The following is a 57,671-nucleotide window of genomic DNA, read 5'->3' as shown; positions in this document are numbered from 1 at the left end:
ATGAGCCAGTTGTCTTTGGTTTTCCGATTGTGATGAATCCAGTTATGTTCCTGCCATTTGTTTTGGTACCGGTTCTGGCTGCTTTGATTGTCTACATGGCAATTGCGGTTGGCTTTATGCAACCATTCGCAGGTGTGACTTTGCCTTGGAGTACACCGGCTATCATTTCTGGCTTTATGGTCGCTGGCTGGCAAGGGGCAGTCATTCAAATTGTCATCCTAGCCATGTCCGCCTTTGTCTATTTCCCATTCGTGAAGTTTCAGGATAAGATTGCCTACAATAACGAATTGGAAAATGAAGAATAATCTGACTTTGATGAATATAAACACAAAAGTTTCTTGGCTCAGTTGGCACAAATGTGCAAAAAATCTTTAATTCTGTAATCGCCTATAAATGATTGAATTCTAGGATTTTGCATGTTACAATAGTTACGAAAGAAATAAATTAAATTTCATAAGAAAGGTCGTGACCAAATGATCCAAGTAAAAGAAGTAGAAAGAACAACAATAAAAACAGACTATTTTGGCAGCTTAACAGAGCGGATGAATAAATATCGGGAAGATGTTTTAAATAAAAAGCCCTATATTGACGCAGAGCGTGCTGTCCTAGCTACCAAGGCCTATGATGAGCATAAGGAAAAACCAAATGTGTTGAAACGTGCTTACATGCTCAAAGAGATTTTGGAAAATATGACGCTTTATATCGAAGATGAAACGATGATTGTCGGTAATCAGGCTTCATCTAATAAAGATGCGCCTATTTTCCCAGAGTATACTTTAGAGTTTGTACTCAATGAACTAGATCTTTTTGAGAAGCGGGACGGAGACGTCTTCTACATCACAGAGGAAACCAAAGAGCAGCTCCGCAGCATCGCTCCTTTCTGGGAAAACAATAACCTACGTGCTCGAGCAGGGGCTCTCCTTCCAGAAGAAGTTCAGGTTTATATGGAAACTGGCTTCTTTGGCATGGAAGGAAAGATGAACTCTGGGGACGCCCACTTGGCGGTTAACTATCAAAAACTCTTGGCTTATGGACTGAAAGGTTTTGAAGAAAAAGCTCGCGCAGCTAAGGAAGCCTTGGATTTGACCGATCCGGCTAGTCTTGACAAATACCACTTCTATGATTCCATTTTCATCGTAGTAGATGCTGTGAAAGCTTATGCAGAGCGTTTTGTGGCCTTGGCCAATCAGTTGGCAGAAAAAGCAGAGCCTAAGCGCCGTCAAGAGCTCTTAGAAATCGCTAGAATTTGTTCTAAAGTGCCGTACGAGCCAGCATCAACCTTTGCTGAAGCTGTTCAGTCTGTTTGGTTTATCCAGTGTATTCTTCAGATCGAGTCCAACGGACATTCACTCTCTTATGGACGCTTTGATCAGTACATGTATCCTTATGTCAAGGCAGATTTGGAAGCTGGTCGTGAGACAGAGGCTAGCATTGTAGAACGCTTAACCAATCTCTGGATTAAGACGATTACCATTAATAAAGTCCGCAGCCAGGCCCATACATTCTCATCAGCGGGTAGCCCGCTTTATCAAAATGTGACAATCGGTGGCCAAACGAGAGATAAGAGAGATGCAGTCAACCCACTTTCCTACCTTGTCTTGAAATCTGTAGCTCAAACTCATCTTCCTCAGCCGAATCTGACCGTTCGCTATCATGCAGGCCTAGATGCTCGCTTTATGAATGAGTGTATCGAAGTCATGAAGCTTGGTTTCGGTATGCCAGCCTTCAATAATGATGAAATCATCATTCCGTCCTTTATCGCAAAAGGCGTTTTAGAAGAAGATGCTTACGACTACAGTGCTATCGGCTGTGTGGAAACTGCTGTGCCTGGTAAATGGGGCTACCGTTGTACAGGTATGAGCTACATGAACTTCCCTAAGGTGCTCCTCATCACTATGAACGATGGAATTGATCCAGCATCTGGCAAGCGCTTTGCGCCAAGCTTCGGTCACTTTAAAGACATGAAGAGCTTTGCTGAGCTGCAAACGGCTTGGGACAAGACCTTGCGTCATTTGACCCGCATGAGTGTCATCGTGGAAAATTCTATCGACCTGTCTCTCGAAAGAGAAGTACCGGATATCCTCTGCTCAGCTTTGACAGATGATTGTATCGGACGCGGTAAGCATTTGAAAGAGGGCGGAGCTGTCTATGACTATATTTCTGGTCTTCAAGTCGGTATTGCCAATCTATCAGACTCATTGGCGGCCGTCAAGAAGCTAGTCTTTGAAGAAGGCAGGTTGACTCCGGCTGAACTCTGGCATGCACTTGAAACGGACTATGCAGGTGAGCGTGGTAAAGAAATTCAAGAGATGCTGATTCATGATGCACCAAAATATGGTAATGATGATGATTACGCAGATAAGCTAGTGACAGATGCTTACGATATTTATGTGGATGAAATCGCTAAATATCCAAATACCCGCTATGGCCGCGGTCCAATTGGCGGTATCCGCTACTCTGGAACATCTTCTATTTCAGCAAATGTAGGTCAAGGTCGCGGTACCTTGGCGACACCAGATGGCCGCAATGCTGGAACACCGCTCGCTGAAGGCTGCTCTCCATCCCACAATATGGACAAGAACGGCCCGACCTCTGTATTAAAATCTGTTTCCAAATTGCCGACAGATGAAATCGTAGGAGGCGTTCTGCTCAATCAAAAAGTGAATCCTCAAACCCTGTCTAAGGAAGAAGATAAAGTGAAACTAATTGCCTTGCTTCGTACATTCTTTAACCGTCTGCATGGCTATCATATCCAATACAATGTCGTTTCTCGGGAAACCTTGATTGATGCTCAGAAGCATCCTGAAAAACACCGCGATTTGATTGTTCGCGTTGCAGGCTACTCTGCTTTCTTCAATGTGCTTTCCAAGGCGACGCAAGATGATATTATCGGACGTACGGAGCACACGTTGTAAAAGAGGTCCAATTTATGGAATTCATGCTTGATACCTTAAATTTAGAGGAGATAAAAAAATGGTCGGAAGTCCTCCCCTTGGCGGGAGTGACTTCTAATCCGACCATCGCAAAAAAAGAAGGGAAAATAGATTTCTTCGAACGGATTCGCGCTGTTCGGGAAATCATAGGAGAAGGTCCATCTATCCATGTGCAGGTTGTTGCTAAAGATTATGAGGGCATCTTGAAGGATGCCGCTGAAATTCGAAAAAAATGCGGTGATGCTGTCTATATTAAAGTTCCGGTCACACCGGCTGGGCTGGCAGCTATCAAAACTCTCAAAGCAGAAGGCTACAAGATTACAGCGACAGCCATTTATACGACCTTTCAAGGTCTATTAGCTATTGAAGCGGGGGCTGACTATCTTGCTCCTTACTATAACCGCATGGAAAATCTCAATATTGATTCAGATGCTGTGATTAGCCGGCTAGCTCAGGCAATTGAGCGGGATCATTCCGCCAGCAAAATATTGGCAGCTTCCTTTAAGAATGTTGACCAAATCAATCGTGCTTTTGCTGATGGGGCCCAAGCCATTACAGCAGGACCAGATATCTTTGCAGCAGCTTTTGCCATGCCGTCTATCTCTAAGGCAGTGGATGACTTTGCTGCTGACTGGTCAGCAATTCACAATCAGGAATACATTTAAACATATATAATGCTCTATCTATAAAAAAGAAAGAGGTGTTCTATGAGAATTTTTGCAAGCCCGTCTCGTTATATTCAGGGAGAAAATGCCCTGTTTGAAAATGCAAAACAGATTCTTCAATTAGGAAGCCATCCAGTCTTGCTTTGTGATGATGTAGTTTACCAGATTATTGGGGAAAAATTCAATGACTACCTTACTCGTTATGGTTTTCATGTGCTGCATGTCGCTTTTAACGGAGAAGCTTCAGATGCTGAAATTGATCGGGTCGTTGCTCTGGCTGAAAAAGACGGAGCAGACTTGGTTATTGGTCTAGGCGGTGGGAAAACGATTGACAGTGCGAAGGCGATTGCAGACATACTAGGTCGTCCCGTAGTCATTGCGCCAACCATTGCCTCTACGGATGCCCCAACTTCAGCACTTTCTGTTATCTATACAGAAGATGGCGCCTTTGAAAAATACATTTTCTATAGTAAAAACCCAGAACTTGTCTTGGTGGATACGAAAGTGATTGCTGGAGCGCCAAAACGGCTTTTGGCTTCTGGGATTGCAGATGGTTTAGCGACTTGGGTAGAAGCGCGTGCTGTCCAGCAGAAAAATGGCACTACCATGCTGGGACAAAGACAGAGCTTAGCTGGTGTAGCAATTGCGAAGAAGTGTGAAGAAACACTGTTTGCAGATGGCCTGCAGGCTATCGCAGCCTGTGAAGCAAAAGTTGTGACCCCAGCTCTGGAAAATATCATTGAAGCCAATACCCTTCTCAGCGGCGTCGGCTTTGAGAGCGGAGGTTTAGCAGCAGCCCATGCCATCCACAATGGCTTTACAGCTCTCACAGGCGATATTCATCACCTGACCCACGGTGAAAAAGTTGCCTATGGAACCTTGACCCAACTCTTCTTAGAAAACAGACCTAAAGAAGAATTGGAAAAATATATTCGCTTCTATCAAAAGATTGGTATGCCGACCACTCTGAAAGAAATGCATTTGGAAAATGCTAGTTATGAAGATTTGCTCAAAGTTGGTCAGCAAGCGACGATTGAGGGCGAAACCATCCATCAGATGCCATTTGAGATTTCAGCTTCTGACATTGCAGGTGCCATCCTAGCAGTCGACCAATATGTCAGAGGTTTGGATAAATAAAAGCAAAATATAAAACAAGCCACCTTTCGACCGCAGGGATGACAATGTGGCTTTTTTTGGTGGAGAGCTCCCTTGTCTGATGTGTCTGGCAGTCATGAAATTCCGTCTTTCAAAATCCCTTGAAAATGGTATAATAGAAACAGTACAAAAAATGGAGAAAAGAATGGCTTATTATAATCACAAAGAAATCGAGCCCAAGTGGCAGAAATATTGGGCGGAGCACCATACATTTAAGACAGGTACGGACAAAGGGAAGCCTAACTTTTATGCGCTGGATATGTTTCCTTACCCATCAGGAGCGGGGCTCCATGTAGGGCATCCGGAGGGCTACACGGCGACAGATATCCTCAGCCGCTACAAGCGGGCTCAGGGCTATAACGTTCTTCATCCTATGGGCTGGGATGCCTTTGGTTTGCCAGCTGAGCAATATGCCATGGATACAGGAAATGATCCAGCTGACTTTACAGCAGAAAACATTGCCAACTTTAAGCGTCAAATCAATGCTTTGGGCTTTTCCTATGACTGGGACCGGGAGGTCAATACAACTGACCCTAACTACTACAAGTGGACCCAGTGGATTTTTACCAAGCTTTACGAAAAAGGCCTGGCTTATGAAGCTGAAGTGCCAGTAAACTGGGTTGAAGAGCTGGGAACGGCTATCGCTAATGAGGAAGTTCTGCCAGACGGCACATCTGAGCGCGGTGGCTATCCAGTCGTTCGTAAACCTATGCGTCAGTGGATGCTGAAAATCACAGCCTATGCAGAACGTTTGCTCAATGACTTGGAGGAGCTGGACTGGCCAGAGTCTATCAAGGATATGCAGCGCAACTGGATCGGCAAGTCAACTGGTGCCAATGTAACCTTCAAGATTAAGGACACAGACAAGGACTTCACCGTCTTTACGACTCGTCCGGACACCCTTTTTGGTGCGACCTATGCTGTTTTGGCTCCAGAGCATGCTCTCGTTGATGCCATTACAAGTGCAGAACAAGCCCAAGCAGTTGCAGACTACAAACATGCAGCTAGCCTTAAATCCGACCTGGCTCGGACTGATTTGGCTAAGGAGAAGACTGGTGTCTGGACAGGAGCTTATGCCATCAATCCTGTCAATGGCAAGGAAATCCCAATCTGGATTGCCGACTATGTGCTTGCAAGCTACGGAACAGGTGCCATCATGGCTGTTCCTGCGCATGACGAGCGCGACTGGGAGTTTGCTAAGCAGTTTGATTTAGAGATTATTCCGGTTCTAGAGGGTGGCAATGTTGCTGAAGCTGCTTACACAGAAGACGGTCCGCATATTAACTCTGGCTTCCTAGATGGCTTGGACAAGGCTGGCGCGATTGACAAGATGGTAGCTTGGCTGGAAGCAGAAGGTGTCGGAAATGAAAAAGTCACCTATCGCCTGCGCGACTGGCTCTTTAGCCGTCAACGCTACTGGGGGGAGCCGATTCCAATTATTCATTGGGAAGATGGGACTTCAACGGCTGTTCCTGAAAATGAACTTCCACTTGTCTTGCCTGTAACCAAGGATATCCGTCCTTCTGGTACTGGTGAAAGCCCTCTGGCCAATCTGACTGACTGGCTGGAAGTGACTCGGGAAGATGGTGTCAAAGGACGCCGCGAAACCAACACCATGCCTCAATGGGCTGGTTCCAGCTGGTATTACCTGCGTTACATTGATCCCCACAACAATGAGAAATTAGCAGACGAAGACTTGCTCAAGGCTTGGCTTCCAGTTGACATTTATATCGGTGGCGCAGAGCACGCTGTACTCCACCTCCTCTATGCCCGCTTCTGGCACAAGTTCCTCTATGATATCGGAGTGGTTCCGACCAAAGAGCCTTTCCAAAAACTCTTTAACCAAGGAATGATTCTGGGGACTAGCTACCGTGACAGCCGTGGTGCTTTAGTGGCGACAGACAAGGTGGAAAAACGAGATGGCTCTTTCTTCAACATCGAAACGGGAGAAGAACTGGAGCAAGCACCAGCCAAGATGTCTAAATCTCTGAAGAATGTGGTCAACCCAGACGATGTAGTAGAGCAGTATGGTGCCGATACGCTTCGTGTCTATGAAATGTTCATGGGGCCGCTGGATGCCTCCATCGCTTGGAGTGAAGAAGGTCTGGAAGGCAGCCGCAAGTTCTTGGATCGGGTTTATCGTCTCCTTAACTCTAAGGAGCTGGTTTCTGAAAATAGCGGAGCACTCGACAAGGCCTACCATGAAACAGTCAAGTCTGTCACAGAGCAGATTGAGGAGCTCAAGTTTAACACAGCCATTGCCCAGCTCATGATCTTTGTCAATGCAGCCAACAAGGAAGAAAAACTCTATGTCGAATACGCTAAAGGTTTCATTCAATTGCTTGCGCCTTTCGCACCGCACTTGGCTGAAGAACTCTGGCAGGCAGTAGCTCAAACTGGCAAGAGCATTTCCTACGTAGCTTGGCCAACTTATGATGAAAGCAAACTAGTCGAGGCAGAGGTCGAAATCGTAGTTCAAATCAAGGGTAAAGTCCGTGCTAAGTTAGTCGTAGCTAAGGACCTGAGCCGTGAGGAACTGCAGAAAATTGCCCTTGCAGATGAGAAAATTAAATCTGAAATCGCTGGCAAAGAAGTCGTGAAAGTGATTAGTGTGCCAAATAAACTAGTTAATATCGTGGTGAAATAATTAGTTTGTTACAGCATTATAGTGAATTTAGAGAGGAGTCGTTTAAAACGGCTCTTTTTTCAATGTCTTTCTTCTCTTAAATAGTAGAACTTTTCTCATTTTTCGATTTTCTCTTGTATTAGTTTTAGGTTTTATTTATAATCATTATAAATAAAAAGAAAGAGAAAATTTAAATAGTGGAAGAACATAAAATTGATACGAATTTTAGCGGTCGGCTGAATATCTTGCGGGCTGGGGTTTTAGGAGCTAATGACGGCATTATTTCCATAGCAGGTGTAGTTATTGGGGTGGCTAGTGCGACGGACGATGTCTGGATTATCTTTCTGTCTGGTTTGGCGGCAGTCTTTGCGGGCGCCTTTTCTATGGCTGGTGGAGAGTATGTTTCTGTTTCTACTCAAAAGGATACAGAAGAAGCTGCTGTTGCCAGAGAGCGAGAGCTTTTAGAGAAAAATCCGGATATTGCTAGGCAGTCTCTCTATGCTGCCTATGTTCAAAATGGCGAGTGTGAGACTTCTGCCCAGCTCATGACCAATCGGGCTTTTCTCCAAGATCCGTTGGAGGCTTTGGTAGAGGAAAAATATGGAATCGAGATTGAGGAGTTCACTAATCCCTGGCATGCTGCCGTATCAAGCTTTTTAGCCTTTGCTGTTGGTGCGCTTTTCCCTATGATTACCATTATCCTGCTTCCAGCCAGCGTCCGTATCTGGGCAACCGTTCTAATCGTGGCCTTGGCCCTTTTGGGAACAGGCTATACCAGCGCTAGATTGGGCAAAGCACCACTCAAAAATGCTATGATTCGCAACCTCATTATCGGTCTTTTAACCATGGCTGTTACCTATGCTGTAGGGCAGGCTTTTGCCATATAAGAATAAGAAAAATTGAAGTCAGTGCTTTTACTGACTTTTTGAGTTGTCAAATCTAGAGAAAAATCCAGCTTTAACTATTGTCTGAATGAGTTTAGCGCCCTTTTTCCTATTTTCTAATTCCAAAGTTCGAGAGAAAGAAGTGCGTGGCACTTCTTTTTTGTGAAAATTTTCCTTATATCAAGAAAACTTTTGGGAAATATGATATAATAGTTGCGTATAAAATATGAAAAGGAGTTTTTGTAACATGGCAAAACTTACTGTTAAAGACGTTGATTTGAAAGGTAAAAAAGTCCTCGTTCGTGTAGACTTTAATGTACCATTGAAAGATGGAGTGATTACGAATGACAACCGTATCACTGCAGCTCTTCCAACTATTAAATACATCATTGAGCAAGGCGGTCGTGCAATTCTCTTCTCTCACCTTGGACGTGTCAAAGAAGAAGCAGACAAAGAAGGTAAATCACTTGCACCAGTAGCTGCAGACTTGGCTGCTAAACTTGGTCAAGACGTTGTTTTCCCAGGTGTCACTCGTGGCGCTGAATTGGAAGCAGCTATCAATGCTCTTGAAGATGGACAAGTTCTTTTGGTTGAAAACACTCGTTTTGAAGATGTGGACGGCAAGAAAGAATCTAAAAACGATCCAGAACTTGGTAAATACTGGGCATCTCTTGGAGACGGTATCTTTGTAAATGATGCATTCGGTACAGCTCACCGCGCACACGCATCTAACGTAGGTATCTCAGCAAACGTTGAAAAAGCAGTTGCTGGCTTCCTTCTTGAAAACGAAATTGCTTATATCCAAGAAGCGGTTGAAACTCCAGAACGTCCATTCGTAGCCATTCTTGGTGGTTCAAAAGTATCTGACAAGATCGGTGTTATCGAAAACTTGCTTGAAAAAGCTGATAAAGTCCTTATCGGTGGTGGTATGACTTACACATTCTACAAAGCGCAAGGTATCGAAATCGGTAACTCACTTGTAGAAGAAGACAAATTGGATGTTGCGAAAGCTCTTCTTGAAAAAGCAAACGGCAAATTGATCTTGCCAGTTGACTCTAAAGAAGCAAACGCATTTGCTGACTACACTGAAGTGAAAGACACTGAAGGTGAAGCAGTGGATCCAGGCTTCCTTGGTTTGGATATCGGTCCTAAATCTATTGCTAAATTTGATGAAGCGTTGACTGGTGCGAAAACTGTTGTCTGGAATGGCCCTATGGGTGTATTTGAAAACCCAGACTTCCAAGCTGGTACAATCGGTGTTATGGACGCTATCGTGAAACAACCTGGCGTAAAATCAATCATCGGTGGTGGTGACTCAGCTGCCGCAGCCATCAACCTTGGCCGTGCAGACAAGTTCTCATGGATTTCTACTGGTGGTGGAGCATCAATGGAACTCCTTGAAGGTAAAGTATTACCAGGACTTGCAGCACTGACTGAGAAATAAGCAGTAAACCTAGAATATTTAATATTCTATAAAACTATAATAAGAGAAGGACTAGTAAAGACTGGTCCTTTCTTTTTTACGTAAAATCTGTGGAACAGAGAGGGAAGAGAAAACCAAAAATAGACATTATGCAATCAATGTCCAAAAAACAAAAAAGGTAAATAAACTGAGGAAAAAATGCTTGCAAAACGAGGGAAAACTTGATAGGATAAAGGTATATATTCTGATGCTTACAGAGAGTCAAAATGAGAATGGAGCTTCCAGTAGGAGGTTTCAATTATTTTTTGATTTTCGGAGGGCTTGGGATAACTGCAGACTGTAAAAGTTAGCAGGGGGAGGAGAAAAATGAAGAAAAAAGAAGTTTTTGGTTTTCGGAAAAACAAGGCTGTTAAAACTTTATGCGGTGCTGTTCTAGGTGCGGCTTTTTTAACGTCAACGATGCAAGTAAGAGCAGATGAAGTGGTATCTGATACCAATAGTCCTGTCAATACTGAAATGGTAGGTACTGGAAATGCAGCGACTAATCTGCCTCAAGCTCAAGGGCCAGCCAGTCAGGCATCTCAAGAGAGTCAGGCCCAAGCAGGTCAGGCAGATGGCGGTGTGACAGTGACTGTTCCAACAGCTGGTTTAGATGAAAGCGTCAAAAAGGCTCAAGAAGCTGGGCTGACAGTGGTCAAAGACCCAGCTGTTGACAATGGAGTAGCCCAGACTGCTCAAGAAACAGCAGACAAAAAAGCGGAGATTGCAGCGGATTATGAAGCGCAAGTAACCGAGATTGATGCCAAGGTCAAGGAGTACAAAGAAAAAGTATCAGCCTACGAGGCAGAAGTAGCTCGGATTACAGCAGAAAACAAAGCGACAGCGGAGCAATATGCTAAAGATTTGGCTGCTCATCAAGCAGAAGTAGCTCGGATCACAGCAGAAAATGCTCAGCTGAAAGCAGATTATGAAGTAGCACTGAGCAAGTACAAAACAGATTTAGCAGCGGTTCAAAAGACCAACGCAGATAATGCGGCAGCTTACCAAGCGGCAAAAGCGGCCTATGATGCAGAGTTGGCCCGTGTCCAAAAACTGAATGCCGAAACAAAGGCTAATTATGATGCGGCTATGGCGGCTTATGCAAGTGAGCTTGATCGTGTTCAGAAGGCGAATGCGGCGGCTAAGGCCCGGTATGAAAAAGCTTTAGCGGATACTCAAGCTGCCAATGCTAAGATTGCTGCTGATAATGAAGCTATTAAACAGAGGAATGCGGCTGCAAAAGAGGCCTACGAGGCAGCACTTGCCCAATATCAAACAGATTTAGCAACTGTCCGAAAGACGAATGCTGATAATGAAGCGGCATATCAAACTGCTCAGGCGAATTATCAGGCAGAATTGGCCCGTATCCAAAAGGAAAATCAAGATAAAAAAGCTCAATATGAAGCAGATTTAGCAGCTTATGAAGCTAAAAAGGCTCAAGTTGAAGCTGAAAATGCGGCAGCTCAAAAAGAATATGAGCAAAAGCTAGCAGAGAACCAAGCTAAGAATGCCACTATAGCAGCTGAAAATGAAGAAATCAAGAAGCGTAATGTTCAAGCCCAAGCAAACTATCAAGCTCAGTTGGCCCAGTATAATGCTGATTTGGCTGTCTATAACACAAAATTAGCCAAGTATCAGCAAGATAAGGCTAAATATGATGCTGAACAGGCCAAGATTAAGGCTGGACTGGCTATCGCAGAAGCAAAGAAGACTGAAGACGGGCATCTGAGCCGTCCAATTGCGCAAAGTCTGGTTTTCAAATCAGAACCTAATGCTGATCTGTCACTGACTACAACTGGTGAGTTCGTCAGCTATGCTGGCATGGAAGCCGCTGTGAAGAATACTGCAGAGTTTTCTAAGAAACTCTTCCAGTTGGACAACTTCAAAGTAACAGACATTCAAAATGCCAACTATCAGACCAACCAGCAGGAAAGTTTTGGTACAGTTGGCAAGTATGCAGACTATAGTTCTAACGTAACAAGCGGTAAAGGGCCGACTGAATGGTCTTCTGTTTTGTTGAGTCGCGGTCAGTCTGCAACAGCAACCTATACAAATCTTCAGGGAACTTATTATCGAGGGAAAAAAGTTTCTAAAATCGTTTATACTTATACTCTTGATCCAAGCTCTCAATTCCGCAATGATAAGGCTTGGTTAGGTATTTTTAAAGACCCGACAATGGGAGTTTTTGCTTCCGCTTATACAGGAAATTTTGAAGATGCAACCTCTCTCTTTGTGAAGACGGAATTTGTCTTTTATGATGATAAAGGCCAACCTATTAATTTTGATCAGGCTTTGATGTCCGTGGCTTCCCTCAACCGTGAAGCTAACTCTATCGAAATGGCCAAAGATTATACAGGAACTTTCAACAAGATTTCGGGTTCATCTATTGGTGAAAAGAACGGCCAAATCTATGCGACTGAGTCTGAAAACTTCAAAAAAGGAGTTGGCGGATCTCGCTTTACCATGTATAAGAATGCTCAGCCAGACTCAGGCTGGGACACTACAGATGCTCCTAACTCATGGTATGGGGCAGGAGCGGTGGAAATTTCTGGTACAACCAACAGCATGACGATTGGAACGATTTCCTCTTCTGAAGTGTTAGGCCAGCCAGAAGCTACTGATCCACGTAGGGCTGACAAACTAGCTCCTAAGAAACCAAATATTTGGTTTGCGATTAATGGTGATGTTCGAGCGAATGATCTGCCAATCATCACAGTAGAAGAACCGGAAGCGCCCGTAGCTCCTACAGCTCCTGCAGTGCCAAGCGAAGAAGCGCTTAAGCCTTTGGATCCAGCTCCAACTACACCAACACCGAAGGCTCTTCCAACACCTCCGGCAGCACCGACTTATGAAAAAGATCCGACGCCACCGACGCGTACACCGGATACACCAGAGCCTAGTAAGCCATCTGAGCCAAGCTATGAAGTGGAAAAAACTGTTCGGCCAGCAGTGGTAGAACCGACCTATGAAAAGGAGCCAACACCTCCGGTAGCACCGACTTATGAGAAGGAGCCGGAAGCGCCAACACCTACACCAGATACACCAGAGCCTAATAAGCCGGTAGAACCAACTTATAGCCCGCTGCCAACCTTACCAGCAGCGCCTGTTTATCAAAAAGAGCCAGCAGCGCCCGTAGCTCCGACTGTGCATTATCATTATAATCTCTTGCAATCTCAACCGCAGATTAATAAAGAAATTCAAAATGACCAAGGCACCAATATTGATAAGACTCTTGTAGCTAAGCAGTCCGTCGTTCAGTTTGCCTTAAAGACAGAAGCTCTTCCAGCTGGACGCAGCGAGACGACTTCTTTTGTCATTGCTGATCCGTTGCCAAGTGGTTATGAAGTTGACTTAGAAGCAACGAAAGCTGCTAGTGCAGGTTTTGACGTCAGCTATGATAAGGCTAGTCACACAGTAACATTTAAGGCAACTGCAGCAACTCTAGCTACTTATAACGCTGATACGACCAAAGAAGTTACTACGCTCTTTCCAACAGTAGTCGGCCAAGTGCTCAACGATGGCGCGACTTATACCAATAATTTCACCCTTACAGTCAATGATGCCTATGGTGTCCGCTCAAACGTAGTACGCGTGACTACGCCAGGCAAGCCTGATGATTCAGATAATCCTAGCAATAATTACATCAAGCCAACCAAGGTCAATAAAAATAAGGCAGGATTGGTGATTGATGGTAAGGAAGTCTTGGCTGGTTCGACCAATTACTACGAGCTGACTTGGGATTTGGATCAGTATAAGGGTGACAAGTCATCTAAGAGCACGATTCAAAAAGGTTTCTACTATGTAGATGACTATCCGGAAGAAGCACTTGAACTTCGTCCGGAATTAGTCAAGCTAGTAGATGCGGATGGCAAAGCTGTGGCAGGCGTGACAGTGACCCACTACGAGAGCCTTGAAAAAGCCCCTGCAGCAGTTCGAGAGCTCCTTCAAAAGGCGAATATCACTGTTAAAGGTTCTTTCCAACTCTTTGCAGCAGACGATGCCCAAGCCTTTTATGACCAATATGTCGTAACAGGTAAGTCTTTGACGATAACAAACCCTATGGCTGTCAAAGAAGGAATGGGCCGCACAGGCGGTAAATTCGAGAACCGGGCTTATCAAATTGACTTTGGAAATGGTTATGCGACAGACGTAGTCGTGAACAATGTTCCTAAAATCAGTCCTGAAAAAGATGTTACCCTGAGTTTGGATCCGACAAGTGCAGAGAACTTGGATGGCAAGGAACTGACTTTGGGACGGCACCTTAACTACCGTCTCATCGGCGGCTTAATCCCTGCTAACCACTCTGAAGATTTGACAGACTATAGCTTTGTGGATGATTATGATCAACGAGGCGATGAGTACACGGGGGCTTACAAAACCTTTGCCAAAGTAGACATCACGCTCAAAGATGGTAAGGTGATAAAGGCTGGTACAGATTTGACTGAGTATACAGCTGCGAATATTGATCTTGAGAAAGGCTTGATTTCTATTCGTTTCAAGGAAGAATTCTTAGAGACTATTTCTCTGGATTCAGCTTTTCAGGCTGAAACCTATCTACAGATGAAGCGGATTGCTGCGGGTACTTTTGAAAATACCTACATCAATACCGTCAATCGTGTGGTCTATGCTTCAAATACAGTTACAACAGTCACTCCTAAGTCACAGCATCTGATTGTTTCGGATGTAAACGATCCGAGAAGAGCCAACCCAACTCCAGTGGCTAAAAAGATTCCTGTTTCTCTTCTGCCAGAAACGGGAGCCAAAGATACAGTCTATCTGCCATATTTAGGTTTAGCAGCCATTATTGGTGCTTTAGGTCTAGGAAAATTGAAAGGTAAAGAAGACTGATAATAGATGAGGCTAGGGATTCCCTAGCCTTTTTATCTTTAAAAGTACTGCAAAATCTCATGTAGCAAAAGTCTAAATCATTTGTAACATGACAAAAACATAACTCTAAAAAAACTGACATGTAAATGAGGTATGATTTTTTTATCATCAAATTATACGGAGAAATACAGTTATGAAAAAAGCATTTGCTAAAGCAACTCTTGGTTTAACTTCTACAGCTTTTTTGGCGACAATCGGCGCTCAGGCTGTCAATGCAGATTCTTACGTTGTGCAGCATGGGGACTCTTTTTTTGCCATTGCTAGCGCCAATGGGATGAATCCTTACGAACTTGCTGCCAATAATGGAAAATCAATTTTTGATACGATTAATCCAGGGGATGTGCTGCAAGTAAATGGCACTGCTTTGGCACAGACTTACAATCCGTACAATGCTCCAGCTTATGAAGCGATAAGCGATGCTGCTTTGGTATCTGATACTGAAGATGTTGTCTTAAATACGCCAACTGATTATGGCAATTCTTACCCAATCGGTCAATGTACTTGGGGTGTGAAAGAAATGGCGCCTTGGGCAAGCAACTGGTGGGGCAATGCTAATACTTGGGCGATCAATGCTGGTGCTCAGGGTTATGCAACAGGAAATGTCCCAGTAGCAGGCGCTATTGCAGTTTGGGATGGCGGTGAATACGGACATGTTGCTTATGTGACAGATGTGCAAAGCGACAGCTCTATCCAAGTCTTGGAAGCGAACTACAATCGCCAAAAGCAGATTAATAACTATCGTGGCTACTTTAACCCGAATGAATTTATGGGTGGCGTTACCTATATCTATCCAAACTAAAGATAATAACAACGAGGCTGGGGCTGATAATGTCTCAGTTTTTAAATAGTCGATAGCTCTTGATGCGGTAGCTGATAGGGCTTTTTCTTTGTGCGGGAAAAGTCCTGAGCAGAAAGAGTTTTTTTGAGACGAAATATGTTAAAATGAAGAGAGGGAGGATTTCCTGGAAGGAGACTAATGAGTTATTTCAATAAGTACAAGTTTGATAAATCGAAATTTCGTCTGGGCATGCGTACCTTTAAAACCGGTCTGGCTGTCTTCATCATCCTACTGCTCTTTGGACTTTTTGGTTGGAAAGGCCTGCAAATCGGTGCTTTGACTGCAGTCTTTAGTCTTCGTGAGGATTTTGATAAGAGTGTCCACTTCGGGACATCGCGAATCTTGGGAAACAGCATTGGTGGTTTTTACGCTCTGCTATTTTTCATTGCCAATAGTGTTTTTAAGGAGCAGTATTGGGTCACCCTCCTTTTGGTGCCGGTTTGTACTATGCTGACAATCATGACCAATGTCGCCATGAACAACAAGGCGGGAGTCATTGGCGGAGTATCTGCCATGCTGATTATTACCCTGTCCATTCGGCCGGAAGATACCATCCTGTATGTCTTTGCTAGAATCTTTGAAACGTTTATGGGAGTCTTTGTTGCGATTCTGGTAAATTCTGATATAGATCGGCTGCGAGCCATCTTTGAAAAGAAAAAATAAAATCCGTGTAAGAAAATCTGACATTATTTCTTGACATAAGATTTATTTCGTCCTATAATAGTGCGTAGAGAGGAATTTGAATGAAGGAAAAAGAGTTTCGCCGAAACATGGCAGTCTTTCCCATCGGCAGTGTTATGAAACTGACGGACCTATCTGCCCGTCAGATCCGTTATTATGAAGACCAGAATCTGATTACCCCTGCTCGGAATGAGGGCAATCGTCGGATGTATTCTTTGAATGATATGGACCGCCTTTTAGAAATTAAGGATTATATTTCAGAAGGCTATAATATCGCTGCGATTAAGAGGAAATATGCTGAGCGTGAAGCCAAGTCCCGCAAGACCATTAGTGACAAAGATGTCCGCCGTGCCCTGCATCATGACATCTTGCAGCAAGGCCGTTTTGCTTCTTCTCTACCAACCTTTGGTCAGATGCGTCGACCATAGCTATTTTGTTTGAATTACAAGGAGAAATTTAATGTCTATTACAGCAGCTGATATCCGTCGCGAAGTAAAAGAGAAAAATGTTACCTTTATTCGTCTTATGTTCTCTGATATCTTAGGAACTATGAAGAATGTGGAAATTCCTGCCACGGATGAACAGCTTGACAAGGTCTTATCCAATAAAGCCATGTTTGATGGTTCTTCCATTGAAGGTTTTGTCCGTATCAATGAATCAGATATGTATCTTTATCCTGATCTAGATACTTGGACAGTCTTTCCCTGGGGAGATGAAAACGGCAGTGTAGCGGGCCTGATTTGTGATGTTTACACGACGGATCATGTACCGTTTCTAGGGGATCCTCGCAGCAACCTCAAGCGTGCCCTCAAGCATATGGAAGAGCTGGGCTTCAAATCCTTTAACCTCGGACCAGAGCCAGAATTTTTCCTCTTTAAGCTGGATGAAAATGGTGATCCGACGCTGGAAGTAAATGACAAGGGCGGTTATTTTGACTTGGCGCCGACAGATTTGGCAGACAATACTCGCCGGGAAATCGTCAATGTCCTGACCAAGATGGGCTTTGAAGTAGAAGCTAGTCACCATGAGGTAGCAGTCGGCCAGCACGAGATTGACTTTAAGTATGACGAAGTACTTCGGGCTTGTGACAAGATTCAGATTTTCAAGTTGGTTGTGAAAACTATTGCTCGTAAGCACGGTTTGTATGCAACCTTTATGGCTAAGCCTAAGTTTGGGATTGCAGGATCTGGTATGCACTGTAATATGTCTCTCTTTGATCAAGACGGCAATAATGCTTTCTTCGATCCAGAAGATCCAAAAGGTATGCAACTGTCAGAAACAGCCTACCATTTCTTGGGTGGTTTGATTAACCATGCTTATAACTACACAGCTATCATGAATCCAACGGTCAACTCATACAAACGTCTGGTTCCTGGATATGAAGCACCAGTTTATATTGCTTGGGCAGGACGTAATCGTTCACCGTTGGTGCGCGTGCCAGCCTCTCGTGGTATGGGTACTCGCTTGGAGCTGCGTTCGGTTGATCCGATGGCCAATCCATATATTGCTATGGCAGTTCTCTTGGAAGTTGGCCTGCACGGTGTCGAAAATAAAATCGAAGCTCCAGCACCAATTGAAGAGAATATTTATATCATGACTCCAGAGGAGCGTAAGGAAGCTGGAATTACAGACCTACCATCAACGCTTCACAATGCCTTGAAGGCCTTGACAGAAGACGAAGTCGTTAAAGCGGCTCTTGGCGAGCATATCTATACGAGCTTCTTAGAAGCTAAGCGTATCGAGTGGGCTAGTTATGCAACCTTTGTCTCCCAATGGGAAGTGGATAATTATCTGGATTTATACTAAACTTAGAGCAGGAGGATTGGCATATCCCCTGCTTTTTCGTGGAGGAGGAGAAAGATGGAAAAATTTCATGATTTTATTAAGCGTGTTTTTGATGAGCAATATGAAGTCTATTTTGGTCCAGATATGCTTGAAAAACTTGAGCCTCAAGATTATTATTTAAGGCGGGAGGAAGATGGCCAGTTAATTGCCTTGCTCCATGCCCAACAGGTGCTGGAAAATATTCATGTCAAGGCTTTGGTGGTGGATAAAGAACATCAGAAAAAAGGTTTGGGAGCTAGTCTGCTGGCAGAATTAGAAGAAAAGGCTGTAGAAGCTGGAGTAACTAGCATTACCTTGTCCACTAAATCTTATCAAGCCAAGGATTTTTACATCAAGCAAGGCTATGAAATCTACGCCAGTTTAGCAGATGTCCCGCAAAAGGGCATTACCAAATATCATTTTATTAAGAAATTAAGCTGAGCTAGTCTCAATAGATAGAAGTCAATTTGGCTTCTGTTTTTTAATATTCATTTGCATACATTCAGTATGTATGTTAAAATAAAGTTTAAGAAAAGGAGAACAAATGATTACCAGTTTATACCCCGTTTTAATGAGCGAAGATGTCCATCAAGCGGCACAATTTTTCATTGAGCATTTCCAATTTCAGGAAATCTTCCGTTCAGATTGGTATATTAGTTTAAAGAATATCGAGAGTGGTTTTGAGCTTGCTTTTATTGATAGTAAGCATGGGACAGTGCCACAAGCCTACCAGTCTAAGGCGAGTGGCCTAATCATCAATATCGAAGTTGACAATGTGGATTGTTTTTATGAAGACTTGCGTCAGCAAGAAGAAATGGAGTTCCTTCTTCCTATTAAGAGTGAAGATTTTGGTCAGTGCCATTTCATTGTGGAAGCACCGGGTTCTGTTTTGGTTGATGTAATTCAAGTAATTCCACCTAGCGCTGAGTTTGCGGCAAATTATTTGGAGAGTGAAGATGAATAAAAAGCAGCAGGCTTCTCTAGAGACAAGTAAGAAAATATTAGCTATCGCCCGGAAACATTTTTCTTTAAAGGGTTATGCAGAAACTTCCTTGGAAGAAATTGTAGATGAATTGGGAGTGACAAGAGGCGCACTTTATCATCATTTCGGGAATAAGAAAACTTTATTTACCGCCGTACTGGCACAAATTCAGTCCGAACTGGGGTCTTATGTAGAAAAAAATGCCCTGGAAGCACACGATTCTTGGGAGCAGTTGGTGGAAGGCTGTGTTGCTTTTGTTCGTTTTGCGACCTTGACCGAAAATAAACGTATTCTCCTGCTTGATGGTCCCAATATCGTTGAGTGGAAAGAGTGGCGTCGTCAGGACGAGGCTAATTCTTTCTTTCATTTGAGAGAACAATTAGACATTTTATCTAAAGAAGGGAAACTTATCTCTATTGATCTGGATATGGCAGCTCATATGATTTCAGGCGCCTTGAACGAGTTGTCTCTTTTTCTGGCTGAGAAAGAGGAAGAAGCAGAAGTTAGAGAAGCAGTGAGAAGTCTGTTAAGGGGATTTAAAAATCATGGCGAAAAAGGTTAAAAATTATTATGATTTGGTTTATGCGGAGGACTTGAGCCGTCGCTTGCAAGAAGTCACAGATAAATTTGATACTCAGCATTTTATGTCTCTAGTTGAAAGCGATTTAGAGGCTTTGGAATTTACTCAGCGTCAAGAGCTGCTGGCAAGGAGTATCAAAGAATGCTTGCCGCTTTCCTATGCTGATTCTCTTAAGGTTTTTGAGCAGATACTTGGTCCGGAGTTAGAGGGTGGCTTGGGCATGTTTTCAGAAGGGTATTGGTTGTGGCCGATTGGCAAGTATGTGGAACTTTACGGAGGTCAGGAATTCGAGCTGAGTGCAGCTTTCAGTAAGGAATTAACCAAGCGATTTACTGGAGAATTTTCCATGCGGCCCTTGCTGGCTAATTATCCTAATGCTACCATGGATTTACTGCTAGAGTGGAGTAAAGATGAGAATATGCGTGTCCGCAGATTAGCTAGCGAGTGTATGCGTATCCGATTGCCTTGGGCTAAGAAGCAGACTGTGGTCTTAGATTATTTTGATGAGTTTACCACTATTTTAACAAATCTAAAGGATGACACGGATAAATCAATCCAAAAAAGTGTCGCTAATAATCTGAATGATTTATATAAAGAAGATCCTGAAAAATTCGAGAGGGTAATTGAATCTTGGCAAGAGGAAGAATTGAGTCCGAGTTGCGCTTGGATTATTAAGCATGCTTCGCGAACAAAAAATAAAGCAGAAAAATAAGCTTTGCTAGCCTAGCAAAGCTTATTTTTAGTTATCTTCGTCTGGTGTAAGCACCATCGGAATAATAATAGGTTCGCGCTCGGTACTTTCGTAGAGGAAAGGACGCAAGGCGTTGACGATAGCGCCGCTGACAGATTGGACGCTGGCATCTTTATTCTTGAGTGCAATGCGAATGGCATTGAAGAGGATGCGCTGGCTTTGGCGAATGAGGTCGCCTGATTCGCGCATGTAGATAAAGCCACGGCTGAGAATATCTGGACCGGCTAAAATCATCTTGGACTCAAAGTCAACCGTCGCGACAGCCAGGACAACACCGTCCTCTGACAGGTCTTTACGGTCGCGCAGGACTGCAGCTCCGATTTCGCCGATGCGGTTCCCATCGACATAGATATCTTGAGCGTTGAAGCTGCCAGCAATACGAGCTGAGTCAGCTGTCAGAGCCAGCACATCACCATTGCTCATGATGAAGATATTATCTTTTGGCACTCCAGTATCAACGGCTAGACCTGCATGGACTTTCTGCATACGGTATTCACCATGGACTGGCATGAAATATTTAGGCTTGATCAAGCGGAGCATGAGTTTCTGCTCTTGTTGGCCACCGTGTCCAGAGGTGTGGATGTTGTTAATCTTACCGTGGATAACCTCTACACCGGCCTCGGAAATAATGTTAATCAGCTTGTTAACGCTGGTCGTATTACCAGGGATAGGACTGGATGAGAAGATGACCGTATCTCCCGGTTGCAGCTGAACCTGACGGTGGGTGCCATTAGCAATCCGAGACAGGGCTGCCATCGGCTCACCCTGACTTCCAGTACACATAATCAGCACTTCGCCAGCTGGATAGTCCTTGAGTTCATTTGGCTCGATGAAGGTATCTTTGGGAACCTTGATATAGCCCAGCTCAATCCCATTGACAATAGCCTTTTCCATAGAACGGCCAAAGACCGCAATCTTACGGCCAGTCTTAACAGCAGCATCTGCGGCTTGCTGAAGACGGAAGATATTAGAGGCAAAGGAAGCGAAAATAATCCGTCCATTAATGCCTTCAATAATCTTCATGATAGATTGCCCAACAACTTTTTCGGAATTGGTAAAGGTCGGAACTTCAGCATTGGTCGAGTCAGATAGGAGACAGAGCACACCTTCTTCGCCCAGAGCAGCCATGCGGTGCAAGTCTGCCGGCTCACCGACTGGTGTAAAGTCAAACTTGAAGTCACCTGTACAGACAATCTTACCCTGTGGCGTATGGATGACAATTCCCAAAGGCTCTGGGATAGAGTGGGTTGTCCGGAAGAAAGTAGCTTTCAGATGCTTGAACTGCAGTTCTGTGTTTTGATTGATTTCATAGAGCTTGGCATCGCGCAAAAGTCCATGCTCTTCTAGCTTGCCGCGAATGAGGGCCAGGGCCAAAGGGCCAGCATAGATAGGAACATTGGCTTGCTTGAGCAGGAAAGGAATACCGCCGATATGGTCCTCGTGCCCGTGGGTGATGAGGACAGCTTTTACGCGGTCAATATTTTCCACGATATAAGAGTAGTCGGGAATGACATAGTCGATTCCTAACAGGTCGTCTTCTGGGAACTTGATACCAGCATCCACGATGATGATTTCATTTTGGTATTCAATCCCGTAGGTGTTTTTACCGATTTCGCCTAACCCACCAATCGCAAAAACGCCAACTTCTTTGGGTTTTAAGGTATATGCCATGGGTTAGAACTCCGTCAATTCAAAAGTGCCTGACTCTTTTTCGTACTCGAGGTGTTTGTCAGACAAGAGCTCGATAAATTCAATATTGTAAGGGGTATTTTCTTCGACTAACTTACGAGCCTGAATGCGGCCTCCCAATTCATTAGCTGCTTCGACCTCTAAATAAAGGGCACGTGTCTTTTCACGGCGCGGACTGCGCTCTTTTGTTTCCTGATAAAAAACTTTGTAAATCATAAGATTCCTTTCTGTGATAAGGTCTAAAAAATAAAAGAAGGCAGGCGTTAGCGCATTTCTTCACATGATAAATTAAAAATGATAAATGGAAAGTGAGCGATTGCTGTGACTTCTGATAGGGCTTACTCAAATGAAGAGGCTAAAATGCTGTTTTAGCCTTGTATCTTATGGAAAAGTAAGAGTAATGAAATTGACCTGATGTTTAATTATTATTGTAATTATACCATAGAATGAGCTTAGGAAGCAAGTCGGGACGGTGAATTTCAGAGCCGGTTTTTCAGCCAAAGCGGCTTGACAAAAAGAAAAATCAAGCGATGAACATTTGGTCACTTGATTTTGAGGGCTGCTTATTTGGTGAAATAGCCGTGCTTGCGGTACCAATCTACCACGTCAGCTAAGCTTTCTTCGAGAGGGCGATGCTGTCCGCCTAGCTCGCTCTCGGTTTTGGCAAAGCTAAAATTACTTTTGAGATATTCTTCGGCCATGAGATGAGCGAGCTCATTGGTAACCAAAATTGGTTTTTTGGTGAGCCGGTGGTAGAGCTCACTTGCTTGGGCATAGATTTTGACGAAAAGAGGGGAGATCTTGCGCTTGGGGGCGGGAACGCCAGTGATTTTTTCCAGTATTTGGTACAATTCTGTCATGGTCACTTGCCGTCCAACTGCCAGATAGCGCTCCTTTGAGCGTCCGTATTTCATGGCGCGGAGATGAATATCTGCTACATCTCTAGCATCCACCATATTATAGCTAGCCTTTAAGATACCTGGAAGTTTTTGCTCTACAAAATTGATAATCAGCTGCCCACTGGAGGTCGGACCAAGGTCTCTAGGACCCAACATTACACTCGGCAAGATAAAGCAACCGAAAACATCTGAATGCTTGTCCAAGAAATCACGAACGGCCTCTTCACTCAAAATCTTGCTGCGATAGTAATCAAAAGGAGTATCTTTTGAGCGAGACATGCTTTCATCGATTAGCTGATTGGCCTCACCTTCCAGTACGACACAGGAGGAAGTATGGACAAATTGGCGGATACCAGCCTCGTAAGCAGCTTCTAGGAGGTTATTTGTGCCTATAATATTAGTGTCGTAGAGCTCCTGCCAGTGCTTGCCGCCTTTATAATTATCGCGGAAAAAAGCAGCGGTATGAAAGAGGCTGTCGCAGCCTGCTAGATAGTCACGATAGCTTTCGGGCTCTAAAATATCCCCCTTGACAATCTGGATAGGCAGGTCGGCAAATTGTTTGCGCGCTTTTTCCTCGGAGCGAACGAGAGCGGTCACTTGAATGTTTTCTTTTAGCAGAGCACGCACGAGATTATTTCCTAAAAGACCGGTCGCACCAGTCACAAAAGCGTGGGTCATTGTTCTAGCTGGTTTTTGATTTGTAGGGTTTGGGGTCATCCGTTTTTCCTCCTTTTGCAAATAGATGATATATCATCTATTTAAGATTCTATATTTTTTAACTAAAATTGTCAACAATTTTCCTAATCTAGTGTAAAATAGTATAGAAGTGATTTTTGAAAGGAGAGCAGCGTGGTAGCAGAAGGAATTCGATTTGGCTATTTGTTTAGAAGTGCAGAGAGCTTAGCGACGAGAGAATATGGGAAGTTGCTAGAGCCTTTGGGAATTACGCCCAATCAAAGCGAGGTCTTGCTCGTTTTGGGCGAACATGCTCCGCTGTCTCTCAAGGGCTTGGGGGAATCCCTGATTTGTGAGGAAAAAAGCCCTAGTCGCTTGGTGCAGGCTTTGATTAAAAAAGGCTTGGTCAAGAAGGAAATTTCTAGCAAGGACAAGCGCAGTTCTCGCTTGAGCTTGACTGCTGCTGGAGCGGATTTGCTGCCCAAGATTGCTGAGCAAGAAGCGATTTTTGGAAAACACTTGGCGCAGCAAGTGCCTAATTTGGAGGCTTTTAGCCAGATTTTAGAGGAATTTTTGGTAGATAGTTTCTACGAAGACAAATTAAAACGCCGCTCACTTTGGCGGCAAGAGGAAAAATAGAGGATAAGCATGAAGATTGCAGCTATTGATACGTCAAGTAAGGCGCTGACGCTCGCGATTTTAGAGGACGAGACCTTGCTGGCGCAGATGACTTTAAATATAAAGAAAAACCACAGCATTACCCTGATGCCGGCTATTGATTTTCTGATGAATAGTCTGGACATGAAGCCGACGGATTTGGATCGTATCGTAGTTGCTCAGGGTCCGGGCAGCTACACAGGTCTGCGAATGGCGGTGGCGACAGCCAAGACTCTGGCTCATACCCTCAAGATTGAGCTGGTCGGTGTGTCTAGTTTGCTGGCTTTAGTCCCAGAGCAGGTGGAAGGTTTGGTCATTCCTGTCATGGATGCCCGCCGCAATAATGTCTATGCTGGCTTTTATCAGTCTGGTCAGTCTGTACGGCCGGAGGCTCATCTGCCATTGGCAGAGGTTTTGGAAATAGCTGGCGTTGCTGATCAGCCAGTCACCTTTGTCGGAGAGACTGCAGTGTTTGCAGAGCAGATTGAAGCTGCTCTTCCTGGGGTATCGGTTCAGCCGACTTTACCAGATGCGGCAGTTATTGGTCGTCTCGGTTTAGACCTGCCAGCCCAGTCTATTCATGACTTTGTCCCTAACTATCTCAAGCGTGTAGAAGCTGAGGAAAATTGGCTCAAGACCCATCAGGAATCCAGTGATTCTTACATTCGGCGCCTATGATTGAGATGAGAAAATGGAGCGACAGCTCGGATGTGGACGTGGCAGTTCTAGCAGAAGAGCTGGAACAGCTCTTACTTGCTGTCTATGCGGTCAGCCCTTGGACTGTGGGTCAATTGGAAGAGGTCCTGCTCTCGAATGTGAACAGCTGTGCGCTAGCAGAAGATGGGAGTCAGCTGGTCGGCTTTTTAGTCTGGCAGGAGACAGACTTTGAAGCAGAAGTTCTGCAGATTGCTGTATTGCCTAGCTATCAGGGGCAGAAAATCGCGACAGCCTTGTTTGACTTTTTGCCAGCAGACAAAGAAATTTTCCTCGAAGTGAGGGAGTCGAACAAGCCAGCTCTGCTATTTTACAAAAAAGAAAAATTTGAAGAAATCGCGCGGCGGAAGGCCTACTACCATGCTCCGGTGGAAGATGCGATTGTCATGAAAAGAGAGAAGCATGAAAGATAGATATATTTTAGCTTTTGAGACGTCTTGTGACGAGACCAGTGTGGCGGTTCTGAAGAATGAGACAGAGCTTTTGAGCAATGTCATTGCCAGCCAGATTGAGAGTCACAAGCGTTTTGGCGGAGTGGTGCCAGAAGTGGCCAGCCGTCACCATGTGGAGGTCATTACGGTTTGCATTGAGGAGGCCTTGGCAGAAGCAGGGATTAGCGAGGAGCAGGTCACAGCGGTGGCCGTCACCTACGGTCCTGGTCTGGTTGGGGCGCTTCTTGTCGGCTTGGCAGCGGCCAAGTCCTTTGCCTGGGCTCATGATATTCCCCTGATTCCAGTCAATCATATGGCTGGACACCTGATGGCAGCCCAAAGTGTGGAGCCCTTAGAATTTCCCTTGCTGGCTCTTTTGGTCAGTGGCGGTCATACTGAATTGGTCTATGTCAGTCAGGCTGGTGATTATAAGATTGTGGGGGAGACCCGCGATGATGCGGTCGGTGAAGCCTATGATAAAGTCGGTCGAGTCATGGGCTTGACCTATCCAGCAGGTCGAGAGATTGATCAGTTAGCTCATGAGGGACAGGATATTTATGATTTTCCGCGGGCTATGATTAAGGAAGACAATCTGGAATTTTCTTTTTCCGGCCTCAAGTCGGCCTTTATCAACCTGCACCACAATGCCCAGCAAAAAGGAGAGGTCTTGTCTAATCAAGACCTGTCAGCAAGCTTTCAGGCAGCGGTCATGGATATTCTCATGGCCAAGACTAGAAAAGCCCTGGAAAAATATCCAGTCAAGACTCTGGTCGTGGCGGGCGGTGTTGCGGCTAATCAAGGCCTGAGAGAACGCTTGGCAGCTGAGATTCAGGATGTGAAGGTGATTATTCCGCCATTGCGCCTTTGCGGTGACAACGCTGGTATGATTGCCTATGCCAGTGTCAGTGAGTGGAACAAGGAAAATTTTGCCAGTTTGGACCTCAATGCTAAGCCGAGTCTGGCTTTTGAAACTATGGAGTAAAGGAGAAGAATGCGCGGACAGACATTTAAACAGGGGGCACAGGCGGCAGTGCCAACAGCTCTGGGCTATATTGGGATTGGCTTAGCCTGTGGCATCATGGCGGCGCCCTATATGAATCCCTTGGAGATGGGGCTGATGAGTATTCTGGTTTATGCGGGCAGTGCCCAGTTTGCCATGATTGGTTTATTTGCCCAGCAGGCGCCGGTCTTGGCCATCGCACTGACTGTTTTTCTTATTAATATCCGACATCTTTTGCTCTGTCTGCATGCATCAACTCTTTTTCGTAAGTCTAGCTTGATGCAGAATATTGTCATTGGCTCTTTTTTGACGGATGAATCTTATGGAGTCTTGATGGGAGAGCGGGCACATACAGAAGAAATTGCTGCTGCTTGGATGATGGGCAATAATTTCATGAGTTACGCTTCCTGGATTTTGGGTACTGTTTTGGGAACAGCCCTCGGTGCCCTTCTGCCCAATCCTGAGAGCTTTGGCCTGGACTTTGCCCTAGTCGCTATGTTTATTGGCATTTTTTCTTCTCAGTTTACCATCATGCTGCGACGTGTCAAGATAAAGAAGCTCTTTTTAGTCTTGGGCGTGGTGGGTCTTGCCTACCTGCTTCTGACCATGCTGCTTCAAAATTCGCTGGCGGTACTGTTTGCAACCTTGCTAGGCTGTACAGTGGGGGTGATTTTGGATGATAAGTAAGTATATTTTGCTGGCTATTCTTTTGTCAGCCCTAGTCACTTGGATTCCGCGGGTTTTGCCCTTTATCCTAGTCAAGTACAAGGGGCTTCCGCCCATGGCAGAGCGTTTCCTTAAATATTTGCCAGTTTCCATTATTTTTGCACTTATCCTGTCTAGTGTCACCAATGCTAAAACAGGTCAGCTGCCGAGCTTTAAATGGCTGGATTTAATGGTCGTTTTTCCGACTATTTATGTGGCATTTAAGTATAAAAACTTAATTGCAACTGTTGTGTTTGGTGTAGTCTTGGTGGCCTTGCTGCGCTATCTAGCTGGATTTCTTGGCTTATAAAGAAAGTACAAGACAGATTGAATCGGTCTGTTTTTTTGTTAAATTCTAAGAATTATCTGAAAATATAATATTTTATGCTATAATGGAAGCAATAAAAATCATGGAGGTTCGGAAATGGCAGAAGCAGGTCATAAATTTTTAGCAAAATTAGGAAAGAAACGCCTTCGTCCCGGTGGCAAGCTGGCAACGGACTGGCTGATTGAGCAGGGGCATTTTTCCAGCGATAAGAAAGTTCTAGAGGTTGCCTGCAATATGGGGACCACAACAATCGAGCTAGCTAAAAAATATGGCTGCCAAATTACTGCAGTTGATTTGGATAAGGCTGCGCTGGCTCAGGCTAAGCTTAATGGAGACAAGGCTGGTGTGAGTGAACTCGTCACATTTGAGCAGGCTAATGCTATGAAGCTGCCTTATGATGACAATTCTTTTGATATTGTTATCAATGAAGCCATGCTGACCATGCAGACGGAGAAGGGAAAAGCCAAATGTATGGATGAGTACTACCGGGTGCTGAAGCCAGGCGGAGTGCTCCTCACCCACGACGTCATGCTCAAACAAAGAGATGAGAATGTCCGGGAAGAGCTATCTCGTGCGATTAATGTCAATGTGGGGCCTCTGACAGAAGGTTCTTGGATTCAGCTAGCGCGCTCTCATGCTTTTGACCGTGTAGACACCTTTATCGGCGAAATGACCTTGATGAGCCTTCGAGGGATGATATATGACGAAGGACTGGGCGGCACACTGAAAATCTGCTTCAATGCCCTTAAGAAAGAAAACTACAGTCAATTTATGAAGATGTTTAAGATGTTCCAAAAAAATCAGGAAAAACTGGGCTTTATTGCCATGGTTTCCTGGAAATAGAGAATTAACCTTCTGGACTTGATCTAGGAGGTTGTTTTTTTGTTTGTTGGAGTACTTGACATCTTTTATGAAAGCTGTTATACTTTTTTAAGAATATTCAATGTTGATTATAGGTGTGAGATGATGACAAAATTATTAGTATTAGCTATCTTGGATATGAAAGCAATGTCGGGTTACGATATTCAGCAAATGATGCAGACAACAGATGCTCAAAGATGGGGAGCTGTTCAAGTAGGCTCTATCTATCATGCTCTAAAGAAATTAGAGCATAAAGGATATATTACTATTTCTAGTGTTGAGCAGACAGGTCATCGCCAAAAAGTGGTTTATCAGATAACAGATCAGGGGAGAGTCTATTTAAAAGAACTTGTTCGTGAAGCTTTGGAAAGCCCAGCTCTTACTTATCCTTCGGCTTTATATGCTGGTTTGTCTTTTTATGAGCAATTATCAGATGATGAGGTGAGCTTAGCCCTGCAGGAGCAGGAAAATAAGTTAGAACGGGAAGAAATGCTTATTTTACAGGGATGGGAACAAAAACGAGAAGCTTTGAACAATCAAATATCTCCTATGGTACAACTAATTTTTGATCATATGCTAGCAATGATTCGTGCCCAACGAGATTTTATCAAGCAGGCTCAAGACTATTTGCAAACTGAAGAGAAGTAGAGGGTTAGAAAACATTCTAACTCTTAAAAACTACTCTTATATTCAATATAGAATATACGACGAGGAGTAAAAATGAATGATTATCAAAAAAGGATACTGTTGTTTCAGAGTTTTAGACAGTTAACTGAAATGATTGTTATCGGTGGTGGAGGAAGCTGGTAGTAGTGGTTTGACAATACAATCTAGAGATTTATATACTGAAAGGAATCACTATGAAAAAACAAGAAAATTTAAATACCAATCGAAAAAAAGCTTTATTTGTTGTCACTTTAGCCGTTTTTACAGACATGTTTATTCATGGTATGATTGTGCCAATCCTACCAATTTACGCAGGTTCTTTAGGGATTTCCCAGACAGCTTTGGGCTTTCTATTTGGAAGCTATGCTTTAGCCCTATTAATCACAACTCCTATTTTTGGAATGATTTCTGATAAGCTTGGCCGTAGAGGGCCGATGCTTTGGGGAATTCTTGGTTTGGCAGCTGCAACTCTACTTTTTGCTTTTGCAAATACTTTTTGGTTTTTGCTTTTAGCTCGTATTTTACAAGGCTGTGCTGCTGCAATCACATGGACAGCTGGTTTGGCTCTCTTGGCAGATTTTTATCCATCTGAAGAGAGAGGGCAAGCTATGGGAATTGCCTTATCAGGTCAGGCTATGGGGATTCTTGTTGGTCCAAGTCTGGGCGGCTGGCTCTACCAAATCGGTGGTTATATGTTTCCATTTTTTGTAGCAGCAGGTATGGCTGTTTTAGATGGTTTGCTGCGTCTTCTTTTATTGAAAGAAGAGCCGCATAGAGAGAAACAAACAGAACAGCAGCCATTTGAACTGTTAAGAAATCAGCACTTTTTATTGATAGTTGGTGCTGTCATGATTGGTGCTGCGGTTCCAAGTGCCCTGCAGCCGACTTTACCCGCTAGATTTGAAGCAGTATTTCATGCTACACCACTTGTTATAGGATTACTTTTTGCTGTGCCTACAATTGCTTATGCAGTCATTGCTCCTCTGATTGGGAGACTATCTACAAAATTAGGTCATGCAAGGATGACTGTTCTAGGTTTCATTATCACTGCGCTAGCTATGGCATTTGTCACTCTTCCTAGCAATATCTATTTAGAAATAGCAGCTTTGAGTCTGATTGGCATCGGTATGGGAATGATTCTTGCACCTAGTCTGCCTCGTATGGCTGATTTAGCTCAGGAAAAAGAAAATGCTAGCTATGGTTTCACATTTGCGATTTATAATACAGCTTATTCTGTCGGTATGATGATGGGCCCTGTATTGAGTGGTCTTTTATCTGAAAACTTTGGTCTGCAATGGGCTTATGTTATTTTGGCAGGTGCCATAGTTCTTTATATGATGATTTTTGCAAGTCACTTAAATCATTAAAAAGGAGGTTTCGTTTTGAAAGAATATAAAAAACTTCAGCAGTTATTACTGTCTATAGATGGGCAAAGTTACTCAAGCTATAAAAGAATAAAAGGTTTTTATCAGTTTCCTGATTATATTTTAGCGATTGATCATGTTCAGGTAGATCCCTATGCTCCACCATCAAAGATGAGAATTCTTATACAGCGTGAAACAGTGGACATTCCCAAAGAGTACATCAATCAAAAGAATAAGAGAATTGCTGTTTCGGATTTTTTAACACGAAACTTTTATAAACAAAGCCAAAAATTTAATCATTCAGTAAAAGGGACAGGTACCAGCGGTCTCATTATGATTGACCACTGTGGCCAAGAAATGTTGGAGCGAACAGCTGTTTTAATAAAAGATAATCAGATTGAAGTTCGTTTTGAAGTTGGTCTACCGGCTGCTGGGAGACGCATTTTAGGAAAAGCGGCAAATCGAATTTTTCAAGATATTCTTCCAGAAATCATTAAGCAAGCTCTTTTCTATCGTCATCTAAATCAGACAGCTTTACAAACTCAGATTGATCTTATTTTGGATCAAAAATATCTCAGAGAAGAATTACCTAAACAAAATTTAGTCGCGTTTATAGCAAATGGATCAATTTTACCAAGAGAAAGCGGAATTTCAGATGAGCCATTGATAGGGGCCAAACCTTTTCAAAGTCCGGCCAATCTGGAAATAGAATTTCATTTACCAAGCGGAAAAACTGTGACTGGCATGGGCATAAAAAAAGGAATTACCTTGCTTGTGGGTGGCGGTTTTCACGGAAAGTCGACAGTTTTGCAGGCACTTGAACGTGGTGTTTATAACCATATTCCCAATGATGGTCGTGAATTTGTACTAACGGTTTCTGATGCAGTAAAAATTCGTGCGGAAGATGGCCGCTCTATTCAAAAGGTAGATATCAGTCCCTTTATTAATCATTTGCCTGGTAATAAAGTTACAAAACAATTTTCAACCATGAATGCCAGCGGCAGTACTTCGCAGGCTGCGAATGTTGTGGAAGCATTGGAAGCTAGGGCATCTTTGCTTCTCATTGATGAAGATACATCGGCTATGAATTTTATGATTCGTGATAGAAGGATGCAGCAGCTGATTGTCAAAGAAAAAGAACCAATCACACCTTTTGTTGATAGAGTACAATCCCTCTATAAAGATTTAGGGGTATCAACTATTTTAATTATTGGCGGCTCAGGCGATTATTTTGAGGTTGCTGACAGAGTTATTATGATGGATGAATACCTACCTAAAGATGTCACGGCTAAGGCAAAAAATATTGCAGCAGCTGATTCTTATAATCGGGAAGATTCTGTGGAACCCTTTGAAATCCTTAGTAGGCGGGTTCCTCTTAGTTCTAGTTTCCCTTTATCTGGTAAGGAAGATCGTCTAAGAGCCAAGGGAAAATTGCATCTTCTTTATGGTTGGGAAACGATTGATTTATCTGGGTTGGAGCAGTTAGTCGATGACAGTCAAACTAATGCTCTTGCTGTTATGTTAGCCTATTTTAAAAATCATTTTTTAAATGACCATTCTTCTTTATCAGAAGCGATTGAACAACTTTATCAACACATTGAAAATTTTGGATTAGATGCTGTCTCACCTTATACTGGACATCCCGGCAACTTAGCTTTACCAAGAAAACAGGAATTTTATGCCATGCTTAATCGTTATCGAGGTTTGAAAATAAAGTAACATTGTAGAAATTTTCTAAAAAAACTTGACCCTGACCTTTGGTCAGGGCTTATACTATAGTGGTAAGGAGATCTATCATGTACCATATCAAAGAAGCTGCGCAACTTTCGGGAGTCTCTGTCAAAACCCTGCATCATTACGACAAAATCGGACTTTTAGTACCCGCCAAATCAGAAAATGGCTATCGGACATACAGCCAAGATGATTTAGAGCGGTTGCAGGTCATCCTTTACTATAAGTATCTGGGTTTTTCTTTGGAGAAAATAGCAGAGCTGCTGAGTCAGGACGATCAGGAATTATTGCCGCATCTGGTTAGGCAGTTAGAGTATTTGCAGCAGGAAAGAGATCGCTTGGACACCTTGATTTCCACCTTGCAAAAAACCATTCAAGAAGAAAAAGGAGAAAGAAAGATGACAATGAAAGAAAAATTTGCAGGCTTTACCTACGAAGATAATCACAAATACCATCAAGAAGCCGTCGAAGAATACGGTCAAGAAGTCATCTCGGAAGCACTGGCTCGTCAAAATGGACGGGAAGAAGAAGCTGCCGCAGCCTTCAATCAAGTTTTTCAAAGTCTGGCAGAGAATATGGGGCAAGGCTTGCCGGTTGACGCAGCAGAAAATCAAGAACAGGCAGCGCGTCTCTTACAAGCCATTCGCACTTACGGCTTTGACTGCTCACTGCAAGTCTTTGCTTATATCGGCCAAGGCTATGTCCACAATCCAGAATTCAAGAAGAATATTGACAAGTTCGGATCAGGCACTGCCCAGTACACAGCGGATGTGATTGCAGTTTACGTTCGGACAAATACGAAATAAATAGGCTAGGAAATTTCTAGCCTAGAATTTCTACTTCAAGTCATAAAGCCAGTCCTCGCTGTCTTTATAGTAAAAGAATTCACTTAAATCGTCTTCTAAAAAAACACGCAGCATATCAGACATGTCATTTGTTGCCAGCTTTAAATGGGACAGATTTTTAAAATCTTCCCACCAGACCTTTCCTTCATCTGAGGATTGCAGCACACCAGAATAGTGATTTGTCTTATAGAGCAAGACGACATAACGAAAATCTTTATCATCATACCAATCCTTTATGCCGCAAAGTTGAGGCTTGAATATGGTTAATCCAGTTTCTTCTTTGACTTCTCTGATAACTGCATCGGTAAAAGATTCTCCACGCTCTACATGCCCGCCAGGAAAAGTGATACCGGGCCAGTCAGACTTGACTCGTTCTTGGACGAGAACTTTTTCTCCGTCATAAATCATACACATGTTGACGAATTCTACATTTTCCAGTCGATTCATTTGTTTCTTCCTTTTGTTTGAGATGAATGGTGGAATCTAAACGATCACTCATAATGCAAGCTCCCTGATACCCAGCCGGTGCAAAGGGCAGATGTGATATTGAAGCCGCCTGTGTGGGCATTAATGTCTAGGACCTCTCCAGCAAAGTGGAGGCCGGGAACAAGCTTGCTTTCCAGAGTTTTGGGATTAATTTCTTTGAGGCTGACGCCGCCTTTGGTTACAAAGGACTTGGCCAGGGACATTTTGCCAGTGACAGGGATGGGCAGTTCTTTGATTTGTTTGATGAGGGCATCTTTTTCACTGATATGAAGTTGTTTGACTTTCTCGGGAAAGGGCTGGGCAAAAAAGTCTGCCATTCGCTCGGGCAGGAGAATTTTCAGGCAGTTCTTCAGCGATTTTTCTCGGTTTTCTTCTAAAAATTCTGTCAAATCCTGCTTCCTCATCTGTGGCAGAAGATCCAGATAGATAGTTTCGCCGCCCTTTACAAAGCTAGACAGGCGCAGGGCTGCTGGCCCTGACAGACCAAAGTGGGTAAAGAGCAGGTCGTGGGTGATGGCATGCTTTCCATAGCTCAGGGTCACATCGTCCAGTGAAATCCCCTGAAGCGCTTTGTGAGGAAAGTCAGTCAGAAGAGGACTTTCAGCAGCTTCCAGGTCAGTCACAGTGAGCTTGAAGTGTCGGGCAATATCGTACCCAAAACCTGTCGAGCCAGTTGAAGGGTAGGACTTTCCTCCAGTCGTCACAATCAATTTCTGGCAGGTCCAAGTCTGGTCGCTGGATCTGACAGTGAAAAGCTCATCAGTTTTTTTGACAGAAACAATTTCAGTATTGGTGATAACAGTGCTGCCCAGCTCTGCAATTTTCTTTTCCAAAGCTTCGATAATGGTGCGGGACTTGTCTGTCGCTGGGAAAACACGGCCGTGGTCTTCGACCTTGAGTTTGACGCCGTTCTCTGTAAAAAAGTTGATAATGTCATGGTTGTCAAACTGGGAAAAGACACTGTAAAGAAAGCGACCGTTACCAGGAATTCCGGCCATGAGGTCATCTAGGTTTCCGTTGTTGGTCACATTGCAGCGTCCGCCGCCTGTACCAGCTAGTTTCTTGCCCAATCGTTTATTTTTCTCAAGGAGCAAGGTCTTTTGACCGTAGAAAGAACTGGAAATGGCAGCCATCATGCCGGCTGGTCCTCCGCCGATGATGATTGTGTCGAAATGGTTCATGTATCTTTTTCCTTTCGTGGAGAGGGGGTGTTCGTTATCAGTCGGAGATCTTGCACTTCCTAGCTGAGTATCCTTTTTGCAGCCTTACCGCTCCTCTTGGAAGAATGAAACTAGAAATCTCGAGGTTTCTACATTCAATCTTTTTTATTTTTCTTACTAAACTAATCTGTCTCATTGTATCATAAAAAAGGGCTAAAAAGATAGGAGTCAGGCTCAAAAAATCTTGTGAAATTTGACAGTTAAGGCTTGATATGATAAGATTTAGGTATCTACAAACTAGAAAAAGTTTTTGAGGAAATTATGGCAATTGAAAAGACAGTCAGCGAGTTAGCCGAGATTCTTGGAGTTAGCCGCCAGGCGATTAACAATCGTGTCAAGGCACTGCCGCCAGAAGATACGGAAAAGAATGAAAAAGGAGTCACGGTGGTGACCCGCAGCGGCTTGATTAAGCTGGAAGAGATTTATAAAAAAACTATTTTTGAAGATGAACCTGTTAGCGAAGATGTGAAGCAACGCGAGCTGATGGAAATCTTGGTGGACGAAAAAAATGCTGAGATTGTGCGGCTCTATGAGCAGCTTAAGGCCAAGGACAGCCAGCTAGCTAAGAAAGATGAGCAGTTGCGTATCAAGGATGTCCAGATTGCTGAAAAGGACAAGCAGCTGGACCAGCAGCAGCAGCTAACAGCCAAAGCTATGAATGAGCGTGAGACCTTGCTGTTGGAGTTGGATGAAGCCAAGGAAAAGGTGCAGGAGCAGGAAAGCAAGGGCTTCTGGGCACGTTTATTTGGAAAATAAAAATAAGGTTGGGACATCTGTCTCAACCTTGTTTTAAATAGGAATCGCTTTTTAGAAAGTTTTGTATTGTTCACAACATAAAGGAAGAAAATGAAATCACAAAGACTGGGACTTTTACGTCTCTATCGCAATCTTGATAAAATTCTGTTGCTCTTTTTCACAGTCTTTATGCTCATGGAGCTGGCTTGGGTGCCTTTCAACTCCTTTGCAGCAGAGACTCTGCTCAAGCAGACAGGCTACCTCTTCTTATCTTATACGAATGCCCTGAAGGTTCTGACTTCAAATGTCTGGGTTGGCTTGGCCTTTCTAGCGCTTTTTGCGGCCAACCTCTTTGTCGCTTATTTTCAGATTGGACTCATATTTATGGGGCTCCGCAATCTTCTGGACGAGGAAGAACGAAGCGCCTTTCAGTTTATCAAGAAAAGTTTCAAAGACAGCGGATCGCTGATTCGCTACGCCCGGCCCAGCAAGGTCCTCTTTATTGCACTGTATATGGGCTTTATCTTTCCCTTTCTGCGGCAAATTCTCAAAATCTACTACTTGAATAAAATTCTGATTCCAGAATTTATCGTGACCTATCTCAAGACGGCCTTATGGATGAAATTATCAATCTATGCTTTAGGTTTTCTGCTTTTTTTGATAGCGGTTCGCCTGATGTTTGCCCTGCCCAAGCTCTTTTTTGAGCATTTCCGCCTACGAGATGCGATTAGGTATAGTTTGGAGAAGACCAAGGGGCACTTGATTCGCTATACTTGGCAGCTCTTTTGGATATTGGCTAAGAGCTTTCTCTTCTTTCTTTTAAGCAGCATTCCGATTTTAGTGTTGCAGCAGTATGCGGATGGCCAGTCCAATCAGATAGCCTTGATAGCAGCGGTTGTTAATTACTGCCTCATCAAGCTGGCTTATTACTTTATGGTAGCCTACTTTCTGATTAAGTTTGTGGCTTTTCTGACAGATAGCAAGCTGTCTGAATACCGCTACAGAAAAGGCCTGCCTCTCATGCGCTGGTTTATCCTTTTGGTCACTAGCTCTGTCTTTGCCCTTGAAGGCTTTGTCTATCTCAATCTGCCCTTGGAAAACGTCCCTCTGACCATCTCTCACCGTGGAGTTTCGCAGGGAAATGGTGTCCAGAATACGGTTGAGTCGCTAGAGAAGACCGCCTTGCTTAAGCCAGACTATATCGAAATGGATGTACAGGAGACCAAGGACGGACAGTTTGTCATGATGCACGATGCCAATCTAAAAGCCTTGGCTGGCGTTGATGCTAAACCGCAAGAGTTGACTCTGCAAGAGCTGACGGCTTTAGATATTTCGGAAAATGGACACACTGCCAAAATTTCTAGCTTTGATGCTTATCTCAAACGAGCCAATCAGATGGGCCAGAGACTCTTGATAGAAATCAAGACCAGCAACTTGGACTCAGCTGATATGATGGACCGTTTCCTGAGCCAATACGGAGCCAACATCAAGGTTTATGGCCACCAGATTCAGTCCTTGGACTACCAGGTTATTGACAAGACAGTCCAGTATGATGAGAGCATACCGACCTTCTTTATCCTGCCCTACAATACTATTTTTCCACGGACACAGGCTTCTGGCTATACGATGGAGTACTCAACCCTCGATGAAAACTTTGTCGATAAGCTATGGACGACAGATAAGCAGCTCTATGACTGGACCATCAATGATGCAGACAGCATTGGCAAATCCTTCCGCTTAGGTGTTGACGGCATGATTACCGACGATTTAGAGCTGGTTCAGAGCTCTATCAAGGAACTGCAGAATAATCCTGACTATGCCCTGCTTTTGATGAGCAAGGCAGCGGATTTGCTTAATTTTGTCTAGTGGGCTAGTGAGGAAACGACTATAAATCAAAAAGACTGAGATTCTTCAGTCTTTTTTTGCTGGTTCGAGTATCTCTTGATTTATGTTTAGTCAAGAGGTAAGGTTATTTATCTTGCTTAAAAAGGCAATTTGCCTGCGAAAGCGCCCATTTTCTTCTGAGTGGCCTCATCAATCTGAGCCAGCGCGTGATTCAGGGCCTGCGCAGTCATCTCTGACAGAGTTTCCAAATCTTCAGGATCCACAACGGCTGGATTGAAGTCAATGCTGACTACCTTTTTATCGCCTGTCAGTTTAGCAACGACTAAATCTTGGGCAGATTTGCCGGTGAATTCTGTTGCAGCTAGTTCTGCCTGTCCTTTTTCCATTTGCTTTTGAAGCTTTTGTGCCTGCTTCATCATGCTTTGCATGTTCATCATAAGATTTTCTTTCCTTTCTCTAGCAAGGGCTCAGCCCTTGGTAATCTTCACTCTTCAAATTATATCATTTTTTGGAAAAGTGGCAAGAAGAACATTTCTAAGAGGTTTGACAAAGATTTATCATTTATAGTAGAATGGTCATGAATCTATATATCAAGGAGAAGACAACTTGAAAAACAAGAAGATAAAAGGTCTACTGTTGGTAGTGCTCTCATCCCTCTTCATCCTAATTGGCTGCAGCGGCAGCCCCAAAATTCAGGGAAAATGGAATGTACAGGATGCTAGCGGTGAACAAAAGACCATTGAAATAAAAGACAAGACTATCATTGTCAACGAAGAAGAGTATGAGTACACTCAAAATGCAGTTGGTTTTAAGAATGGGGTGAGTTATTATGGCCTGACTCGGAAAGATAATGGCGAAACATTTTCTATCGTCTTTCCTGAGAAAGATAAAAACACTGCTATTATGCTAATTCCTGATTCAGACGATGACTATCTCACAGGCAGTATGCTCTTTGCTATGAACCGCAAGGAAAAGCCAGATTATAAAAAATATGCAGAGAAATATCTCAATCTACGATAAAAGAAAAAGGCGCTGAATCTCAGCGTCTTTTAGGTTTTATTAAAGTGATGTCATGGTCGGCAAATCCAGACTAGATTGTTCCAAATCTACAGTCAGCTGATAATCGGTCTTATCACGGACGGTATGCTCAAAGTCTGTAGTGTAGAGGACGAGGCGCAGTTGGTCGCCTTTTTTCATTTTATAGATGGTTGGTTGCAGTTCAAAGGAAAATTCCAGCCATTGATCAGGAGTGACTTCTTCGACAGTCAGTAGGTTGGTCCGGTTTTGCAGGTTGATGAAGCCTTTGGTGATGACGCGATGAGGCGTTTCGGCAAAGGGCAGTTCAACCAGATTGTCCAGCATATAGTAGCGGCCGTTGTCCATGACTCTAGGCTCAATAGGAGTAGGAATTGGTGTGAGGCGTTTAGCCGGTCCGAAGTCCAGCAATTGAGCAGAAATCATTCCTTTATCAGTGCTGGATTTGAGGCGAAGATTGAGCTGGCTCGCTCCGTTGAGAAAGAGGTCCTTTTCTAAGGTCCAGTCTAGAGTAATCTGGTTGACCTTACCTTCAAAAAGCTCAGTCTTGAAGCTTTGGTAATTTTTAGCAAAACGATTATAGTCTTCTTCTGGATATTGATTTTGGATAGATTGGCAGTCTTGGCCTAGTTGGAGCTGAAGCTTCTGCTCTTGTCCGCCGAAGTCTTCCAAGGTCAGCCAACTTTGAGCTTGACTGTTGTCCTGCCAAATGACTGCTGGCAGTTCGAAGTCTGATTCACATCCCAGCAGTTTTTTGCTCAGTAGAGCATTGATAGACTCACGGAAGTCTATGGATTGCCAGTTGTTCATGTATACATGGGCACCGTTATGGAAGAAAAGATGCTTTTTTATGCGGGGCGGTAAGGCTCGGAACATATTATAGACATGGAGGGGCTTGACATTCCAGTCTTGAGAGCCATGGGTGAAGACGACTTCGGCCTTGACCTTATCTGCATGAAGCAGGTAGTTGCGGTCATGCCAAAATTGATTGTAATCTCCGGTTTGCCGGTCTAGGTCTTTGCGCTGCTGCTCTAGGCTTTGCTGATAAGCGTCGTTGTTGCGCAGGTAGTCACCAGCCCTCAGGTTGCGGGAGTAGGTCAGTTCGGTCAGGGATTCAAAGTCCTCTCCTGGATAGCCGCCAGGACTGGTAACGAGGCCGTTTTCGCGGTAGTAATTATACCAAGAAGAAATTCCAGCTTCAGCGATAATGACCTCCAAACCATCTACGCCAGTCGTTGCCAGCCCGTTGGACATGGTGCCCAGATAGGAGATACCGGTCGTAGCCACTTTTCCGTTGGACCAAGTGGCCTTGATTTCCCGTTGGCGAGTGTGGTCGGTGAAGGCTCGGCAGCGGCCGTTGAGCCAATCAATAACGTTCTTATAAGCCTCGATCTGCTGATAGTCACCGCTGGTCATCAGGCCTTCAGAATCTTTGGTTCCCACACCAGACACATAGAGATTGGCAAAGCCGCGGGGCAGCATGTAATCATTGAGCGTGTAGGTGCCGATATGACCTAATTTTTCCTCGGCTTCAGAGACTTCTTGGGCAAAATTCGGCGAATCCAGCTGGAGCAATTTGAGCTCAGGATCTTGTACTGTGATTTGATGAGGCTCTTTTTTTACTAAGTCCACATTCATATCATGGAGAGCCTTGTCGCTTGCGGGGTCATTGGTCCCTTGATGATAAGGAGAAGCGGTCATAACTGCAGGAATTTGTCCTTGATAGTGGGGCCGGATAATGCTGACTTTGATGAGGTCCGGACGGCCGTCTCGATCAGTATCTACACGTGATTCCACATAAACCACTTCTCGGATGGCATCATGGCTGGAAAAGGTTGCCAAGCTCTTGCCATTGAAGTAGTGGAGGGTATTGTCCTCAGGAATCAAACCCTCGCTGACTAGCTTATCAATCAGCAAATTACCATTTTTTGTCCGAGTGTTGAGCAGCTGGTAGAGGTTTTCCAACGAGTCTCCAAATGTAATGGGAAAGCCTGTTTCTTTGCGAAAGGCCTCAACATCTGTAAAATCAATAAAGGGCGAGAACTCAAGTAGCTGAAAGGCCACAGTGTAAAAGACAGACGCCGTCAGTTCTCTGTCAGACTGGAAAAAGCTCAGCAGATCTGTTTGGCTGTCAGCAGCCCAGGATTTTAAGGGATAATCTGTATTTTTATAAGTGAAAAAGCTGGTGCGGAGAAAATCTTCAAGATTTTCCTTATCAGAGCGATTGTTGTCATAAAAAAAGCCTAATTCAGCTAATTCTATCAACATATTTTCCCGTTTCGTTCTTGCATAACTATACTGATTAAAACTCATATTCTTCCCTCTTTTTCTTATTTTTATAAAAAATGACCTTTACATTATCCATTATACTTGATAAAATAGACTTTGTCTAAAAAATATTTAAGGAGTATCACTAAATGGATTTCGAATGGGTCGTTAAATACGCCACAGAATTTTTAGGGACAGCTATCCTCATTGTTTTGGGGAACGGAGCTGTTGCCAACGTTGAATTAAAAGGAACTAAGGGACATCAGAGCGGTTGGTTAGTCATCGCTGTCGGTTATGGTATGGGGGTTATGATTCCAGCTTTGATGTTTGGTAATGTGTCCGGTAACCATATCAACCCTGCCTTTACTTTGGGACTTGCTGTCAGCGGTTATTTCCCTTGGGCACAGGTTGCACCATACATTGCAGCGCAGATTTTGGGAGCTATCTTTGGACAGGCTTTGGTCGTTGCGACCCACCGTCCTTACTATCTGAAAACAGAAAATCCTAATAATATTTTGGGTACTTTCTCTACCATCTCTAGTCTAGACCATGGCACGCCTGAATCACGTAAAGCAGCCTTGTTCAATGGTTTTATCAATGAATTTGTTGGTTCTTTTGTTCTTTTCTTTGCTGCTCTTGGCTTGACAAAACTTCATTTTGGTGCAGAGCTAAAATCAATTATTGAGTCAAATGTTCAGCAACAAGCTTTACAAGCGGCTCAAGTTGGTCAAAAAATAGCAGAAGCTGATTTGGATAAGGCGGTGCATAATACCTTTGCTCAAGCAACCAATGCTTCATCAGCAGTCGCTCACTTGGCACTTGGTTTCTTGGTAATGGCTTTGGTAACCTCTCTGGGAGGCCCTACAGGACCAGGACTGAACCCAGCTCGTGACCTTGGACCTCGTATCCTCCACTTCATCCTGCCAGAATCTGTTTTGGGCAAACACAAGGGTGATTCAAAATGGTGGTATTCTTGGGTTCCAGTTGTGGCACCGATTCTTGCAGGTATCACAGCGGTCCTCTTGTTTAAAACAATCTACGGATAAGCACATAAGATCAGAGTTGGGGGGCTTTCCCCAGCTCTTTTTTTGAAGCCTAGAGAAGGTCAAGAGGAAAATACAAGTTTGGCAATTTTATATTTATTTCACTATCTCTAAGGGTCATTGCTCAGACTGTTTACCAATAAATCCAAGGTCTTCTTGTTTTAAAAATTGTTTATTTGCGCATAATTTCTTGTCAAAAAGATGAAAATCCATTACAATAAAATGGTTTGGAGGAATTATGAGCGCGAATCATATTATTAGAATTATCCCTGTATTAAAGATAAATAATCGTCATTTAAATCAAGAGTTTTTTGTAAATCAGCTGGGCATGAAGGCCCTTTTAGAGGAAGCTGCTTTTCTGTCCTTGGGAGATCAGACCAAGACTGAGAAACTGCAGCTGGAAGAATCACCCAGCATGCGGTCTCGGCGAGTCAAAGGTCCTAAAAAATTAGCCAGAATCCTTGTCAAGGTTGCAGATGCTAAAGAAATCGAGTCTCTATTGGCTCAAAAGCCTGCTTGGACAAAGCTGTATCAAGGAGAGAAAGGCTATGCTTTTGAAGCCCTGTCGCCAGAAGGAGACCTAGTTCTCCTGCATGCAGAAGAGAATAGAGCAAGTCTGCAAGAAGTGGCGGAGGCTCCTGTCTTTGAAAAGCAAGAGGACTTCATCGGTCTTAGCCAATTTGAGATAGAGACGGTAGAAATTCGTGTGCCCGATGCCAATGCAGCCCAAGAATTTTACAGCAAGATTGAAAATGCGCTGGATTTTCTGACCTTTACAGAAGCAGAGGGTCAAGACTTGCAGACTGACAGTGCCCTAACTTGGGACTTGACCATGCTCAAAGCTCAGGTCAATCGTTTAGAAACCGCTGCGCTGCGTCCTGTCTTTGAAGGACGCAAGATCTTTGTACCCAAGTCAGATAAGTTCTTGCTGAGTCAGGATTCTAGCAAGATTGAATTGTGGTTTGAAGCATGACTCTAGAAAAAATCATCAGTAAAATCCAAGAACAGCTGAAAGACTATATCTATCCCGGTGCTAGTCTGGCCTTGTATCAAGCTGGCCGGTGGCAGGAATTCTACTTTGGTCTAGCTGATCCGCAAGAAAAAAAGGCTACTCAAGCTGGTTTGGTCTATGACTTGGCTAGCGTTAGCAAGGTGGTCGGAGTTGGTACTCTGGCAGCCTTTTTGTATGAGCAGGGCAAGCTGGAGCTGGATTTGCCCTTGCAGCATTACTATCCGGTCTTCCGTCGAGAAGATGTGACCTTGCGTCAGCTTTTGACCCACACATCTGGGCTGGATCCCTTTATTCCCAATCGTGACCAGCTGACAGCTCCTGAGTTGAAAGAAGCACTCAATCATTTGACGGTTCTTGAAGATAAGAGCTTCCGCTATACGGATGTGAATTTTCTGCTCTTGGGCTTTATGTTGGAAGAAATCTACGGTCAGGCCTTGGATCAGATTTTTCAAAGTCAGATTTTCCAGCCTTGGGGTTTGGCTGAGACTGGTTTTGGACCAGTTCCAGGAGCTGTGCCGACAGTTCGCGGTGTCCTGGATGGTCAGGTTCATGACCCCAAGGCGCGTGTTCTAGGCATCCATGCTGGCAGTGCTGGCTTATTTTCCACTCTCAGGGATTTGGAAATATTTCTGGAACATTATCTGCAGGATGACTTTGCGGCCAATCTGACCCAGAATTTTTCTAAAGAGCCGGGTAAAAGGCGCAGTCTAGCTTGGAATCTAGAGGGCAGCTGGCTGGACCACACTGGCTACACGGGAACCTTTATCATGTATAATCGCGAGGAGCAAAAGTCGGCTATTTTCCTATCCAACCGGACCTATGAAAAAGACGAGCGGGCTCAATGGATCTTGGATCGGAACCAGCTGATGGACCTGATAAGAATAGAACTTTAAAAGACTCCGGCTGCAAGCCCCGGAGTTTTATCATATCTGCCTATATAAATATCGGTCTTTAGCCCCAGTGATTTTCTCTGAATAAAAATCGCTTTTTTTGCCAAAGTATATTAAAATAAGATAGAGAGAATCTACAGACAAGAGAAGAATATGACAAAAGAAATCGGTGTCGGCAAGGCACACAGTAAAATTATTTTAATGGGAGAGCATTCGGTGGTCTATGGCTATCCTGCTATTTCCCTGCCTCTTAATCGTATTGAAGTGACCTGTCAGGTCTTTCCGTCTGAGCGGGCCTGGACCCTCTACGCTGAGGATACGCTGTCCATGGCTGTTTTTGCCTGTCTAGAACATCTAGGCCGGCAGGGAGCTAAGATTCGTTGTCAGGTGGAGTCTATGGTCCCTGAGAAGAGGGGGATGGGGTCTTCAGCCGCAGTCAGTATTGCGGCCATTCGGGCGGTCTTTGACTACTTTGAGGAAGAGCTGGATGACCAGACACTGGAGATTCTAGCCAATCGGGCAGAGATGATTGCTCATATGAATCCCAGCGGCCTTGATGCCAAGACCTGCCTCAGCGATGTGGCTATTAAATTCATCCGCAATTTCGGTTTCAGTGAAATTGAACTGGATCTGGATGCCTTTTTGGTGATTGCAGATACAGGCATTCACGGTCATACCCGCGAAGCTATCCGTGCTGTAGAAAGTCAGGGTCAAAAGGCTCTGCCTTTGCTACAGGAATTGGGTAATTTAACGAAAATCCTTGAGAAGGCCATTTCTATCAAGGATCTGATGACTATGGGTCAAGCTATGACCAAGGCTCACGAGAAGCTTGCCAAGCTAGGGGTTTCATGCCAGAAAGCAGATGAGCTGGTAGCGGCAGCTCTTGAAAATGGAGCTTTGGGTGCTAAAATGAGCGGCGGCGGTCTGGGTGGCTGTGTCATTGCTCTTATAGGAGAAAAAAGTCAGGCGGAGGCCTTAGCCGCCTTATTGAGAGAGAAAGGGGCCATTAACACATGGATCGAAAGCCTGTAAGTGTCAAATCCTATGCCAATATTGCAATTGTCAAATATTGGGGGAAGAAAGATGCAGAAAAGATGATTCCGTCTACCAGCAGTATCTCGCTGACACTGGAAAATATGTATACCGAGACGCAACTGAGTCCTTTGCCAGATACAGCGACTGGAGATGAGTTTTATATTGACGGTCAGCTGCAAAGCCCAGCAGAACATGCCAAAATCAGTAAGATTATTGACCGTTTCCGCTCTCCAGAAGACGGTTTTGTCCGTGTTGATACCAGCAACAATATGCCGACTGCAGCGGGTCTGTCTTCCAGCTCCAGCGGTCTGTCTGCCCTAGTCAAGGCTTGCAATGCTTATTTTCAGACGGGCTATCGGACGCAAGAGCTGGCTCAGCTGGCCAAGTTTGCTTCAGGGTCGTCTGCTCGGTCTTTCTTTGGTCCGCTAGCGGCCTGGGATAAGGACAGTGGGGCCATCTATCCAGTCAAGACGGATTTGAAATTAGCCATGATTATGCTAGTTCTGCACGATGAGAAAAAGCCTATTTCCAGCCGCGACGGTATGGAGCTCTGTGCTAAAACTTCCACCATTTTTCCAGATTGGATTGCCCAGTCTGCCTTGGATTATGAGGCCATGCTTGGTTATTTACGGGACAATGATTTTTCCAAGGTTGGTCATCTGACGGAAGAAAATGCTCTTCGGATGCATGCAACGACAGAGAAAGCTTACCCACCGTTTTCTTATCTGACAGAGGAGTCTTACCAAGCTATGGATACTGTCAGAAAGCTACGGGAGCTGGGCGAGCGTTGCTACTTTACCATGGACGCGGGGCCAAATGTCAAGGTGCTCTGCTTGGAAGAAGACCTAGACCATCTGGTGGCTATTTTTGAGAAGGACTATCGGCTTATCGTCTCTAAAACAAAGGACTTGTCAGATGAAGACTAGTGCAAGAGTCCAAACCTGTGGCAAGCTCTATCTGGCGGGTGAATATGCAGTGCTGACGGCCGGTCAGCCAGCCATTATCAAGGCCATTCCCATCTATATGACGGGAGAAATCCAGACAGCGCCTGACTATCGCTTGACATCAGATATGTTTGAACACAGCGCTAACCTAGAGCCAGACCCTTATTATGCCTTGATTCAGGAGACGATAGAGGTCATGAACGCTTATTTTCTAGCCTTAGGCTACCAACTTCAGCCTTTTTCTCTAAAGATTAGTGGCAAGATGGAAAGGGACGGCAAGAAGTTTGGGATTGGCTCCAGTGGTAGTGTTGTTATTCTGACCATCAAGGCCATGGCAGCACTTTATGAGCTGGACTTAGAGCCAAAGCTGCTCTTTAAGCTGGCTTCCTACGTCCTCCTCAGGCGCGGAGACAATGGCTCCATGGGAGATCTAGCCTGCATTGCTTTTGAAGACCTGATTTACTACCGGTCTTTTGATAGAGAGCTAATCCGCAAGCGTATGAAAAAAGTTGATTTACAGCAATTACTAGCAGAGGATTGGGGTTTTGAAATTCGCAGCATTAAGCCTCGCTTAGCCATGGATTTTCTGGTTGGCTGGACCAAGCAGCCGGCGATTTCTAAGGACTTGGTCAATCAGGTCAAGTCAGCTATTTCAGAGTCCTTTTTGACAGGCAGTAGAACGCAGGTTGATACTTTGGAGAAGGCTTTATTAGCAGGAGAGCAGCCCGCTATTCAGTCTAGTCTGGAAAAGGCTAGTCAGCTCTTAGAAAGGCTCAGCCCAGCTATTTATACAGATCGGCTGAAAGTCCTAAAGGAAGCGGCAGAGGGACTGAACTGTGTGGCTAAGAGCAGTGGTGCCGGCGGTGGCGACTGCGGGATTGCTCTCAGCTTTGATGCCGCATCTAGCAAGCAATTGATTCAAGCCTGGCAAGAAGCTGGCATTGAGCTATTATACAGAGAAAGGATGGGCCATGATGAGCCAGAATCGTAAGGACGACCATATCAAATACGCTTTAGAGCAGCGTCCGTGTTATAACAGTTTTGATGAAATGGAACTGGTTCACCGCTCTTTGCCCAAGTACGATTTGGCAGAGATTGACCTATCTACCCACTTTGCAGGCCGTGACTGGGAGTTTCCTTTTTACATCAATGCCATGACTGGTGGCAGTCAAAAAGGTGGTCAAATCAATGAGAAACTGGCTCAAGTAGCTGAAAGTTGCGGCCTTCTTTTTGTAACTGGCTCTTATAGCGCGGCCTTGAAGAATCCTTCTGATCCTTCCTATCGGGTGGCGGCTGGTCGGCCTAATTTATTACTGGCTACCAATATCGGCTTGGACAAGCCTTATCAAGCCGCCCAGCAGGCAGTAGCTGATTTGCAGCCCCTCTTTTTGCAGGTCCATGTTAATCTCATGCAGGAATTGCTGATGCCAGAAGGCGAGCGGGAGTTTCGCTCTTGGCGTCAGCATTTGACTGATTATAGTCAGCGGCTGGATCTTCCTCTAATTCTTAAAGAAGTTGGCTTTGGCATGGATCGCTCTACTGTCGAAGAAACGCGCTCCTTGGGGATTCAGACTTTTGATATTTCTGGCCGGGGCGGCACTAGCTTTGCCTATATTGAAAATCAGCGGGGTGGCAATCGTGACTATCTCAATGATTGGGGACAATCTACTCTGCAGAGCCTGTTGGCGCTTCAGCCATTGCGCGATGAGGTCGAACTCTTGGCTAGTGGAGGTGTCCGACATCCTTTGGATATGATCAAAGCCTTGGTCTTAGGAGCCAAGGCGGTCGGCCTTTCTCGTACCGTGCTGGAGTTGGTGGAAAATCACTCGGTGGAAGAGGTTATTGATATTGTAGAAGGCTGGAAATCGGATCTGCGCCTCATCATGTGCGCTCTGTCCTGCCGAAACTTGCAAGAACTAAAGAATGTACACTATCTACTCTATGGACGGCTGAAAGAAGCTCAGGAACAGATTCAATAAATAGCATTAAGATATACAAAAAAAGGCCATCAAGGCCTTTTTACTTGTCCTGCTTTCGTAAGTCAGCTAGTATTTCCTGAGCAGCAGCTAGGTTGAAAGTCTTATTGGCTGTTAAGCGACTGGCTACAGCAGCAATTTCTTCGTCTTGGGCTCCAGCCTGCAATGCTAAAGATTTAGCTTGCAATTTCATGTGTCCGGCTTGGATGCCAGTGCTGACCAGAGCTTTGAGGGCAGCGAAATTTTGCGCCAATCCGACCGATACAATGAGGGAAGCCAATTCCTTAGCCTGTGGCTGCCCTAATAAGTCAAAGCTGGCTGCCACTGCTGGATTGAGTCCGATGGAGCCTCCCTTAGTCGCAATGGGCATGGGCAGGGTCATCTGACCACGAAGTTGGCGTTTGTCTGGGTCTGCCGTCCAAGTAGAGAGGCCGCGGTAGCTTCCTTCTCGGCTGGCATAGGCATGAGCACCGGCTTCAACAGCCCTCCAGTCATTTCCAGTAGCCAGCACCAAAGCATCAATGCCATTAAAGATGCCTTTATTGTGGGTAGCTGCTCGGTAAGGGTCGACCTGGGCTAGCTTGCTAGCCAGCTGCATCTTATCCGCAAGTAGCTCTGCCTCAGCCTTATCCCGGCTGAGAAAGCGATAATCAATGACACAGTGGGCTGTTACTAGGCTATCTGTTGCATAGTTTGACAGGATAGCCATCAGACTCTTACCGCCAGTCAGCTCTTTCAGGGGAAGGGTGAGAGCTTCCAGCATAGTGTTGAGCATATTGGCTCCCATGGCTTCCTGCGTATCCACAGATAGATAGAAAATGAGGAAGTCTTCCTTTGGCTCCAGCCAGAGCTCTCTAGCTCCGCCGCCACGGGCAACAATCGATGGATAGGCTTGGTTGGCCTGTTCCAGCAACTCTTTCTTTTTCCTGAGAACATCTTTAATGGCTTGGTCAACCTTTTCAACCTGATAGAGTGCAATCTGCCCAATCATCTGGCGTTTGTGAACTTCGGTTTCAAATCCGCCTGAACGTTTGATAATCTTAGCTGCAAAGCTAGCCGCTGCTACCACAGATGGCTCTTCAGTCACAAAAGGAACTTGATAGGTCTTGCCATCCACCAAAAAGTCTGGCACCAGAGAGTAAGGCAGAGCTAGAGTGGCCAGCACATTTTCACTCATCTGGTTGGCTGTTTCCAGAGGCAAAGTCTGCTGACTGTCTAGCAGCTGCCAATGTTCATCTTGTAAAAGTTCCTTTTCTTTCAGCATCTGTAGCCGTTCAGCAGGAGTTTTTTTGGAAAATCCAGTCCAGTTTACTTTCATGATGATTTCTCAACTTTGATATACTTACGCTGGTGCTCTGCAATTTCCGCCAGAGCAAAGCTTTGATTTTCATAGCTGGAGAAGCTGGCATTTCCCTTTTCATCCAGCTCAGCTTCTTCAAAAAAGATCCGCTCGTAGTCAGCAATGGAAAGAGCCTGACGCTGGTCTAATTCCTCTAGGCGTGTCTTGGATAGATGCTTTTCATAGCCCTCTACCAAATTGGCACTGAAGATTTCAGAGACAGCTCCGCTGCCATAGCCGAAAAGAGCGATCCGATCGCCAGCCTTGAGGTTGTCAGAGTTTTCTAAAAGAGACAGGAGGCCTAGGAAGAGGGAGCCTGTATAGATATTTCCAACTTTTTGGCTGTAGAGAATAGAGGCTTCAAAGTTCTCTCTAAGCTGGTCTTGCTGCTCTTGGGGCAGGCTTTTATCCATGATTTTATTGAGGCCTTTGAGAGCCAATTTTGGATAAGGCAGGTGGAAGCAGTAGGCCGCAAAATCTTTGAGAGCCAGCTTGTGGCGCTTCTGGTACTCCGCCCAAGTTGTCTTTAAGCTATCCAGATACTGCTGGGTTGAATAGAGCCCGTTGACATAAGGTGTTGTCGAGTAATTTGGGCGCCAAAAATCCATGACATCGCGCGTCTGAGCTACATTATCATCATTGAAAGCGAGGATACGAGGATTGCTGCTAATCAGCATAGAAATAGCTCCCGCTCCCTGCGTTGGCTCGCCAGGTGTATGAATGCCATACTTGGCAATATCGCTAGCTAACACCAAAACTTTGCTGTCTGGGTGTTTTTCGATATGGAGCTTAGCATAGTCCAGTGCTGCAGTCGCCCCATAGCAGGCTTCCTTAATTTCAAAGCTACGGGCAAAAGGCTGGATGCCCAAAAGGCCGTGGACAAAAACAGCTGCCGCCTTGCTCTGGTCAATCCCTGACTCAGTAGCCACGATGACCATATCAATCTTTTCTTTGTCCTCTGCTGTCAGGATTGGCTCTGCTGCCGCTGCTGCCAAGGTAACAATATCCTCAGTAAGAGGAGCAATGCTTAGTTCCTTGAGTAAGAGCCCCTTGCTAAGCTTGTCTGGGTCAGTCCCACGGGCTGCAGCTAAATCATTTAATTTTAAGACATAATTACTGGTCGCAAAACCGATTTTGTCGATTCCGATTGTCATTATAAGACCTCTTTAAATCCTTTTATTCTAGTATATTCCGAAGACTATTTTACCATACTTAGGAATAAAACTCTTACAAAAACATCCAATCTCAGCTAAATCAGGCTTAAGATGTATTTTCCAAAATAAAAACAGCAGATGGTTCTACTGTTTGTTTGCTGTGAGTTTGGTTTGACGCTTTTTTAAGTAGTGGTAGAGCTTGAGTACGACGGTGCCGCTGGCCATGCCAATCGAGATGACCAAGGCTAGAATGACTACCAGAGTGGCGTGAATCATGGCCTGGCTGTAATCACCAGTGACAAAGAAGGCAGTCGTCCGATAGGAAATGTAGCCTGGGACCAGAGGCGCTAGAATAGCCAAAATAAAAACAACAGCGGGCGTTTTATAGATGATGCTGAGAATTTGGCTGATGCAGGAACCGACGATAGCAGCCACAAAGGTTGCTATGATGACATTGGTCGGTCCTTTGAGCAGGAGATAGAGCAGCCAAATAGCCATGCCCAGCACTCCGCCGGGAATCAGCATACTGCGCTGAACATTTAAAACGATTAAAAAAGTAATAATGGCCAGCAGGCTGGCAACTGCTTGCAGTAAGAAAGTCAAGATTGTCATAGGCTTATTTCATAATAAGGAGGGCGACAGAGGTACCTGCACCGAGAGCAAGAGTGATGAGGAGCGATTCAAAGAGCTTGCTCATCCCAGAGTTGATATGGTTGGTCATGATGTCACGCACAGAGTTGGTCAGAGCAATGCCGGGCACAAAAGGCATGACAGAACCCGCAATAATCAAATCATCTGTGGAGTTAAAACCAGAATAGCGTGTCCAGATATGAGCCAGCAGTCCGAAGACAAAGGCTCCAGCAAAAGCTGTCACAAAAGGGATACGGATATATTTGTCAACATACAAAGAGAAGGCAAAGCCAAAGAAGGTAGCAATAGCCGCGCCTAAAGCATCGTAGAAATTTCCGCCAAACATGATGGAGAAGAAGGGAGCACTGAGCGTTGCGGCAGCGATCAGCTGCTTGTTATTATAGGGCAGCTCCTTAACTTTGAGGCGATTCAGCTCATCAAAAGCCTCTTGAAGGCTGATTTCTCCTGTTACCAACTGACGGGAGACCTGATTGACATCGCAGACCTTCTCAATGTTGTAGTTGGTCTTGAGATTACGCTTCATCCGTGAGACATTTGTATTTTCGATTGAAAAGAAAATAGCCACTGGCATTGCTAAGGCATTGCAGTTGATGATCCCTTGCGAATGAGCGATACGAATCATGGTGTCTTCTACCCGATAGGTCTCGGATCCGCTCTGCAGCAGCAGTGTTCCAGCCAGCATGATGACATCTACCGCCAGATTGAAATCTTTGCCTTCTTCCCTGATACCTTTCTCTGTCATTTCCCCAGTCCTTTTCCTAGTATAGCAATAGAACCATTATACCATAAAGCCTCTTAAAAATATCATCAAGTTAGCAGTCACTTGAAGTCTGAAATACAAAAAAGAAGATTGGGGATTTCCAATCTTCTTTCAAATGGTTTGTAAGTCTTTAGTCGTTTATTAGCTCAAAGCATCGTCCATAGAGAGCACTTCGTGGAAGACACGTTGAGTCAATTCAGTCTTTTGCTCTGGAGTCAAGTACTTAGTGTTTACACAGTAACCTGAGATACGAACGATAACGTCTTCACCAGACATAATCTTGTCGTAAACATCCTTCAAGTCCATAACGTTCAAGTTAACGTGCTGACCACCGTTTTCAAAGTAACCATCCAGGATAGTAACCAAGTTGTCTACTTGTTCGTCGTGAGTCTTACCAAGCGCACGAGGTGATACTTGAGTTGTCAGTGAAATACCGTCAGCTGCGTAACTAAAGTCCAGACTAGCAAGAGAGTTCAAGTTTTGCAACCAGCCACCTTTTGCCTTGTTAGATGGGTTAGCACCTGGTGAGAAGAATTCCAATTTAGACAAGTTTACGCTGCCATCTTCGTTGAGGTACACTCCTTTATGGACTGGTGAGTTACCAGTTTGTTTAGAGTAAGCAACGTTAGATGTGATAGTCAGAAGAGACACAGTAGCTTCTGCATTCTTATACAGTTTGTGGCTGCGCAGACGAGTTGTGTAAGCTTCAACCAACCATTCTGCCAATTCGTTTGAGCGAGGATCATCTTCACCCCAACGTGGGTATTCTCCGATTGTTTCATAGTCGTAGATATAGCCATTTTCGTCGCGGATTGGCTTAACAGTAGCGTACTTGATAGCAGACAAGGTATCAACAGTGTTGGCAAATCCACAGATACCGAATCCCATGTTAGCACGTTGGTAAGTTGGCAAGAAGGCCATTTGAACAGCTTCATAGTTGTACTTGTCAGTCATGTAGTGGATGATGTTCAAGGCATCTACATAAGTGTCAGTCAACCAGTCCAGAGATTTTTCAAAGTTCGCTTTAACTGATTCGAAGTCAAGAACTTCGTCACGGATAGGCTCGATGTCAAATACCTTGTAGTCTTTATGAACATCGTCGTAACCGCCGTTGAGACCTGTCAGAAGGGCTTTCAGAACGTTTACACGAGCACCAAAGTATTGGATGTTGTGGCGTTGTTCTTCATTTTCAGGGTCAAGCGGAGACACACAGCAAGAGATACAGCTCATTTCACCGTAACCATCTCTAGCCATAGTTGTTACACCTTCGTATTGGATAGAAGAGTGCTTGTGGCTCATGTGCATACAGTAGCGACGGAATGAGTATGGAAGTTTGTCAGTCCAGAGAACGGTCAAGTTTGGCTCTGGAGAGTTACCGATGTTGTCAAGTGTGTTAAGGAAACGGTAGTCCATCTTTGTAACACGGTGACGGCCATCGTTCCCCATACCTGCCATAGAAGTAGTGATGAAGGTTGGGTCACCAGAGTACAATTGGTCGTAAGCTTTCGTACGAGCAAACTTCACTGTACGAAGTTTCATAACGAAATCATCAACAAATTCTTGGATTTCTGATTCAGTGTAAGTACCGCGAGCCAAGTCACGTTCTGCGTAGATGTCAAGAACGATAGGCACACGTCCGAGAGATGTTGCAGCACCATTGATGACACGGCAGACAGCCATGAAGGCGATGTTAGTCCATTGGATAGCTTCTTTAACGTCAAAGGCAGGACGGCGAACATCTACTCCGTAAAGGTCACCAAGTTTTACAACTTCACCAAGTGCTTGGTATTGCAGGTTGATTTCTTCGCGCAGACGGATTGTTTCTTCGTCAATATCAGTCAAACCATTCCAGTCGCGAACTTTTTCAGCCATGAGGTAGTCAGCTCCATAAAGAGCAAGACGTGCGTAAACTCCGATGATACGTCCGCGTGAGTAAGCATCTGGAAGACCAGTTACAGTGTGGGCGTGACGAGCACGGCGGATGTTAGAAGTGTAAGCACGGAAGATACCGTCATTTACCGTTGTAACATATTTAGTAAAGATTTCATGAACAGCAGGATCTGGTTCGTATCCATTTTCTTTCAAAGTAGTTTCAGCCATGCGGATACCACCTTTTGGCATGAAGTTCAATTTGAAGAGTTCGTCGTTTTGGATACCGTAAATCAGTTCGTTGTCCTTGTCAATGTAACCAGCGTCGATACCAGCGATAGATGCTGGACGAGTGTCCATTGGGAAACGAGTTTCTTCGTAGTGAGCTTTTGTTTCTTCTACGATTTTCTTGATGTGGAGTGAGCGCTCAGTAGGACCTGCCAAGAAGCTTTCATCTCCATCATAAGGTGTGTAGTTAGCTTGAACGAAGCGAGAAACACTTGCTTTCTCTTTCCAGTCTTCACCTTTGAAGCCTTCCCAAGCTTTGTCAAAAATATCTTGAGCTTCAACAACTGTTTTTACAACCATTTGATTTTCCTCTTTATTCTAGCAACAATAAACTGTTACATTTATAAGTAAAGTATATCATACGGTAATCGGTTTCACAAACCATTTTCGACAGAAAGAAAGACTTTCTTTTATAATACAGAAAGTAAAAAATCGCAGATGTGTACTATAGATTTGAAAAACATAACTCTTTTCAAATATTTTGGAAAAATGGGTAAAAAAGTTATAATAAAAGTAATTAAAATGTCATATAAAAATTATTGATGAAGAATCTTATGTTTAAAATACTTTTTACAAGAACGAAAAACTGTTTCAGATTTATTTGAGCAAAAAGGGCCGACTTTGTGAAAGCCTGTAAGCTGAGATTGATGGCAGGAGAAAGGAGGAGGGCATGCTGATTTTTCCACTGATTAACGATACATCTCGGAAGATTATCCACATTGATATGGATGCTTTTTTCGCTTCGGTGGAAGAGCGGGATAATCCTAAGTTAAAGGGGCATCCAGTCATTATCGGCAGCGACCCACGCTTGACTGGCGGTCGTGGTGTCGTCTCCACCTGCAATTATGAGGCCAGAAAGTTCGGAGTTCATTCGGCTATGAGCTCCAAGGAAGCTTATGAGCGTTGCCCCCAGGGGATTTTTATCTCGGGGAATTACGAAAAATATCAGGCAGTCGGCTTGCAGATCCGAGAGATTTTCAAACGCTATACGGATTTGATTGAACCCATGAGCATCGACGAGGCTTATCTGGATGTAACGGAAAACAAGCTAGAGATTAAATCTGCAGTCAAAATAGCCAAGCTGATTCAGCACGATATCTGGAATGAACTGCAACTGACGGCTTCGGCAGGCGTTTCTTATAATAAGTTTCTGGCCAAGATTGCTAGCGACTATGAGAAGCCTCATGGTCTGACTGTTATTCTACCTGAAGAGGCTGAGGCCTTTCTGGCGCCTATGGACATTGCCAAGTTTCATGGAGTTGGTAAGAAGAGCGTTGAAAAACTGCATGAAATGGGAGTTTATACTGGTGCAGATCTGCTCAAGATACCGGAAATGACCTTGATTGATAAGTTTGGCCGCTTTGGTTTTGATCTCTACCGGAAAGCGCGTGGCATCAGCAATAGTCCGGTCAAATCCAATCGTATTCGTAAGTCGATTGGGAAGGAGCGAACCTATGCCAAACTGCTCTATAGTGAGGAGGATATCAAGAAAGAGCTGACCCTGCTGGCACAGAAGGTAGAAAATAGCTTGACTAAGCATGATAAGAAAGGGAGAACCATCGTTCTGAAAATCCGCTATGCCGATTTCTCCACCTTGACTAAAAGGAAAAGTTTGAATCTAGCCACTCGAGACAAGGAGCAAATCGAGCGAACGGCTCATGAGATATATGATAGCTTGGAAGAACAACCACGAGGTATCCGTCTGTTAGGGTTGACAGTGACGGGGTTTGAATAAAGATAAAAGCTTGGTTCGTTACCGGGCTTTTTTAGATATAGCTTTTAGTATGAGAGAGTTGCTTGTGACGAGTTTCTAAGTTGTCTGATGATTTTCATTGACTAAAAATAATCTTTTTTGAAAAAATACTGGACAAAGTTTTCTGTGTCTGTTATACTGGGTCTATAAAATAAAAACCGCCCGGTCGGTTTTTAAAAAGAAAGGAGCAGAAATGAAGAAATATGTAGTAGAAAAAACAAGCGAGCACATCCTCAAGTTTAATCAGGAGTTGGATCGACAGCGGGAAGGTCAGAAAGAGTTTTTGCAGCAGCAGGCAGAAAAACGTAAGGTGTGGCTAGAAAAGATAACACAGGGTGAGAATGGCATACGCTATTCTAAGTGGGGAGTCAAAGCTGGATATGCTGTCCTTGCTGGTGGCTTGCTGACTTCTGTCTTTAGCCCATGGCGAGGACTGGGTATTATGGCAGTAGGGGGTCTGAGCCTTGCCTCCAATCTCTGGCATATCCGGCGATTGCAAAATCAAGAAAGGAGTAAGTAGCAGAGAGATGACCTGTCTTAAGCATCAGAGCCAGGACAACTTAGAAACAAAAAGCAGCTGGCAGTAGCTAAACGGTACTTACATAGCTTTTAGCATCATTTAGTCTATCTTTGCTTTTTATTTTAGGCAAGGAATAAAAGACTATGTTTTCTATGTGGCGCAGGTCTTTATTTTTTATAATAAAACAAACCGAATGGTCGGAATTTAAAAAGACTACGTTTCAAAACAGGCAATCATCTGAACGACTGAGAGTAAAGGATGCCTTTGTCCAGTTTTCGGATGACTTTTCACTATTCTACATTTGATAAGGAGTTATCGTATGAACACACAAACACATGTAGGACCAGAACCCAAGCATATTTGGCCTTTCTTAGCTTGGACCTTTGGTATTAGCTGGGGATCCTGGCTGATTCTGTATATTTTAGCCGCCCTGAAGCTGACCAGCGGGGCTGAGCCTTTGGGCTATGCTCTCATTATCATCGGTGGCTTCGGACCGGCCTTGGGAACTTTTATCAGCCTCAAAATTTCTCATCCTAAGAAGATGCTGGACTTTATCTTTTCTCATGCTAAGGGCTGGTGGATTTATATGCTGGCCTTCTGTCTGGTTCGGGTTTTGACCCTTTTTATCGCCAATCCAGCCCTGCCGCCTCTGAATGCCGTTCTGATGTTTCCTCTGGGCTGGACCTTTATCACCTTTGCTGGGGGCGGGAATGAAGAGTTGGGCTGGCGGGGAGTGCTGCAGCCGGCTCTGGAGAAAAAATTCTCCTTCCCTCTGGCAACTGTCATCACGGCTCTGGTCTGGGTGGCCTGGCATCTGCCCCTCTGGCTGATTCCGGGAACGAGTCAAAGTCAGGTTTCTTTGCCCTTCTATATTTTCTTTTGTATCCTGCTCAGTTTCTGTCTGGCGGTTCTCTACAAGCAGACGGCCTCTGTCTTTGCCTGCATGGTCTTTCACGGCTGCATTAACTTTGCTCAGGCGACGATTGTCGGCAGTGCTACAAATGGCGGAAGGTATCTCAGCTTCCAGGCTGCTAATCTGATCATGACCGCTCTGCTGGTCGGCTGGTGGTATTGGAAGGGCAATCGGAAAGGAGTTCAGAAAGATGCAGGTTAAAAATCTTGGCAATCGCTCTTCTGCCAAGGAAAAAGGAGTAATCATATGAAAACACAAACACATGTAGAGCCAGAGACAAGGCATATCCTGCCCTTTCTGGCCTGGACCTTTGGTATTAGCTGGTCTGCCTGGCTGATTCTGTATATTTTAGCCACCCTGAAGCTGACCAGCGTGGCTGAGCCTTTGGGCTATGCTCTCTCTTTCATCGGTGGCTTCGGACCGACCTTGGGAACTTTTATCAGCCTCAAAATTTCTCGTCCTAAGAAGATGCTGGACTTTATCTTTTCTCATGCTAAGGGCTGGTGGATTTATATGCTGGCCTTCTGTCTGGTTCGGATTTTGACTCTCTTTATTGCCAATCCTGTATTACCGCCGCTCAATGCCATGCTCATGTTTCCTCTTGGTTGGATCTTTGTCACCTTTGTTGGAGGCGGGAACGAAGAGCTGGGCTGGCGGGGAGTGCTGCAGCCGGCTCTGGAGAAAAAATTCTCCTTCCCTCTGGCAACTGTCATCACGGCTCTGGTCTGGGTGGCCTGGCATCTGCCCCTCTGGCTGATTCCGGGAACGAGTCAAAGTCAGGTTTCTTTGACCTTCTATCTCTCCTTTGGTATCTTGCTCTGTTTCTGTCTGGCGGTTCTCTACAAGCAGACGGCCTCTGTCTTTGCCTGCTCAGCCGTTTCTGGCTGGCAGCTCTTTACAAGGTCAGTCAGTCTGTCCTCTATTGTGTCCTCTTTCATGGGCTCATTAATACTATTGGCGAAGCCATCTTTGTAGGCAAGGGAACGGAAAATCCCCTCTTTTTCCTAGGCTATATCTTGATGGCGGCTTACAGTATCTATCTTTGGTATCAAAGGGATCAGCAAGACAAGGCTTAAAGATATTTTTATGATTTTGTATTTCT

General features: G+C 44.4%; 52 protein-coding genes and 1 pseudogene (1 of these 53 cut by a window edge). 41 read left to right on the top strand and 12 right to left on the bottom strand.

The window, feature by feature from the left end:
• The 16 genes from ELZ47_RS10295 to ELZ47_RS10220 form a co-directional block, all read left to right on the top strand.
• Nucleotides 1–305 carry the 3' portion of a PTS sugar transporter subunit IIC gene (locus tag ELZ47_RS10295; protein WP_126435945.1) on the top strand. 997 nt of this gene lie to the left of the window's left edge, so 305 of the gene's 1,302 nt are visible here — the last part of the coding sequence; its start codon lies beyond the left edge, outside the window; it ends in the stop codon at nucleotides 303–305.
• Between the two features lie 168 nt (nucleotides 306–473).
• Nucleotides 474–2,915, top strand: coding sequence for a glycyl radical protein (locus ELZ47_RS10290; protein ID WP_126435944.1), 2,442 nt, complete (start codon nucleotides 474–476; stop codon nucleotides 2,913–2,915).
• 14 nt (nucleotides 2,916–2,929) lie between these two features.
• On the top strand, nucleotides 2,930–3,598 hold the full coding sequence (locus ELZ47_RS10285) for a fructose-6-phosphate aldolase (protein WP_126435943.1): 669 nt from the start codon (nucleotides 2,930–2,932) through the stop codon (nucleotides 3,596–3,598).
• Between the two features lie 42 nt (nucleotides 3,599–3,640).
• Entirely contained in the window at nucleotides 3,641–4,735 is a 1,095-nt protein-coding gene (locus ELZ47_RS10280) for a glycerol dehydrogenase (RefSeq protein WP_125330846.1), read from the top strand.
• A 163-nt stretch (nucleotides 4,736–4,898) separates the two neighbouring features.
• Nucleotides 4,899–7,400 (top strand): leucine--tRNA ligase, encoded by a 2,502-nt coding sequence (gene leuS, locus ELZ47_RS10275; RefSeq protein WP_125330847.1) that lies wholly within the window; start codon nucleotides 4,899–4,901, stop codon nucleotides 7,398–7,400.
• A gap of 176 nt (nucleotides 7,401–7,576) precedes the next feature.
• Nucleotides 7,577–8,266: a VIT1/CCC1 transporter family protein gene (locus tag ELZ47_RS10270; RefSeq protein ID WP_126435942.1), complete on the top strand. Its 690-nt coding sequence runs from the start codon at nucleotides 7,577–7,579 to the stop codon at nucleotides 8,264–8,266.
• A 244-nt stretch (nucleotides 8,267–8,510) separates the two neighbouring features.
• Nucleotides 8,511–9,707: a phosphoglycerate kinase gene (locus ELZ47_RS10265; RefSeq protein ID WP_002910741.1), complete on the top strand. Its 1,197-nt coding sequence runs from the start codon at nucleotides 8,511–8,513 to the stop codon at nucleotides 9,705–9,707.
• A 345-nt stretch (nucleotides 9,708–10,052) separates the two neighbouring features.
• Nucleotides 10,053–14,573, top strand: a complete 4,521-nt coding sequence (locus ELZ47_RS10260) for an antigen I/II family LPXTG-anchored adhesin (RefSeq protein ID WP_126435941.1) — start codon at nucleotides 10,053–10,055, stop codon at nucleotides 14,571–14,573.
• Nucleotides 14,574–14,745: 172 nt separating this feature from the next.
• A complete protein-coding gene (locus ELZ47_RS10255) occupies nucleotides 14,746–15,411 on the top strand; it encodes a COG3942 and LysM peptidoglycan-binding domain-containing protein (protein WP_126435940.1) in 666 nt (221 codons plus the stop codon).
• 177 nt (nucleotides 15,412–15,588) lie between these two features.
• On the top strand, nucleotides 15,589–16,113 hold the full coding sequence (locus tag ELZ47_RS10250) for an FUSC family protein (RefSeq protein WP_002929079.1): 525 nt from the start codon (nucleotides 15,589–15,591) through the stop codon (nucleotides 16,111–16,113).
• A gap of 80 nt (nucleotides 16,114–16,193) precedes the next feature.
• Nucleotides 16,194–16,559, top strand: coding sequence for a MerR family transcriptional regulator (locus ELZ47_RS10245; RefSeq protein ID WP_002896641.1), 366 nt, complete (start codon nucleotides 16,194–16,196; stop codon nucleotides 16,557–16,559).
• A gap of 31 nt (nucleotides 16,560–16,590) precedes the next feature.
• Nucleotides 16,591–17,937 (top strand): type I glutamate--ammonia ligase, encoded by a 1,347-nt coding sequence (glnA, locus tag ELZ47_RS10240; protein WP_002896640.1) that lies wholly within the window; start codon nucleotides 16,591–16,593, stop codon nucleotides 17,935–17,937.
• Nucleotides 17,938–17,991: 54 nt separating this feature from the next.
• On the top strand, nucleotides 17,992–18,396 hold the full coding sequence (locus ELZ47_RS10235; RefSeq protein ID WP_126435939.1) for a GNAT family N-acetyltransferase: 405 nt from the start codon (nucleotides 17,992–17,994) through the stop codon (nucleotides 18,394–18,396).
• A 103-nt stretch (nucleotides 18,397–18,499) separates the two neighbouring features.
• A complete protein-coding gene (locus ELZ47_RS10230) occupies nucleotides 18,500–18,919 on the top strand; it encodes a VOC family protein (RefSeq protein ID WP_126435938.1) in 420 nt (139 codons plus the stop codon).
• Nucleotides 18,912–19,499, top strand: coding sequence for a TetR/AcrR family transcriptional regulator (locus tag ELZ47_RS10225; RefSeq protein ID WP_126435937.1), 588 nt, complete (start codon nucleotides 18,912–18,914; stop codon nucleotides 19,497–19,499). Before ELZ47_RS10230 ends, ELZ47_RS10225 begins: the two co-directional genes overlap by 8 nt.
• Nucleotides 19,483–20,229, top strand: a complete 747-nt coding sequence (locus tag ELZ47_RS10220; protein ID WP_126435936.1) for a DNA alkylation repair protein — start codon at nucleotides 19,483–19,485, stop codon at nucleotides 20,227–20,229. The genes ELZ47_RS10225 and ELZ47_RS10220 overlap by 17 nt, the downstream gene beginning before the upstream one ends.
• A 27-nt stretch (nucleotides 20,230–20,256) precedes the next feature.
• Here the strand turns inward: ELZ47_RS10220 and rnjA are convergent, their stop codons facing one another.
• The 3 genes from rnjA to ELZ47_RS10205 all read right to left on the bottom strand — a co-directional run bounded on the left by rnjA (nucleotide 20,257) and on the right by ELZ47_RS10205 (nucleotide 23,573).
• Complete coding sequence (gene rnjA / locus ELZ47_RS10215) at nucleotides 20,257–21,939, bottom strand: ribonuclease J1 (RefSeq protein WP_002929089.1); 1,683 nt, start codon at nucleotides 21,937–21,939, stop codon at nucleotides 20,257–20,259.
• Between the two features lie 3 nt (nucleotides 21,940–21,942).
• A complete protein-coding gene (locus tag ELZ47_RS10210; RefSeq protein ID WP_125330855.1) occupies nucleotides 21,943–22,173 on the bottom strand; it encodes a DNA-dependent RNA polymerase subunit epsilon in 231 nt (76 codons plus the stop codon).
• A gap of 347 nt (nucleotides 22,174–22,520) precedes the next feature.
• Nucleotides 22,521–23,573, bottom strand: a complete 1,053-nt coding sequence (locus ELZ47_RS10205; protein WP_125330856.1) for an SDR family oxidoreductase — start codon at nucleotides 23,571–23,573, stop codon at nucleotides 22,521–22,523.
• Nucleotides 23,574–23,705: 132 nt separating this feature from the next.
• On the opposite strand from ELZ47_RS10205, the gene ELZ47_RS10200 reads away from it, so the two are divergent.
• The 11 genes from ELZ47_RS10200 to ELZ47_RS10150 all read left to right on the top strand — a co-directional run bounded on the left by ELZ47_RS10200 (nucleotide 23,706) and on the right by ELZ47_RS10150 (nucleotide 32,794).
• Entirely contained in the window at nucleotides 23,706–24,170 is a 465-nt protein-coding gene (locus ELZ47_RS10200) for a MarR family winged helix-turn-helix transcriptional regulator (RefSeq protein ID WP_000225125.1), read from the top strand.
• Nucleotides 24,171–24,179: 9 nt separating this feature from the next.
• A complete protein-coding gene (tsaB, locus tag ELZ47_RS10195; protein ID WP_125330857.1) occupies nucleotides 24,180–24,866 on the top strand; it encodes a tRNA (adenosine(37)-N6)-threonylcarbamoyltransferase complex dimerization subunit type 1 TsaB in 687 nt (228 codons plus the stop codon).
• Nucleotides 24,863–25,315 (top strand): ribosomal protein S18-alanine N-acetyltransferase, encoded by a 453-nt coding sequence (rimI, locus tag ELZ47_RS10190; protein ID WP_125330858.1) that lies wholly within the window; start codon nucleotides 24,863–24,865, stop codon nucleotides 25,313–25,315. Before tsaB ends, rimI begins: the two co-directional genes overlap by 4 nt.
• Nucleotides 25,305–26,315 carry a tRNA (adenosine(37)-N6)-threonylcarbamoyltransferase complex transferase subunit TsaD gene (gene tsaD / locus ELZ47_RS10185; RefSeq protein ID WP_125330859.1) on the top strand — a complete coding sequence of 337 codons (1,011 nt, stop codon included), beginning with the start codon at nucleotides 25,305–25,307 and terminating at the stop codon, nucleotides 26,313–26,315. Before rimI ends, tsaD begins: the two co-directional genes overlap by 11 nt.
• Before the next feature lie 9 nt (nucleotides 26,316–26,324).
• Complete coding sequence (locus ELZ47_RS10180) at nucleotides 26,325–27,020, top strand: AzlC family ABC transporter permease (RefSeq protein WP_125330860.1); 696 nt, start codon at nucleotides 26,325–26,327, stop codon at nucleotides 27,018–27,020.
• The gene (locus ELZ47_RS10175; protein WP_125330861.1) at nucleotides 27,010–27,348 is read left to right on the top strand and encodes an AzlD domain-containing protein; all 339 of its coding nucleotides are present in this window, start codon (nucleotides 27,010–27,012) and stop codon (nucleotides 27,346–27,348) included. Before ELZ47_RS10180 ends, ELZ47_RS10175 begins: the two co-directional genes overlap by 11 nt.
• A gap of 114 nt (nucleotides 27,349–27,462) precedes the next feature.
• The gene (locus tag ELZ47_RS10170) at nucleotides 27,463–28,209 is read left to right on the top strand and encodes a class I SAM-dependent methyltransferase (RefSeq protein ID WP_125330862.1); all 747 of its coding nucleotides are present in this window, start codon (nucleotides 27,463–27,465) and stop codon (nucleotides 28,207–28,209) included.
• 39 nt (nucleotides 28,210–28,248) lie between these two features.
• On the top strand, nucleotides 28,249–28,875 hold the full coding sequence (locus tag ELZ47_RS10165; RefSeq protein ID WP_232011359.1) for a PadR family transcriptional regulator: 627 nt from the start codon (nucleotides 28,249–28,251) through the stop codon (nucleotides 28,873–28,875).
• Between the two features lie 212 nt (nucleotides 28,876–29,087).
• Nucleotides 29,088–30,260 (top strand): MFS transporter, encoded by a 1,173-nt coding sequence (locus tag ELZ47_RS10160; protein ID WP_125330864.1) that lies wholly within the window; start codon nucleotides 29,088–29,090, stop codon nucleotides 30,258–30,260.
• 15 nt (nucleotides 30,261–30,275) lie between these two features.
• Nucleotides 30,276–31,976, top strand: coding sequence for an ABC-ATPase domain-containing protein (locus ELZ47_RS10155; RefSeq protein WP_125330865.1), 1,701 nt, complete (start codon nucleotides 30,276–30,278; stop codon nucleotides 31,974–31,976).
• 77 nt (nucleotides 31,977–32,053) lie between these two features.
• Nucleotides 32,054–32,794 (top strand): MerR family transcriptional regulator, encoded by a 741-nt coding sequence (locus ELZ47_RS10150; RefSeq protein WP_125330866.1) that lies wholly within the window; start codon nucleotides 32,054–32,056, stop codon nucleotides 32,792–32,794.
• A gap of 30 nt (nucleotides 32,795–32,824) precedes the next feature.
• Here the strand turns inward: ELZ47_RS10150 and ELZ47_RS10145 are convergent, their stop codons facing one another.
• A complete protein-coding gene (locus ELZ47_RS10145; RefSeq protein WP_125330867.1) occupies nucleotides 32,825–33,280 on the bottom strand; it encodes an 8-oxo-dGTP diphosphatase in 456 nt (151 codons plus the stop codon).
• A gap of 44 nt (nucleotides 33,281–33,324) precedes the next feature.
• On the bottom strand, nucleotides 33,325–34,500 hold the full coding sequence (locus ELZ47_RS10140) for an NAD(P)/FAD-dependent oxidoreductase (protein WP_125330868.1): 1,176 nt from the start codon (nucleotides 34,498–34,500) through the stop codon (nucleotides 33,325–33,327).
• 300 nt (nucleotides 34,501–34,800) lie between these two features.
• Here ELZ47_RS10140 and ELZ47_RS10135 point away from each other — a divergent pair, with 300 nt between their 5' ends.
• Nucleotides 34,801–35,295, top strand: coding sequence for a DUF536 domain-containing protein (locus tag ELZ47_RS10135; RefSeq protein WP_002896624.1), 495 nt, complete (start codon nucleotides 34,801–34,803; stop codon nucleotides 35,293–35,295).
• Between the two features lie 90 nt (nucleotides 35,296–35,385).
• Nucleotides 35,386–37,140, top strand: a complete 1,755-nt coding sequence (locus ELZ47_RS10130; RefSeq protein WP_125330869.1) for a glycerophosphoryl diester phosphodiesterase membrane domain-containing protein — start codon at nucleotides 35,386–35,388, stop codon at nucleotides 37,138–37,140.
• A 116-nt stretch (nucleotides 37,141–37,256) separates the two neighbouring features.
• Here the strand turns inward: ELZ47_RS10130 and ELZ47_RS10125 are convergent, their stop codons facing one another.
• Complete coding sequence (locus ELZ47_RS10125) at nucleotides 37,257–37,556, bottom strand: YbaB/EbfC family nucleoid-associated protein (protein ID WP_032906355.1); 300 nt, start codon at nucleotides 37,554–37,556, stop codon at nucleotides 37,257–37,259.
• A gap of 169 nt (nucleotides 37,557–37,725) precedes the next feature.
• On the opposite strand from ELZ47_RS10125, the gene ELZ47_RS10120 reads away from it, so the two are divergent.
• Nucleotides 37,726–38,139: a glycosyltransferase gene (locus ELZ47_RS10120; RefSeq protein WP_164549611.1), complete on the top strand. Its 414-nt coding sequence runs from the start codon at nucleotides 37,726–37,728 to the stop codon at nucleotides 38,137–38,139.
• Nucleotides 38,140–38,178: 39 nt separating this feature from the next.
• On the opposite strand, the gene ELZ47_RS10115 is transcribed toward ELZ47_RS10120, so the two are convergent.
• Entirely contained in the window at nucleotides 38,179–40,467 is a 2,289-nt protein-coding gene (locus ELZ47_RS10115) for a Xaa-Pro dipeptidyl-peptidase (RefSeq protein WP_125330870.1), read from the bottom strand.
• A gap of 104 nt (nucleotides 40,468–40,571) precedes the next feature.
• Between ELZ47_RS10115 and gla the strand changes: the two genes are divergently transcribed.
• The 7 genes from gla to fni all read left to right on the top strand — a co-directional run bounded on the left by gla (nucleotide 40,572) and on the right by fni (nucleotide 47,325).
• Nucleotides 40,572–41,468, top strand: a complete 897-nt coding sequence (gla, locus tag ELZ47_RS10110) for an aquaglyceroporin Gla (protein ID WP_002916053.1) — start codon at nucleotides 40,572–40,574, stop codon at nucleotides 41,466–41,468.
• 235 nt (nucleotides 41,469–41,703) lie between these two features.
• Nucleotides 41,704–42,438, top strand: coding sequence for a CppA N-terminal domain-containing protein (locus ELZ47_RS10105; protein WP_002896614.1), 735 nt, complete (start codon nucleotides 41,704–41,706; stop codon nucleotides 42,436–42,438).
• Nucleotides 42,435–43,370, top strand: a complete 936-nt coding sequence (locus tag ELZ47_RS10100) for a serine hydrolase domain-containing protein (protein ID WP_126435935.1) — start codon at nucleotides 42,435–42,437, stop codon at nucleotides 43,368–43,370. Before ELZ47_RS10105 ends, ELZ47_RS10100 begins: the two co-directional genes overlap by 4 nt.
• Before the next feature lie 150 nt (nucleotides 43,371–43,520).
• Complete coding sequence (mvk, locus tag ELZ47_RS10095; RefSeq protein WP_125330872.1) at nucleotides 43,521–44,399, top strand: mevalonate kinase; 879 nt, start codon at nucleotides 43,521–43,523, stop codon at nucleotides 44,397–44,399.
• Nucleotides 44,381–45,328, top strand: a complete 948-nt coding sequence (mvaD, locus tag ELZ47_RS10090) for a diphosphomevalonate decarboxylase (protein ID WP_125330873.1) — start codon at nucleotides 44,381–44,383, stop codon at nucleotides 45,326–45,328. Before mvk ends, mvaD begins: the two co-directional genes overlap by 19 nt.
• Nucleotides 45,318–46,337, top strand: a complete 1,020-nt coding sequence (locus ELZ47_RS10085) for a phosphomevalonate kinase (protein WP_125330874.1) — start codon at nucleotides 45,318–45,320, stop codon at nucleotides 46,335–46,337. Before mvaD ends, ELZ47_RS10085 begins: the two co-directional genes overlap by 11 nt.
• On the top strand, nucleotides 46,318–47,325 hold the full coding sequence (fni, locus tag ELZ47_RS10080) for a type 2 isopentenyl-diphosphate Delta-isomerase (RefSeq protein ID WP_125330918.1): 1,008 nt from the start codon (nucleotides 46,318–46,320) through the stop codon (nucleotides 47,323–47,325). The genes ELZ47_RS10085 and fni overlap by 20 nt, the downstream gene beginning before the upstream one ends.
• A gap of 40 nt (nucleotides 47,326–47,365) precedes the next feature.
• Here fni and ELZ47_RS10075 read toward each other — a convergent pair whose 3' ends face one another.
• The 5 genes from ELZ47_RS10075 to pflB form a co-directional block, all read right to left on the bottom strand.
• A complete protein-coding gene (locus ELZ47_RS10075; protein WP_125330875.1) occupies nucleotides 47,366–48,640 on the bottom strand; it encodes a hydroxymethylglutaryl-CoA reductase, degradative in 1,275 nt (424 codons plus the stop codon).
• Nucleotides 48,637–49,815: a hydroxymethylglutaryl-CoA synthase gene (locus ELZ47_RS10070; protein ID WP_126435934.1), complete on the bottom strand. Its 1,179-nt coding sequence runs from the start codon at nucleotides 49,813–49,815 to the stop codon at nucleotides 48,637–48,639. The genes ELZ47_RS10075 and ELZ47_RS10070 overlap by 4 nt, the downstream gene beginning before the upstream one ends.
• A 144-nt stretch (nucleotides 49,816–49,959) precedes the next feature.
• A complete protein-coding gene (locus tag ELZ47_RS10065; protein WP_126435933.1) occupies nucleotides 49,960–50,427 on the bottom strand; it encodes a threonine/serine exporter family protein in 468 nt (155 codons plus the stop codon).
• A gap of 4 nt (nucleotides 50,428–50,431) precedes the next feature.
• Entirely contained in the window at nucleotides 50,432–51,208 is a 777-nt protein-coding gene (locus ELZ47_RS10060; RefSeq protein WP_126435932.1) for a threonine/serine exporter family protein, read from the bottom strand.
• Nucleotides 51,209–51,367: 159 nt separating this feature from the next.
• Entirely contained in the window at nucleotides 51,368–53,683 is a 2,316-nt protein-coding gene (pflB, locus tag ELZ47_RS10055) for a formate C-acetyltransferase (RefSeq protein WP_126435931.1), read from the bottom strand.
• A 370-nt stretch (nucleotides 53,684–54,053) separates the two neighbouring features.
• On the opposite strand from pflB, the gene dinB reads away from it, so the two are divergent.
• From dinB to ELZ47_RS10030, 4 genes and pseudogenes are all read left to right on the top strand, one after another.
• Nucleotides 54,054–55,118, top strand: a complete 1,065-nt coding sequence (dinB, locus tag ELZ47_RS10050; RefSeq protein ID WP_126435930.1) for a DNA polymerase IV — start codon at nucleotides 54,054–54,056, stop codon at nucleotides 55,116–55,118.
• Between the two features lie 211 nt (nucleotides 55,119–55,329).
• The gene (locus tag ELZ47_RS10045) at nucleotides 55,330–55,656 is read left to right on the top strand and encodes a hypothetical protein (RefSeq protein WP_125330880.1); all 327 of its coding nucleotides are present in this window, start codon (nucleotides 55,330–55,332) and stop codon (nucleotides 55,654–55,656) included.
• A 319-nt stretch (nucleotides 55,657–55,975) separates the two neighbouring features.
• On the top strand, nucleotides 55,976–56,770 hold the full coding sequence (locus tag ELZ47_RS10035; RefSeq protein ID WP_125330881.1) for a CPBP family intramembrane glutamic endopeptidase: 795 nt from the start codon (nucleotides 55,976–55,978) through the stop codon (nucleotides 56,768–56,770).
• 45 nt (nucleotides 56,771–56,815) lie between these two features.
• Nucleotides 56,816–57,490: pseudogene (locus ELZ47_RS10030) on the top strand (CPBP family intramembrane glutamic endopeptidase); the annotation flags it as partial.
• Between the last annotated feature and the right edge of the window lie 181 nt (nucleotides 57,491–57,671).

The sequence above is a fragment of the Streptococcus sanguinis genome (genome assembly GCF_900635155.1).
GTDB classification, from domain to species: Bacteria; Bacillota; Bacilli; order Lactobacillales; family Streptococcaceae; genus Streptococcus; species Streptococcus sanguinis_G.
The sequence above is the reverse complement of the archived record's forward strand: the minus strand, read 5'-3'. Positions and strand labels throughout refer to the sequence as shown.

Coding starts and splice junctions, on each gene's coding strand:
- ELZ47_RS10225 (WP_126435937.1), top strand. CDS start 18,912: ATGAATAAAAAGCAGCAGGCTTCTCTAGAGACAAGTAAGAAAATATTA.
- pflB (WP_126435931.1), bottom strand. CDS start 53,683: ATGGTTGTAAAAACAGTTGTTGAAGCTCAAGATATTTTTGACAAAGCT.
- ELZ47_RS10235 (WP_126435939.1), top strand. CDS start 17,992: ATGGAAAAATTTCATGATTTTATTAAGCGTGTTTTTGATGAGCAATAT.
- ELZ47_RS10175 (WP_125330861.1), top strand. CDS start 27,010: ATGATAAGTAAGTATATTTTGCTGGCTATTCTTTTGTCAGCCCTAGTC.
- ELZ47_RS10220 (WP_126435936.1), top strand. CDS start 19,483: ATGGCGAAAAAGGTTAAAAATTATTATGATTTGGTTTATGCGGAGGAC.
- tsaB (WP_125330857.1), top strand. CDS start 24,180: ATGAAGATTGCAGCTATTGATACGTCAAGTAAGGCGCTGACGCTCGCG.
- ELZ47_RS10045 (WP_125330880.1), top strand. CDS start 55,330: ATGAAGAAATATGTAGTAGAAAAAACAAGCGAGCACATCCTCAAGTTT.
- dinB (WP_126435930.1), top strand. CDS start 54,054: ATGCTGATTTTTCCACTGATTAACGATACATCTCGGAAGATTATCCAC.
- ELZ47_RS10290 (WP_126435944.1), top strand. CDS start 474: ATGATCCAAGTAAAAGAAGTAGAAAGAACAACAATAAAAACAGACTAT.
- ELZ47_RS10085 (WP_125330874.1), top strand. CDS start 45,318: ATGAAGACTAGTGCAAGAGTCCAAACCTGTGGCAAGCTCTATCTGGCG.
- ELZ47_RS10205 (WP_125330856.1), bottom strand. CDS start 23,573: ATGACCCCAAACCCTACAAATCAAAAACCAGCTAGAACAATGACCCAC.
- ELZ47_RS10035 (WP_125330881.1), top strand. CDS start 55,976: ATGAACACACAAACACATGTAGGACCAGAACCCAAGCATATTTGGCCT.
- ELZ47_RS10210 (WP_125330855.1), bottom strand. CDS start 22,173: ATGATTTACAAAGTTTTTTATCAGGAAACAAAAGAGCGCAGTCCGCGC.
- ELZ47_RS10130 (WP_125330869.1), top strand. CDS start 35,386: ATGAAATCACAAAGACTGGGACTTTTACGTCTCTATCGCAATCTTGAT.
- ELZ47_RS10145 (WP_125330867.1), bottom strand. CDS start 33,280: ATGAATCGACTGGAAAATGTAGAATTCGTCAACATGTGTATGATTTAT.
- ELZ47_RS10180 (WP_125330860.1), top strand. CDS start 26,325: ATGCGCGGACAGACATTTAAACAGGGGGCACAGGCGGCAGTGCCAACA.
- ELZ47_RS10125 (WP_032906355.1), bottom strand. CDS start 37,556: ATGATGAACATGCAAAGCATGATGAAGCAGGCACAAAAGCTTCAAAAG.
- rnjA (WP_002929089.1), bottom strand. CDS start 21,939: ATGGCATATACCTTAAAACCCAAAGAAGTTGGCGTTTTTGCGATTGGT.
- ELZ47_RS10140 (WP_125330868.1), bottom strand. CDS start 34,500: ATGAACCATTTCGACACAATCATCATCGGCGGAGGACCAGCCGGCATG.
- ELZ47_RS10285 (WP_126435943.1), top strand. CDS start 2,930: ATGGAATTCATGCTTGATACCTTAAATTTAGAGGAGATAAAAAAATGG.
- rimI (WP_125330858.1), top strand. CDS start 24,863: ATGATTGAGATGAGAAAATGGAGCGACAGCTCGGATGTGGACGTGGCA.
- ELZ47_RS10060 (WP_126435932.1), bottom strand. CDS start 51,208: ATGACAGAGAAAGGTATCAGGGAAGAAGGCAAAGATTTCAATCTGGCG.
- ELZ47_RS10105 (WP_002896614.1), top strand. CDS start 41,704: ATGAGCGCGAATCATATTATTAGAATTATCCCTGTATTAAAGATAAAT.
- glnA (WP_002896640.1), top strand. CDS start 16,591: ATGTCTATTACAGCAGCTGATATCCGTCGCGAAGTAAAAGAGAAAAAT.
- ELZ47_RS10230 (WP_126435938.1), top strand. CDS start 18,500: ATGATTACCAGTTTATACCCCGTTTTAATGAGCGAAGATGTCCATCAA.
- fni (WP_125330918.1), top strand. CDS start 46,318: ATGATGAGCCAGAATCGTAAGGACGACCATATCAAATACGCTTTAGAG.
- ELZ47_RS10260 (WP_126435941.1), top strand. CDS start 10,053: ATGAAGAAAAAAGAAGTTTTTGGTTTTCGGAAAAACAAGGCTGTTAAA.
- ELZ47_RS10065 (WP_126435933.1), bottom strand. CDS start 50,427: ATGACAATCTTGACTTTCTTACTGCAAGCAGTTGCCAGCCTGCTGGCC.
- ELZ47_RS10100 (WP_126435935.1), top strand. CDS start 42,435: ATGACTCTAGAAAAAATCATCAGTAAAATCCAAGAACAGCTGAAAGAC.
- ELZ47_RS10250 (WP_002929079.1), top strand. CDS start 15,589: ATGAGTTATTTCAATAAGTACAAGTTTGATAAATCGAAATTTCGTCTG.
- ELZ47_RS10265 (WP_002910741.1), top strand. CDS start 8,511: ATGGCAAAACTTACTGTTAAAGACGTTGATTTGAAAGGTAAAAAAGTC.
- mvk (WP_125330872.1), top strand. CDS start 43,521: ATGACAAAAGAAATCGGTGTCGGCAAGGCACACAGTAAAATTATTTTA.
- ELZ47_RS10075 (WP_125330875.1), bottom strand. CDS start 48,640: ATGAAAGTAAACTGGACTGGATTTTCCAAAAAAACTCCTGCTGAACGG.
- ELZ47_RS10115 (WP_125330870.1), bottom strand. CDS start 40,467: ATGAGTTTTAATCAGTATAGTTATGCAAGAACGAAACGGGAAAATATG.
- mvaD (WP_125330873.1), top strand. CDS start 44,381: ATGGATCGAAAGCCTGTAAGTGTCAAATCCTATGCCAATATTGCAATT.
- ELZ47_RS10170 (WP_125330862.1), top strand. CDS start 27,463: ATGGCAGAAGCAGGTCATAAATTTTTAGCAAAATTAGGAAAGAAACGC.
- tsaD (WP_125330859.1), top strand. CDS start 25,305: ATGAAAGATAGATATATTTTAGCTTTTGAGACGTCTTGTGACGAGACC.
- ELZ47_RS10135 (WP_002896624.1), top strand. CDS start 34,801: ATGGCAATTGAAAAGACAGTCAGCGAGTTAGCCGAGATTCTTGGAGTT.
- ELZ47_RS10245 (WP_002896641.1), top strand. CDS start 16,194: ATGAAGGAAAAAGAGTTTCGCCGAAACATGGCAGTCTTTCCCATCGGC.
- ELZ47_RS10150 (WP_125330866.1), top strand. CDS start 32,054: ATGTACCATATCAAAGAAGCTGCGCAACTTTCGGGAGTCTCTGTCAAA.
- leuS (WP_125330847.1), top strand. CDS start 4,899: ATGGCTTATTATAATCACAAAGAAATCGAGCCCAAGTGGCAGAAATAT.
- ELZ47_RS10070 (WP_126435934.1), bottom strand. CDS start 49,815: ATGACAATCGGAATCGACAAAATCGGTTTTGCGACCAGTAATTATGTC.
- gla (WP_002916053.1), top strand. CDS start 40,572: ATGGATTTCGAATGGGTCGTTAAATACGCCACAGAATTTTTAGGGACA.
- ELZ47_RS10255 (WP_126435940.1), top strand. CDS start 14,746: ATGAAAAAAGCATTTGCTAAAGCAACTCTTGGTTTAACTTCTACAGCT.
- ELZ47_RS10160 (WP_125330864.1), top strand. CDS start 29,088: ATGAAAAAACAAGAAAATTTAAATACCAATCGAAAAAAAGCTTTATTT.
- ELZ47_RS10280 (WP_125330846.1), top strand. CDS start 3,641: ATGAGAATTTTTGCAAGCCCGTCTCGTTATATTCAGGGAGAAAATGCC.